This is a genomic window from Phenylobacterium sp. (assembly GCF_041913825.1).
GTDB lineage: Bacteria > Pseudomonadota > Alphaproteobacteria > Caulobacterales > Caulobacteraceae > Phenylobacterium.
In genome coordinates this window covers 164875-221542 of record NZ_JAYSEO010000001.1, presented here as the reverse complement: position 1 = coordinate 221542, position 56668 = coordinate 164875, and the positions used below count along the sequence as shown (strand labels likewise).

The 56668-nt window shown below is 67.2% G+C and carries 53 protein-coding genes, 1 tRNA gene and 1 pseudogene (2 of these 55 running past the window's edge); 25 read left to right on the top strand and 30 right to left on the bottom strand.

Translation table 11 applies throughout. The features are described from left to right. Positions 1-729, bottom strand: the 5' portion of a protein-coding gene (aroA, locus tag ACE3Q8_RS01060) for a 3-phosphoshikimate 1-carboxyvinyltransferase (RefSeq protein WP_374468050.1). The gene continues 615 nt to the left of window position 1, outside the view; the window shows 729 of its 1344 coding nt (coding positions 1-729); its start codon is at positions 727-729; its stop codon lies off the left edge, out of view. 123 nt (positions 730-852) lie between these two features. Between aroA and ACE3Q8_RS01055 the strand changes: the two genes are divergently transcribed. Together ACE3Q8_RS01055 and ACE3Q8_RS01050 are read left to right on the top strand one after the other, a co-directional pair. Next, complete coding sequence (locus tag ACE3Q8_RS01055; RefSeq protein ID WP_374468048.1) at positions 853-1326, top strand: TIGR02300 family protein; 474 nt, start codon at positions 853-855, stop codon at positions 1324-1326. 116 nt (positions 1327-1442) lie between these two features. Beyond that, positions 1443-1518: transfer RNA gene (locus tag ACE3Q8_RS01050), tRNA-Ala, on the top strand. Positions 1519-1808: 290 nt separating this feature from the next. Here the strand turns inward: ACE3Q8_RS01050 and ACE3Q8_RS01045 are convergent. Beyond that, on the bottom strand, positions 1809-1937 hold the full coding sequence (locus ACE3Q8_RS01045; protein ID WP_374468046.1) for a hypothetical protein: 129 nt from the start codon (positions 1935-1937) through the stop codon (positions 1809-1811). Positions 1938-2314: 377 nt separating this feature from the next. Here ACE3Q8_RS01045 and ACE3Q8_RS01040 point away from each other — a divergent pair, with 377 nt between their 5' ends. Continuing rightward, positions 2315-3520 carry a Fic family protein gene (locus ACE3Q8_RS01040; RefSeq protein WP_293465292.1) on the top strand — a complete coding sequence of 402 codons (1206 nt, stop codon included), beginning with the start codon at positions 2315-2317 and terminating at the stop codon, positions 3518-3520. 82 nt (positions 3521-3602) lie between these two features. On the opposite strand, the gene ACE3Q8_RS01035 is transcribed toward ACE3Q8_RS01040, so the two are convergent. From ACE3Q8_RS01035 to ACE3Q8_RS01025, 3 genes are all read right to left on the bottom strand, one after another. Then, positions 3603-4844 (bottom strand): DUF3363 domain-containing protein, encoded by a 1242-nt coding sequence (locus ACE3Q8_RS01035; RefSeq protein WP_293215223.1) that lies wholly within the window; start codon positions 4842-4844, stop codon positions 3603-3605. Between the two features lie 319 nt (positions 4845-5163). Continuing rightward, positions 5164-6096, bottom strand: a complete 933-nt coding sequence (locus ACE3Q8_RS01030; RefSeq protein ID WP_374468043.1) for a DUF2493 domain-containing protein — start codon at positions 6094-6096, stop codon at positions 5164-5166. Positions 6097-6345: 249 nt separating this feature from the next. Beyond that, the gene (locus ACE3Q8_RS01025; protein WP_293215220.1) at positions 6346-6816 is read right to left on the bottom strand and encodes a GcrA family cell cycle regulator; all 471 of its coding nucleotides are present in this window, start codon (positions 6814-6816) and stop codon (positions 6346-6348) included. 203 nt (positions 6817-7019) lie between these two features. Between ACE3Q8_RS01025 and ACE3Q8_RS01020 the strand changes: the two genes are divergently transcribed. Further along, entirely contained in the window at positions 7020-7763 is a 744-nt protein-coding gene (locus ACE3Q8_RS01020; protein ID WP_293215219.1) for a hypothetical protein, read from the top strand. A 56-nt stretch (positions 7764-7819) separates the two neighbouring features. On the opposite strand, the gene ACE3Q8_RS01015 is transcribed toward ACE3Q8_RS01020, so the two are convergent. The 3 genes from ACE3Q8_RS01015 to ACE3Q8_RS01005 form a co-directional block, all read right to left on the bottom strand. Then, positions 7820-8224, bottom strand: a complete 405-nt coding sequence (locus ACE3Q8_RS01015) for a single-stranded DNA-binding protein (RefSeq protein WP_293215217.1) — start codon at positions 8222-8224, stop codon at positions 7820-7822. 31 nt (positions 8225-8255) lie between these two features. Beyond that, positions 8256-8558 (bottom strand): single-stranded DNA-binding protein, encoded by a 303-nt coding sequence (locus ACE3Q8_RS01010; protein ID WP_374468040.1) that lies wholly within the window; start codon positions 8556-8558, stop codon positions 8256-8258. Between the two features lie 94 nt (positions 8559-8652). Continuing rightward, positions 8653-9048 carry a hypothetical protein gene (locus ACE3Q8_RS01005; protein ID WP_293215213.1) on the bottom strand — a complete coding sequence of 132 codons (396 nt, stop codon included), beginning with the start codon at positions 9046-9048 and terminating at the stop codon, positions 8653-8655. A gap of 135 nt (positions 9049-9183) precedes the next feature. Here ACE3Q8_RS01005 and ACE3Q8_RS01000 point away from each other — a divergent pair, with 135 nt between their 5' ends. After that, a complete protein-coding gene (locus ACE3Q8_RS01000) occupies positions 9184-9498 on the top strand; it encodes a hypothetical protein (protein WP_293215483.1) in 315 nt (104 codons plus the stop codon). On the opposite strand, the pseudogene ACE3Q8_RS00995 reads toward ACE3Q8_RS01000, so the two are convergent. Further along, positions 9499-11997 (bottom strand): annotated as a pseudogene (locus ACE3Q8_RS00995) (strawberry notch C-terminal domain-containing protein); the annotation flags it as partial. 16 nt (positions 11998-12013) lie between these two features. On the opposite strand from ACE3Q8_RS00995, the gene ACE3Q8_RS00990 reads away from it, so the two are divergent. From ACE3Q8_RS00990 to ACE3Q8_RS00960, 7 genes are all read left to right on the top strand, one after another. Next, positions 12014-12736: a TetR/AcrR family transcriptional regulator gene (locus ACE3Q8_RS00990; RefSeq protein ID WP_374468038.1), complete on the top strand. Its 723-nt coding sequence runs from the start codon at positions 12014-12016 to the stop codon at positions 12734-12736. A gap of 29 nt (positions 12737-12765) precedes the next feature. Next, complete coding sequence (locus ACE3Q8_RS00985; protein WP_374468036.1) at positions 12766-13005, top strand: hypothetical protein; 240 nt, start codon at positions 12766-12768, stop codon at positions 13003-13005. Positions 13006-13049: 44 nt separating this feature from the next. Next, the gene (locus ACE3Q8_RS00980; RefSeq protein ID WP_374468174.1) at positions 13050-15416 is read left to right on the top strand and encodes a TonB-dependent receptor; all 2367 of its coding nucleotides are present in this window, start codon (positions 13050-13052) and stop codon (positions 15414-15416) included. Between the two features lie 77 nt (positions 15417-15493). Beyond that, positions 15494-16147, top strand: coding sequence for a 2-hydroxychromene-2-carboxylate isomerase (locus ACE3Q8_RS00975; RefSeq protein WP_374468034.1), 654 nt, complete (start codon positions 15494-15496; stop codon positions 16145-16147). Further along, complete coding sequence (locus ACE3Q8_RS00970) at positions 16144-17301, top strand: glutathione S-transferase (protein ID WP_293215209.1); 1158 nt, start codon at positions 16144-16146, stop codon at positions 17299-17301. Before ACE3Q8_RS00975 ends, ACE3Q8_RS00970 begins: the two co-directional genes overlap by 4 nt. A 4-nt stretch (positions 17302-17305) precedes the next feature. Next, positions 17306-18610, top strand: coding sequence for an MFS transporter (locus ACE3Q8_RS00965; RefSeq protein WP_293215207.1), 1305 nt, complete (start codon positions 17306-17308; stop codon positions 18608-18610). 82 nt (positions 18611-18692) lie between these two features. Further along, positions 18693-19358, top strand: a complete 666-nt coding sequence (locus tag ACE3Q8_RS00960) for a TetR/AcrR family transcriptional regulator (RefSeq protein WP_293215205.1) — start codon at positions 18693-18695, stop codon at positions 19356-19358. A gap of 9 nt (positions 19359-19367) precedes the next feature. On the opposite strand, the gene ACE3Q8_RS00955 is transcribed toward ACE3Q8_RS00960, so the two are convergent. Further along, positions 19368-20438, bottom strand: coding sequence for an MBL fold metallo-hydrolase (locus ACE3Q8_RS00955; RefSeq protein WP_374468032.1), 1071 nt, complete (start codon positions 20436-20438; stop codon positions 19368-19370). 41 nt (positions 20439-20479) lie between these two features. On the opposite strand from ACE3Q8_RS00955, the gene ACE3Q8_RS00950 reads away from it, so the two are divergent. After that, a complete protein-coding gene (locus tag ACE3Q8_RS00950; RefSeq protein WP_293215202.1) occupies positions 20480-21478 on the top strand; it encodes a glutathione S-transferase family protein in 999 nt (332 codons plus the stop codon). A 5-nt stretch (positions 21479-21483) separates the two neighbouring features. Here ACE3Q8_RS00950 and ACE3Q8_RS00945 read toward each other — a convergent pair whose 3' ends face one another. From ACE3Q8_RS00945 to ACE3Q8_RS00900, 10 genes are all read right to left on the bottom strand, one after another. Further along, a complete protein-coding gene (locus ACE3Q8_RS00945; protein WP_293215200.1) occupies positions 21484-22527 on the bottom strand; it encodes a glutathione S-transferase N-terminal domain-containing protein in 1044 nt (347 codons plus the stop codon). 14 nt (positions 22528-22541) lie between these two features. Next, a complete protein-coding gene (locus ACE3Q8_RS00940) occupies positions 22542-24098 on the bottom strand; it encodes a long-chain-fatty-acid--CoA ligase (protein WP_293215198.1) in 1557 nt (518 codons plus the stop codon). Positions 24099-24171: 73 nt separating this feature from the next. Then, positions 24172-25206 (bottom strand): alpha/beta fold hydrolase, encoded by a 1035-nt coding sequence (locus ACE3Q8_RS00935; protein ID WP_374468029.1) that lies wholly within the window; start codon positions 25204-25206, stop codon positions 24172-24174. 367 nt (positions 25207-25573) lie between these two features. After that, the gene (locus ACE3Q8_RS00930; RefSeq protein ID WP_374468028.1) at positions 25574-25963 is read right to left on the bottom strand and encodes a hypothetical protein; all 390 of its coding nucleotides are present in this window, start codon (positions 25961-25963) and stop codon (positions 25574-25576) included. A gap of 53 nt (positions 25964-26016) precedes the next feature. Beyond that, positions 26017-26919, bottom strand: a complete 903-nt coding sequence (locus ACE3Q8_RS00925; protein WP_374468026.1) for a haloalkane dehalogenase — start codon at positions 26917-26919, stop codon at positions 26017-26019. Positions 26920-26927: 8 nt separating this feature from the next. Then, positions 26928-27557, bottom strand: a complete 630-nt coding sequence (locus ACE3Q8_RS00920; RefSeq protein ID WP_374468024.1) for a hypothetical protein — start codon at positions 27555-27557, stop codon at positions 26928-26930. Further along, positions 27554-28558, bottom strand: a complete 1005-nt coding sequence (locus tag ACE3Q8_RS00915; protein WP_374468022.1) for an alpha/beta fold hydrolase — start codon at positions 28556-28558, stop codon at positions 27554-27556. The genes ACE3Q8_RS00920 and ACE3Q8_RS00915 overlap by 4 nt, the downstream gene beginning before the upstream one ends. A gap of 21 nt (positions 28559-28579) precedes the next feature. Next, positions 28580-30232 (bottom strand): sulfatase, encoded by a 1653-nt coding sequence (locus tag ACE3Q8_RS00910; RefSeq protein ID WP_293216027.1) that lies wholly within the window; start codon positions 30230-30232, stop codon positions 28580-28582. 185 nt (positions 30233-30417) lie between these two features. Further along, positions 30418-31779: a hypothetical protein gene (locus ACE3Q8_RS00905; protein ID WP_374468020.1), complete on the bottom strand. Its 1362-nt coding sequence runs from the start codon at positions 31777-31779 to the stop codon at positions 30418-30420. Positions 31780-32647: 868 nt separating this feature from the next. Further along, on the bottom strand, positions 32648-34474 hold the full coding sequence (locus ACE3Q8_RS00900; RefSeq protein WP_293216029.1) for an arylsulfatase: 1827 nt from the start codon (positions 34472-34474) through the stop codon (positions 32648-32650). A gap of 110 nt (positions 34475-34584) precedes the next feature. On the opposite strand from ACE3Q8_RS00900, the gene ACE3Q8_RS00895 reads away from it, so the two are divergent. The 8 genes from ACE3Q8_RS00895 (at position 34585) to ACE3Q8_RS00860 (ending at position 42261) form a co-directional block, all read left to right on the top strand. Continuing rightward, positions 34585-35607, top strand: coding sequence for an NADP-dependent oxidoreductase (locus ACE3Q8_RS00895; protein WP_293216030.1), 1023 nt, complete (start codon positions 34585-34587; stop codon positions 35605-35607). Between the two features lie 63 nt (positions 35608-35670). Then, the gene (locus ACE3Q8_RS00890) at positions 35671-35931 is read left to right on the top strand and encodes a hypothetical protein (protein ID WP_273507473.1); all 261 of its coding nucleotides are present in this window, start codon (positions 35671-35673) and stop codon (positions 35929-35931) included. Further along, a complete protein-coding gene (locus ACE3Q8_RS00885; RefSeq protein WP_293216032.1) occupies positions 35931-36377 on the top strand; it encodes a hypothetical protein in 447 nt (148 codons plus the stop codon). The genes ACE3Q8_RS00890 and ACE3Q8_RS00885 overlap by 1 nt, the downstream gene beginning before the upstream one ends. A 13-nt stretch (positions 36378-36390) precedes the next feature. Then, positions 36391-37518, top strand: a complete 1128-nt coding sequence (locus ACE3Q8_RS00880; protein WP_293216033.1) for a haloalkane dehalogenase — start codon at positions 36391-36393, stop codon at positions 37516-37518. Further along, the gene (locus tag ACE3Q8_RS00875; RefSeq protein ID WP_293216034.1) at positions 37518-38672 is read left to right on the top strand and encodes a glutathione S-transferase C-terminal domain-containing protein; all 1155 of its coding nucleotides are present in this window, start codon (positions 37518-37520) and stop codon (positions 38670-38672) included. Before ACE3Q8_RS00880 ends, ACE3Q8_RS00875 begins: the two co-directional genes overlap by 1 nt. After that, on the top strand, positions 38669-39796 hold the full coding sequence (locus ACE3Q8_RS00870) for a DUF2855 family protein (RefSeq protein WP_293216035.1): 1128 nt from the start codon (positions 38669-38671) through the stop codon (positions 39794-39796). Before ACE3Q8_RS00875 ends, ACE3Q8_RS00870 begins: the two co-directional genes overlap by 4 nt. Continuing rightward, positions 39789-40628, top strand: coding sequence for an enoyl-CoA hydratase-related protein (locus ACE3Q8_RS00865; protein ID WP_293216036.1), 840 nt, complete (start codon positions 39789-39791; stop codon positions 40626-40628). The genes ACE3Q8_RS00870 and ACE3Q8_RS00865 overlap by 8 nt, the downstream gene beginning before the upstream one ends. A 340-nt stretch (positions 40629-40968) precedes the next feature. Next, the gene (locus tag ACE3Q8_RS00860; RefSeq protein ID WP_293216037.1) at positions 40969-42261 is read left to right on the top strand and encodes a DsbA family protein; all 1293 of its coding nucleotides are present in this window, start codon (positions 40969-40971) and stop codon (positions 42259-42261) included. 386 nt (positions 42262-42647) lie between these two features. On the opposite strand, the gene ACE3Q8_RS00855 is transcribed toward ACE3Q8_RS00860, so the two are convergent. Further along, positions 42648-43736: an MBL fold metallo-hydrolase gene (locus ACE3Q8_RS00855; protein ID WP_293216038.1), complete on the bottom strand. Its 1089-nt coding sequence runs from the start codon at positions 43734-43736 to the stop codon at positions 42648-42650. An 88-nt stretch (positions 43737-43824) separates the two neighbouring features. Here ACE3Q8_RS00855 and ACE3Q8_RS00850 point away from each other — a divergent pair, with 88 nt between their 5' ends. Both ACE3Q8_RS00850 and ACE3Q8_RS00845 read left to right on the top strand, forming a co-directional pair. Then, positions 43825-44739, top strand: a complete 915-nt coding sequence (locus tag ACE3Q8_RS00850; RefSeq protein ID WP_293216039.1) for a haloalkane dehalogenase — start codon at positions 43825-43827, stop codon at positions 44737-44739. A gap of 359 nt (positions 44740-45098) precedes the next feature. Beyond that, the gene (locus tag ACE3Q8_RS00845; protein WP_293216040.1) at positions 45099-46142 is read left to right on the top strand and encodes a haloalkane dehalogenase; all 1044 of its coding nucleotides are present in this window, start codon (positions 45099-45101) and stop codon (positions 46140-46142) included. Positions 46143-46662: 520 nt separating this feature from the next. On the opposite strand, the gene ACE3Q8_RS00840 is transcribed toward ACE3Q8_RS00845, so the two are convergent. From ACE3Q8_RS00840 to ACE3Q8_RS00800, 9 genes are all read right to left on the bottom strand, one after another. Then, entirely contained in the window at positions 46663-47484 is an 822-nt protein-coding gene (locus tag ACE3Q8_RS00840) for an enoyl-CoA hydratase-related protein (protein ID WP_293216041.1), read from the bottom strand. Positions 47485-47514: 30 nt separating this feature from the next. Beyond that, positions 47515-48492, bottom strand: a complete 978-nt coding sequence (locus ACE3Q8_RS00835) for a nitronate monooxygenase family protein (RefSeq protein WP_293216042.1) — start codon at positions 48490-48492, stop codon at positions 47515-47517. A gap of 95 nt (positions 48493-48587) precedes the next feature. Continuing rightward, a complete protein-coding gene (locus ACE3Q8_RS00830) occupies positions 48588-48800 on the bottom strand; it encodes a hypothetical protein (RefSeq protein ID WP_293216043.1) in 213 nt (70 codons plus the stop codon). 248 nt (positions 48801-49048) lie between these two features. Next, positions 49049-49717: a glutathione S-transferase N-terminal domain-containing protein gene (locus ACE3Q8_RS00825; RefSeq protein WP_293216044.1), complete on the bottom strand. Its 669-nt coding sequence runs from the start codon at positions 49715-49717 to the stop codon at positions 49049-49051. Between the two features lie 918 nt (positions 49718-50635). Next, positions 50636-51016, bottom strand: a complete 381-nt coding sequence (locus tag ACE3Q8_RS00820) for a hypothetical protein (protein ID WP_293216046.1) — start codon at positions 51014-51016, stop codon at positions 50636-50638. 420 nt (positions 51017-51436) lie between these two features. Then, positions 51437-52048, bottom strand: coding sequence for a TetR/AcrR family transcriptional regulator (locus ACE3Q8_RS00815; protein WP_374468012.1), 612 nt, complete (start codon positions 52046-52048; stop codon positions 51437-51439). Between the two features lie 148 nt (positions 52049-52196). Then, the gene (locus ACE3Q8_RS00810; RefSeq protein ID WP_293216048.1) at positions 52197-52574 is read right to left on the bottom strand and encodes a hypothetical protein; all 378 of its coding nucleotides are present in this window, start codon (positions 52572-52574) and stop codon (positions 52197-52199) included. Positions 52575-52707: 133 nt separating this feature from the next. Beyond that, positions 52708-53580 (bottom strand): type 1 glutamine amidotransferase domain-containing protein, encoded by an 873-nt coding sequence (locus ACE3Q8_RS00805; RefSeq protein ID WP_293216049.1) that lies wholly within the window; start codon positions 53578-53580, stop codon positions 52708-52710. Between the two features lie 560 nt (positions 53581-54140). Next, positions 54141-55547: a tyrosine-type recombinase/integrase gene (locus ACE3Q8_RS00800; RefSeq protein WP_374468010.1), complete on the bottom strand. Its 1407-nt coding sequence runs from the start codon at positions 55545-55547 to the stop codon at positions 54141-54143. Positions 55548-55800: 253 nt separating this feature from the next. On the opposite strand from ACE3Q8_RS00800, the gene ACE3Q8_RS00795 reads away from it, so the two are divergent. Together ACE3Q8_RS00795 and ACE3Q8_RS00790 are read left to right on the top strand one after the other, a co-directional pair. Beyond that, positions 55801-56337 carry a hypothetical protein gene (locus ACE3Q8_RS00795; RefSeq protein WP_374468008.1) on the top strand — a complete coding sequence of 179 codons (537 nt, stop codon included), beginning with the start codon at positions 55801-55803 and terminating at the stop codon, positions 56335-56337. A gap of 105 nt (positions 56338-56442) precedes the next feature. Further along, positions 56443-56668, top strand: the 5' portion of a protein-coding gene (locus tag ACE3Q8_RS00790; protein ID WP_374468006.1) for an Hsp20 family protein. 194 nt of this gene lie beyond the right edge of the window; 226 of the gene's 420 nt are visible here — the first part of the coding sequence; it begins with the start codon at positions 56443-56445; the stop codon falls past the right edge of the window.

Genomic DNA, 56668 nt, shown 5'->3' with positions numbered 1-56668 from the left:
GAAGGCGGCCGAGGACGGGTCGCCCGGCACCCGGATCGAGGTCCCCCGCAGGCGCTGGCCCGGCGGCAGGACGATGCGCCGCGCCGCGCCCTCCTCGGTTACCAGCACCTCGGCGCCGAAACCGCGGAGCATGCGCTCGGTGTGGTCGCGGGTGGCTTCCGGCTCGATCACCTCGGCGCCGCCGTCGGCGTGGAGGCCGGCCAGCAGGACCGCCGACTTCACCTGGGCCGAGGGCTCCGGCAGGCGATAGGCGATGCGCTTCAGGCCGCCGCCCTTCAGGGTGAGCGGCAGGCGGCCTCCCGCCCGGCAGATCCAGGTCGCGCCCATCTCGCCCAGCGGCTTCAGCACCCGGTTCATCGGCCGGCCGCGGAGCGACTGGTCGCCGGTGAAGGTCGCCGCCAGGTCGAAGCCGGCGGCGGCGCCCATGATCAGGCGCACGCCGGTCCCGGCGTTGCCGCAGTCGATCACGTCGGCCGGCTCGGCGAAGCCGCCGTGACCCTCCACGCGCCAGCGGCCGTCGCCCAGGCGCTCCACCTTGGCCCCAAACGCGGCCATCGCGGCGGCCGATCGCTTGACGTCCTCGCCCTCGAGCAGCCCCTCGACCTCGGTGACGCCCTCGGCCAGGGCGCCCAGGATCAAGGCGCGGTGCGAGATCGACTTGTCGCCCGGGGCGCGCACCACCCCCTTCAGCGGACCGCTCCGCCGGGCGCTCAATCCTTGCGCCGCCATGCCTGTCGTCCGCGCCTCCGCACGCCTGGGATTCCCGAGAGGGGGATTGCTTTGACAGCCGCGTTCGCGCGTGGCAAGGGAGCCCGCTTCCTGAGAACCCCCCTTCCGAAGAGGGTCGCCGCCTTGGCAAATCCTGAGCTCGGCACCAAGCAGATCTGCCCTACCTGCCAAGCCAAATTCTACGATCTCAACAAGCGCCCGGCGCACTGCCCGAAGTGCGACTCCGAGTTCGATCCTGACGAAGCGGTGCGCAACCGCCGCGTCCGGGCCCGCGCGATCACTCCTGACACCGACGCCGACGACGAGCGCGAGGACCAGGTCCGTGGCGCCGCCGCCGAGGCCGAGGACGAAGAAGAAGACGAGGTCGTCACCCCCGAGCTGGACGAGGTGGCCGACGAGCCGCCGCTGGCCGGCGACGACGACGAGGACGGCGCGGAGCCGGGCGTCGGCCCGGCGGGCGACGACCTGGGCGAGTTTTCCGACGACGACGAAGTCGAGGACGACGCCGACGTGCCGTTCCTCGAGGAAGACGACGAAGATTTCGACGATTCCGAGATCGAAGGGCTGCCCGACGAGGGCGACGACGAAGACCGCTGACCAAGGCGGTCGGGCCCGGCGCGAAAAAGGTCAAAAGACCCGCTTGATCGCGCCACAGGCTTTGACTAGGTTCCGCGCCTCGCCGGGGGGCACACTCTCCGGCGAGCCGAGACCTCGGGGCTATAGCTCAGTTGGTAGAGCGCTTGAATGGCATTCAAGAGGTCAGCGGTTCGACTCCGCTTAGCTCCACCATGAGGGCCTTCAGTAAACCACTGAAGGCCCTCACCATTTTTGGGCAAGAGCTTGCGCGGGCATACCAACCCTACGAAGCTCGAGGCGCGCTGGGTACCGCCGGGGTACCACTTGCAGTCTGCCATCGCCTGGCGTTTCGCTGCGTTCCACGGGGCTTCAATCCGGTTTCGCGCGGGTCCCTCGGGTGCCGACTCATCAGCGGCCGGGGGGGCGTAAGGTTACGTAGCGACCGGACGCCGGATCTGCGCGACGCTGGAGGCTCACGTGGAGGCCCCACAATGGCTCGTAGCTCAACTCTCAATGTCGAACAGGCGAAGCGCGTCTACAGCGATCTCGTCAGGGCGGTCCTTGACCTCGCCGCAGAGTGTCCGGAGAGCCATCACGTCGATGCGCTGGCCACCGTCGTCGATGCGTTCCACGACGACGTCCTGCGACCGCTTGAAGGTGGAAGGCCGGACCACCGCTGAGCTTGGCGGGAGCAACGGGCCTGCGGGCGAGCGCAGGTCCCCACCAATTCGCGTGCTCCGGCACGTCTCGGCAGGGGCGCGTCGCTTTCCTATAATTAGACGGGTCGATGGTCGGCTTAGTGTTCGCTGCGCTTAATCAGCGGGAAAGTTCGCACCTAGCGAATGTCAGCGCTTCGTTAGCGTCGTGGCGCGCAGCTTATGTCTCGCTCCCTTTGATACGGCCCAGCGGGGCGGAGCGGCGAGCGAGCGCCGGCTGTTATTAAAGGCAGCGATTTATTAGGCGGGGAGAATCCTCCATAATTAAGAGCTGCAATTAGTAAGGGGCGAAAATGTCGGTCGCTAGCGAGAGGGCGAAATCCGATCGGGCAGGTCGGTATGTCCGCCAAGCTACCGGCTACGCCGCCTTCATTCCCAATGCGCTCCCCCCAAACCCGCCTCTGCTGTTCGACGACGAGATGCAGACCTTGCTCTCGCGGGCGGATCGCGCGCTGGGACGTTTGGATGGTTCTATCCAGACCCTCCCGAACCCGGATCTCTTTGTCTTCATGTACGTCCGCAAGGAGGCAGTGCTCTCAAGCCAGATTGAAGGCACGCAGTCCTCCTTGGCGGACGTGCTGGAGGTGGAAGCCAGCGTCTTCGATCCGCACCATCCGAGCGATGTGGGCGAAGTCCTGAACTACGTCACCGCAATGAACTACGGACTGCAGAGATTGGAGGAACTCCCGCTCAGCATCCGGCTGATCAAGGAAATCCACAACGAACTCCTGCACGATGTCCGCGGCCGTGAGAAGAACCCTGGGGAGGTGCGCACGTCGCAGAACTGGATTGGTCCCGGCGGCTGCACGCTGCAGACGGCGAGCTTCGTTCCGCCGCCGCCCCATGAGGTCATGAACGCGCTCGGTGATCTCGAGTCATTCATGCACTCCGAGGTCTACCTGCCGGCCCTGGTGAAGATCGGTCTGATCCACGCGCAGTTCGAAACCATCCACCCCTTCCTCGATGGGAACGGCCGCGTCGGTCGCCTGCTGATCACGTTCCTGCTCATGCAGAACGAGATCCTGCTCAAGCCCGTCCTCTACATCTCTCACTATTTCCGACGGAATCGAGCCGAGTACTACGACCGCCTTCAAGCGGTGCGAGATCGGGGCGAGTGGGAGCCCTGGCTCAAATTCTTCCTGACCGGCATCGCTGCCGTCAGCCTCGAGGCAACAGAAACGGCGAGAGCCATTGTCGACCTGCGGGAGCGCCATCGTCGTCTTGTCACCGAGCGTTTCGGGCGCGCCGCAGCGAACGGCCTGAATGTTCTCGAGGGACTCTTCAGTAGCCCGATCGTGACGGTTGGTCAGGTGCAGAAAAGTCTCGGCATCACCTATCCGCCCGCAAATGCGCTTGTGCAGCGGTTTGTCGACGCCGGAATTCTCTTCGAGATGACCGGCCAGGAGCGCTACCGCGTCTATCGCTACAGCCCGTACATCAACCTGTTCGCCGACAACCGTGAGGAGGCCCAGTTCGATTACGGGCCGTCTCAGGGCTAGTCGACCGCGCGCCTGTCGCTCAAGCGCCGATGAAACGCTCAGCCGCGACACTCGGCCCTCCGCGCCGCGCTCGAAGTTCCGCCTAGCGTGCGAGGTCGCTCGACCTCCCAAGGCTCCTGACTACGGCGCCCTGCGGTGTTGGAACGAGTTCGATGCTTCGACCCAAGGTGGGTGGGGCCTGACCGAACTTGAGCCGTGCATAGTGTTCGGCCCCTGATCCGTCCCGCACGATCACCCAGCCAGAGGCACCCAGTTCATCATGCCGCCCGGCCCTCACGACCCGCCCACGGACCGCCTCCGCATCGAGTTCACGAACCTCGCGCCCCGATTCAAGGCGACGCAGGTACAGCGTTCGGATGATGTCCCGCCGAAGCTGTAGACTGCGGAGCTGTCTCTCAAGGTCGGAATCGAGCCTGTACCTGTGGCCTGTGCGCCTAGCCAGGCCAAGCGCCTCGAGATGCCGCAACCGCCCCCGCGTCAAAGCGGACCACGCGTCACTGCCGCCCACGCCATCGTCAACCATGCCATCGCGATCCGCGGCCTGCAGGAGCCGCCGGTCGAACCCCGTGAATCGGTCGGCTTGGGTCTCCCGCCAGATCCGCCGTTCCGCGTCGGCTCGTGAGAGATCGCCGAGCCGCTCTTGGGCGACCTCCTGCGCGCGCATGCGGAAACCGACTGAGATGTAGTGGCGCGGAATGACGAGGTCCTTGCCGTTCGGCTTTCGACCTCGCACCAGTACGTGGGCATGCGGCTGGTCGGTGTCGAAGTGGCAGGTCGCGACCCATTGGAGGCCGGGCTGTCCGAGGTCGCTGGCCACACGGTTCATGACCTCGCGGGTGTAGTCGCGAAGATCGGCCAATCGTTCCCCGTGCTCCGGCGAGATGATGAAACGGAAGTGGTGTCGGTCAGCCGCCCATCCCGCCGTCGTTGCTGTGGGATCCGCCGCATCGGACCGGGCGTCGAAGAAGTCGGGACGGGCGCCTTCCAGGCCCGCACCGGAGCGGCCCAGGTAGGCCATGTGCGCCGCGAGCGCTGCCCCGCGCGCGACGCCACGGCCCATGTGCCGTGACACCAGGGCCTTCACGATCACCCGCTGGCGGACGTCCAGCCTGAAGGCTCGGCCCGAACGCTTCTGGGCGGATCGAAGCACGCCGGCGCGATCGCCGTAGGCGAAGAGTCGGGACGCCGACAGACGCTGTATCATGCCGAGACGGACGCCGCCGCTGTCCCGTTTCAGCCTGCAGGGAAGCCGTGCGATGCGATCCACATCCTCAGGGCTTCCGGCGATGTTCAAGCGGGCGCTGATGGCCTCACGGACCGACATGCGAGCCGTCCTGACCGATATTAGGGTGTCATCCCGTGGCTCTGCGTCGTCGCAACTTGCCAAGGCGCTCTAGCCGACGGCCAACTGCCCGAAATGATGAAGCAAAAGCGAGGCGAAAACACCTCTTTTATCTTGCCCTAAAGCTCCAAATTCACGTTCAGATCAACTCTGATCAATCCCGCGCAAACGAATGCAAAGGTGAACCCCGGAACGTCTGCGCTTGATCTAACCTGAGTCTCGCCCCCGCCCGGCGAAATGAAGAAACCCGCCCGGCCAGAGCCGAGCGGGTCGAAGGTGGTGGTGTTGGGAGCCTGGAGCGTCAGGCCGCCCTAGCCCGTATCGCCAGATGCTGGACGCCTCGGGAGGCCGCCTGCTGCGCCAGGTTCAGCGCGGGCCCGAACGGATGCGAGCCGGCCGCCCGGCCTTCGTCGAGGGACTGCGCGAGCGTGAGGCAGCAGGTGGGCTCGAGCGCCATGAGGTCATCATTGGCGCGGAACGGTGCAGCCTTCCCATGCCGGTCGAAGTCCGCCCGGGCCACCACGAGCGTCACACCCTTCTGCTGCGCCCAGCGGATCGCGATCCGCTCCGCGCCCTTGGCTCCGGTGGTGGCCAGCGCCATATCCGGCCACTGCACGTGCGCCCAGTTCAGGGCGTCGAAGATGCGGTTGGCGTCGAGCCGGCTGTCGGCGAACGGGGCAGCCCGGAAGGCCACCACGTGTCCGCCCGGATCCGCATCCCGCGTCCGCCGCGTCTCGATCGCGCGCAGGGCCTGCTTGGCCTCCAGCTGCGCCGCGGTCAGCCGCGTGCCGCGCCGGCTGCCCCGCCACGGCGTCCAGACCTCGCCGGTCGCCGTCGTGTAGACCTCGGCCGCCGCATCCCGGACCAGCTCGCAGGCCGTCTGGGCCACATCCGCAGCCCGGGCCATCCGGGTCGCGTCCTGCAGTTCGGTGTCGGCCATCTCCGACCCGTCGAAGTCGCGTTCCAGGAACCGCATCCGGTCGCGGGCCCGATCCGCGTCGCGCTCGATCCGGCCGGCCGCCGAATGGAAGGCGCCGATCAGGCTCTCAGCCAGGATCGTCTGCACATCCTCAAGGGCCGTGTCGGCGATCAGGTCGAGGAGCTCGGTCATCACCGCGTGTCCCAGCTGCTCCAGGGCCGCTTCCGTCGGATGCGGCCGCGGATCGTCCAGCGCCGAGGCCTGCACGTCGAAGGCCGTGTCGGAAGTCGAGAAGGCATGAAGGGAGAAGGTCATCGAAGGACTCCATGATTTGAAGGAACCGCCGATGCGCCCCAGCGCAACGACCTCTGTCTTGGCCACGTCGGGCCCCGGCCCGTCACCGGAGCGGAGCGCCTCTCGCGAAGCGGAGGGAAACGGCCGCCAGGCCGTTGACGGGCCGGGTGACGTGACAAGATCGGAGGGCGTTGTGTGGGGGCGTTTGCGCCCGCCCGTAGAGGCGGGCGCGCAACTCGGCGCGCCCTTCGCGCCGATAGCTGAGGTCGATCAGGCCCAGACCGCTCGGCCCGCGAGCTTCACGAGATGGCTCCGCGCCGTCGCGCGGTAAGCCAGCGCCCCGTGCGGTGCGCAGTAGGCGCCGCGTTCACGAGGCCGGCCGCACAGGCAGAAGGCCTCGTCCTGTGGCTCCCCGATCGGCCAGCGGCACTGCCCCAGCCGCACGCTGACGACGCTCGCCAGACCCGTTTCCGGCGCGGTGAGGGGCGGGTGCGCCGGCCGAGGCAGGCGACGCGCCTTCTTGGGCGGAATGCGTCCGCGTCGCTCACGCCGCTGGTCAGGCCGGCCGGCGCCCGGGACGTGCGGTGTCGCGCGCCCGCAGAGCCCCATCCGATGGACCTTGCCGATGACGGCGTTGCGGGTCACGCCGCCCAGGATTCGCGCGATCTGGCTTGCGCTCAGCCCTTCCGTCCAGAGACGCGCGAGCGTCTCGACACGGTCGTCGGTCCAGGTTGCGGACATGATGGGATCTCCGGGTCCTTCGAGCCTGATCGGCTCGTCCCGGTTCGCCCTCCTCCCGCCTCCGCGTGAGGGATCGTCACCCGAATGGGCGGAGACCCGGCACGGGGCTCCGGGAGCCGCAGGCGAGTAGAGCCCGACCCGGCCCAGGGCCGGGGCACGCCCGACCACCCGAGGCCGCCGGCGAATCCCCCTAGGAGGTTCACATGGCGCTCGAGCCACCGATCGAGAACAAGGGACATGCGGTCATGCGCGCGCTCGTCGAGAGCGGTGTCGGCCTGCTGCCCTTTGTGGGCCCGATCACGCGCCTCTTTCAGACGACCCATCCGACGCAGTTCGCTCGCGATGTCGAACAGTGGCAGGGCGACATCACCGCCACGGTCAACGACCTCTCAGCACGCCTCGCCGAGCTCGAGGCCCGCTCTGCGCCGCAGCTGCGCCTGTCGGACCTGGCGGTGGAGGTCGCGCTCTGGCTCGCGGGGTCTCCCGATCGCCCGCCGCATCATCCGGTGTCGCTGGGAGAGATCGCGGCGGGACTTGCCGATCACGACCCCGCGCTTGTGGCGGAGGCGACGCACGAGCTCAAGGACGCCGACCTCGTCGCGATTTCCCCGTCGATCGGCGCGGGCGGAGATCGGGTGCGCGCACGATGGATGCTCATCTGGTTCTTCCTCCCGCTGGCCGGAGGCGCGTCCCCGTTCAAGGACGCCGCCCGCCTTGCGGAGCTGGCTCTGCAGAGTGACATGCTGTCGGCACAGGACGTCCACGAAGACCTCGAATGGCCCGTTCAACGGGTGAACGCCGCGATGGAGCTGATCGCCACCTTCGCACCTGAGGGGCACGTCAGCCGCCCGGCGCACTCTGTCTTCACGCTCTATACCGTCCACATCGACGCCGGTACGCGGCGTCGCCTGCGCGGGTGGCTCGGAACCTCCAGCAGCACCGCATAAGGAAACGGCCGGCCCCCAAGGGGACCGGCCGCTCCTGGGCCAGGGTCAGGCGTTCGTCAGAACGGAATCTCGTCGTCGAGATCGGCCAAAGTCGACGGCTCGTCGGGCGGGGACACGGGCTCAGGACGCGGACCCTTCGCCTTGATCCGCAGGTTCTCCACCACGAGGCGCAGGTCGTAGTGCTTCGTCCCGTCGCGGCCGGTCCAGGTGTCGTTCTCGACGTGGCCGCTCACCACCACGCGCGACCCTTTCCGGGCATAGGCGGCGATGTAGTCCTCGGCGGTCTTCTCGTTGAAGCACACGCAGTTGAAGCCGGTCGTGCGCTCGTCGCGTTGGCCGTCGCCGCGCCGGAACCGCACGGTCTCCAGGACGCGGAAGGCGGCGCGCTTCCGGCCGTTGCCCCGGGCCGCCAGGATGGAGGGATCGGCGGCGAGATAGCCTTCGATGATCACACTTTGCATGGTCAGTCTCCTTGTTCGAATGAGTTCAGGATCAGGCGGCCTGTCGTTCGGCCGGCGCCTCGCGGTCGCTCGTCCAGTCGAGGACGGTGAGCGAGCGAACGACGAGCTCCTTGGCGGCGCGTTCGCCGCCGTCGCGAGCCTCGTAGAGGTTGTCCACGAAGGCGCCGACCACCACGACCTCGCAGCCGCTGGCCAGGCCCTCGGCGATCACGCGCTCGTTGAGTCCCTTGGCCCAGCTCACACAGTTCACGCCCACCACCCGCGGCTCGCCGCTCGCGTCGCGGCCCCGGTTCTCCAGGAGCCGGAACACCGCCTTCCCGAAATCGTCGGTCACCTGCGGATCCGCGGACAACCGACCGACAAACACCACGTTCTGCACCACAGTCTCCTCGTTCAGCGAAGCGGTCGGACCCGTCGTCCAGCCTGCTTCACCCGGCGAAGCCCTTCCTCCCTCCACCCCACGCGGCGAGCGGCCCGCCCGGATCCTGGAAGACGCCGAGAGCCCCAGCGTGAACGCGATGCCACCGCCAGACGGTGCGCCGCGCGTCATGCACTGTCGCCTCGCCCCGATCGGGCTCGAACGCCTGCAGTCCCAGCGCCAGGTAGGGGATCGCCCAGTCGCAATCCTCCTCGAACCACCCGCCGGCGCTGCAGGCAGTTTCTCGCAGCGGTTCCGGGATCCGCGCCAGGCCCGCCGCGGAAACCCACACGGCACCGTGCGACGCCGTCGTGACGGCGACGGCGTCCGGCCCCAGCGGCCGGACGGTCTGGATCGCACCCCAGGGCGAATGTCCGCCCGGAGCGGGCGGGAAGGTCGTGGACATCTGAAGATCCTACACCGCGAGCGAGGACCATCCCCCGCTCCGGCTCGCCCGACGCAGTCCTCCCTTCCGCGCTCATCCGCGCTGCGACACGATCGGGCCTTGGCGTGACCCCGGCCAGGGGGGTATGGCGAGACGATGAGCGACTTCGTCGATGTCTCGGGCGCCTCCGGAGCCCAGTACCGATTCCGGCGCGCCGCCCCCGCCGAGCTACCGCCGACCGCCGGCAACCTGCTGGTGGCCACCGGCCCGACGGCGCGGCTGAAGGTGCTTCTCTGTGGCTCCGTCGTCAGCCTGGCTCAGGCCGCCCCGACGGCCGAGGAGGTCCTCAAGGCGAATCGCAACGCCCGCCTCTACGTCCGCCTCAACGTCGCGCGCACGACCCGCGAAGCCGAACACCAGGACATCGTGGCCGCCACGGCGCCCGAGACGATCGCCTCCGACCTCGACTGATCAGGCGCCCGCGTCCAGCACCTGCACGACCGTATGACGGGCGAGAACCGCGGCGGCCACGTCCGCCCGGTCCACCGGCACGAACACCCGCAGGGTGTAGGCGATGATCTCGGTGAAGCAGCCGAGCGCCACCAGGGCGGCCCGATCGGCCGCCCCGCCCACCACCTCCAGCCGCCAGCGATCCATCACCCGGGCCCGGCGCAGCCACAGGCCGCCGGCCAGGCCCAGCTGCACGCCGCGCTCCAGCGTCTCGCGCAGCACCAGATCGCCGTCGCCCCAGGCCTCGGCCAGGCCCGTCACCCCAAGTGCGGCCTTGAGCGCCGCCACCTGGGCAGGGTCCAGCACGCGCCCGAGCCAGCGGCGCCCGTCCGGAGCCTTCAAGCGCCGGACCTGCGCGCCCTTGGCCGGCAACCGCGCCCACACCGGCAGCAGGAGCCCGGTGGCCAGGGTCAGCTCGCGCGTCCGCCACGGGTCGGCGGCGGAGATCTCCGCCTCCCACGTCGCACGCCAGACACCCGGCGCGGCCGGCGCCCAGGCCGACTCCTCGAACGCCTTGGCGGTCTCGATGGACCTGCCCTCCGGACGGCGCAGGCGCACCGCCGGCAGCAGCCGGTCGTCGTCGTCGGTGGTCGTGAGGCCGAGCTCCACGAGGGCGGCGCGCCCCGAGCGGTCGTTGATGGCCATGACCGCCGCCTCGCCCAGCTCGGCCGCGCGCGCCAGCGCCTCGTCTACCGACAGGAATTCGCGCCGCACCCGCAGCGCAAACCGGATCAGGCGGGTCTGCGCGCCGCTGGCCGGGTCCTCGCGCACCACCTCCTCGCCGAGGACCTCCAGCTCGTCGGCGACGATGTCCTCGACCCCGTGGTCGAGATGACTCGCCGCGGCGGCGCGCTCCACCACGCCGGCCAGGATCCTCTCATAGTCGGCGAACAGCGCGTTCTGATCGGCGATCCGTAGCGCCAGTAGGCGGTTCAGGAAGGTGTTGATCGGCGGCAGGTCCTCCGGCCCCTTCAGCAGCCCTTCACTGTCGAGCAGACGCAACCCGGTCTTGGCCTCGAACTCGCCTAGCGTGAGGCTGGTCACCTCGCCGCGGGCGAGCGCGCCGTAGAGGATCAGCAGGGCGCGGCGCGCCCACGGGCTCTCGAGGTTGTCCTCGGCGCGGAAGAGGCCGGCGCCCGCGACACGCCGCTCGCCGCGGGTGAGCGCCCCCAGCGAGTCCAGCCGCCGCGCGATGGTCGACAGGAAGCGCTTCTCGCCCACGATGTCGGTGGTCGCCGGGCGGAACAGCGGCGCCGAGGCCTGGTGGGTGCGGTGCGTCCGGCCCAGCCCCTGGATGGCGGCGTCCGCGCGCCAACCGGGCTCGACGAGGTAGTGCACGCGGCGCTCGCGGTTCACCGCGTCGAGCGCGGCGTGGTAGCTGCGGCCCGTGCCCCCGGCGTCGGAGAACACCAGCACGCGCTTGCGCCCGTCCATGAAGGCGTCGGTCTCGGCGCGCGCCGCCGAAGGGCCGCGACGCTCCACCATGCGCCGCCCCTCCCTCAGGACCACACGGCGCGAGCGGCCGGTGATCTCGGCGACGGCCCCCGTCCCGAAGGCGTCGAGCACGGCGTCCAGCACGCCCGGCACCGCCGGCAGGCTCGCCAGCGCCGCGATGGTCTCGTCGCGCAGCCGCATCGCCTCCTGGCTGTGCACGGGACGCCCGTCCCGCATCACCGGGACCAGGGTCACCTCGCCCTCTTCGCTCTCGATCGCCTCCATCAGCGCGGTCGGGAAGGCGCCCTTGAGGTAGTCGAGGACATATTCTTTCGGCGTCAGGTCCACCTGCAGGTTCGACCACTCCTCCGGGGGAATCTCGTCGAGCCTGCGGTTCATGACCGCCTCGTTGGTCGAGACGATCTGCACCACGGCGGAACGGCCTGCGCCCAGGTCGCCCCGAATGGCCGCCACCAGGGTGGGCGCCTTCAGGCCGGCCAGCAGGTGGCCGAAGAAGCGCAGCTTGGCGCTCTCGAAGGCGGAGCGGAGCGCGCTCAGCGCAGCCCCGCTGGCCACCTTGCCGTCGTCGTCGACGATGCCCACGGCGCGGATCGCGGCGCCCAGGTTGGCGTGGATCACTTGGAAGGCGTCGGCCCAGGCGTCCCAGATCGCCACGTCGTCGGCGGTCAGTGGATGCTCGAGCGGCGCATACTCGACGCCCTCGAACGACAGGCTGCGCGCCACGTAGAGCCCCATGGCCTTCAGCTCACGCGCCACCAGCTCCATGAAGGCGATGCCGCCGCTCTCGGCCGCCTCGAGGAAGTCGGCCCGGGTCGTGAACGGCGCCTCCGGCCCACCCCACAGGCCCAGCCGCGACGCATAGGCGAGGTTGGCGGGCTCGGTGGCGCCGGTCGCCGAGACGTAGAAAACCCGCGCGTTCGGCAGCCGGTTCTGTAGCGCGAGCCCTGCCAAGCCCTGCTGGGAGGCCTTCTTCGGCCCACGCCCACCGGCGCCGCCCCGCGGCGCGAGGGAATGGTGGCGCGTGGCGATTGAACCCTTCGACCTAACGGGCGTCGATGGCGTCATGCCGGCGAATCAGGCGCGCAGTCGCGAGGCCCAGGCGCGCCTCATGAAGGCCGGCGAGGGGGTGTTCGCGAAGAAGGGCTACGACGAGGCCCACGTCGGTGACATCGCCGCTGCGGCGCAATGCTCGATCGGAAGCTTCTATCGGCGCTTCCGGGACAAGGAGGCGCTGTTCCGCGCCCTGCACCTGCAGTTCGCCTATCGTATCGAGCGGAACATGGAGCGGTTCCTGAGCCGGCCCGAGCGTGCGGAGCAGCCCGTCTACGAGGTGCTCGAGGTGCTCGTGCGCAACACCGCCCAGGTGATCGAGCGTCACCCGGGCTTCTTCCGGGCGCTGTTCCAGCGGATGCTGGCGGGCGCCGGGCACATCTACGTGCCGGCGCTCTGGGCGGCCGACACCGCCTCGGGCCACCGCCTCGCGGCGTTCCTGCGCAGCCGGCGCGAGGTCGCCGTCGAGCCGCTCGCCGTGCCGCTCGAGGAGGCGTGCGCGCTCGGGTTGCGCTCTATCGAGGCGATCCTGGTCCAGCGCGTCCTGCGCCGCGAGATGGTCTCGCAGGAGCCCTTCGCCTCGCCATTCGTCATCGAACGGCTGACGCGCATGCTGGCCGCCTGCATCGCGGTCGCGGCGCCGCCCGAGCGGTCACGCCCCGCTCCTTTACGGAAGCGAAATTCCGATTCATAGTCGCCCTGTCCGAGCCGTGGGAGGCGGAGGTGATCGACCTGCACTCTTGGTCCACGCCCAACGGCCGGAAGATCAACATCATGATGGACCGCCGGCTCGGCGAGGCCGAGCATTGGGCCCGCTGCATGGCCGCCCCCGAGTCTGCGAACCTGCGCGCCTGGTTCCGCCGGGTCGGCTCGCGGGGGGCCGTGCTGAACGGCGCGAACATCGGCGAGAACGCGTTCGCCCGGAGCCAGCGCGGGCGGTTGGCCGCGGCGGCCGAAGCCTGACGAGTCCGTTGACAAGCGAGGTCCTACGCGTAAGTTGAACCGGAATTCACATTCTCGTCCAAGACCGAAACAGAACAGGTTACACGGGGGGAGACACCACACATGCCAGGGCGCAGCCTTGCTTCGAAACTGCTCGCCACGAGCGCCATTGCGGTGGCCGTGGGCGTCGGAACTCCACCGGTGGTGAGTCGGCCGAAGTCGAAACCCTCATCGTCACCGCCAACAAGCGCGCCGAGAATATCCAGGATGTCCCGATGTCGGTCACCGCCGTCAGCGGCGAATTCCTCGAAAAGACAGGCGTGAGCAACGTCACCGAGCTCTCGCGCTTCATTCCTTCGGTGTCGATCTCGCAGTCGAACAACAACCGCAACACGACCGTCTTCGTGCGCGGCATCGGCACGTCGGGCACCAACCCAGGCATCGAGTCGAGCGTCGGGATCTTCATCGACGGCGTCTACATCCTGGCGGCGGGCCCTATTCAGGGGAACCTGCAGGACATCTCCACGGTGGAAGTGCTGCGCGGTCCGCAGGGCACGCTCTATGGCCGCAACACGCCGGTGGGCGCGATCAACATCACCTCGCGCGCGCCCTCGCAGCAATCCGAGGGCATGCTGACCGCGCGGGTCGGCAACTACGACGACTGGGGCGTCAGCGGCTACTTCGGCGGCGGCCTCTCCGAGACGCTCTCGGCCCGCGGGTCGTTCTGGTACGCCGATCGCGAAGGCTATGAGACGAACCTCTTCGATGGCGACGACGTCAACGGCACCCGTCAGTACGGCTTTCGCGGCCGGGTGAGGTGGGAGCCGACCGACGCCGTCACCGGCGACTTCATCGGCTATTACGCGAACATCAAGTCGAACTGCTGCACGCCCGACACGCTGGATCCGAGCTCGCCGACCGGCATCGCGACGGCGGGTTTCCTGGCGGCGGCGGCGGCCATCGGGCGGCCGTTCCGCAACTACGACGACGGCGACCACGTGGTCGACGACGATGTCGAAGGCGACAACAAGACCGACGTGTACGGCGTGTCGGCCACGTTCAACGTGGACCTGCCGAGCGGCCACACCCTGACCTCGATCACGGCCTTCAACGGTTACGAGGACAAGATCGTCTCGCTGGCCGCCGACGGTCTGCCGCAGAACACCGCCACCGGCTCGCAGCGCCTGCGCGCCGAGGGCTACTCAGAGGAACTGCGCATCGCCTCGCCCGCGGAGCAGCGCTTCTCGTACCTGGGTGGCCTCTACCTGTTCTCGGAAACCCTCACCTACACGTCGCGGACGGTCCTCGGTCAGCACGCCAACCGGCTCCTGCCAAATGGCCGTCGCTTCACGCCCGGCGACACGGGCATCTTCTACTACACCCAGGACACCCAGAGCTGGGCGCTGTTCGGGCAGGGGACGTTCAAGGTCACCGAGAACCTGCGGCTCGTCGGCGGCCTGCGCTACTCCTACGACAAGAAGAATTCCTACCTCGATGGCGACGTGAACCCGACGGCCTCGCTGGCGGCGCGCGCCGTGTTCCCGGTGAACCACCTGGGCAAGGTCAAGCGCAACGAGGACAAGATCACCTGGTCGGCGACGGTCCAATACGACATCAACCCGGACGTCATGGCCTATGCGCTGGCGGCCACCGGCTACAAGACGGGCGGCTACAATGCGCGCGCCTCCGCCGTGGGCGTGCCGGTGGAGTTTGACGCCGAGAACTCCGAGACGATCGAGGTCGGCATCAAGGCGCTGCTGCTCGACAACCGCCTCGTGCTGAACGCCGACGTCTATCGCATGAAGCTTTCGGACTTCCAGGACTCGATCCTGAATCCGCTGACCGGCTCGGGCTTCATCGTCGCCAACGCCGGCGACCGCCGCGTGCAGGGCTTCGAGGCCGACGCCGAGTTCCGGCCGATCCGCGAGTTCACGCTCAAGGGCTCCGTGGGCTACATGGACGCGGAATTCACGGACTACACGGCCGGCCAGTGCTACGCCGGCCAGCCTGCCAACGGCACGGCGCCCGGCACCTGCAACTACAATGGCAAGACCCCCTCCCACAGCCCGAAGTGGACGTGGAGCCTGGCAGGCCAGTACCAGACGCCCCTTGCCGGCACCGGTCTGGAGATCTTCGCCAACGCCGATGTGAGCTACGCAAGCTCCAAGTTCCTCGAGCCCCTGCTGGACCCCCGCGGCCTCCAGGACTCGGTGACCTTGGTCGGCGTGCGCCTGGGCGTCACGCCGGAGAAGGGCCCGTGGCGGGTCTCCGCCTACGCCAAGAACCTCTTCGATCGCAGCTACTTCGTGCAGAGCACACTGCAGCCGCTCAACGCCTTCATCTCGGCCGGCGGTTCGGCGCAGGCCCAGGGCTTCGTCGGTTGGTATGGCCCGCCGCGCACCTACGGCATCGAGGCGACCGTAAAGTTCTGACGAGCCCCGCGGGGCGGCCGGTCGGGCGGCGCCGGGTGGCGCGTCCGGCCGGCGTCCACGCCACCTGAGGCCTGCCCATGCTGACGTTCGACCTCTACTGGTCCTTTCGCTCGCCCTATTCATACTTCGTCGCGCGTCGCCTGCGCACGCTGGAGCACGACTTCGAGGTGCGCTGCAATGTGCGGCCGATCTTCCCGATCGCGGTGCGGACGCCCGAATTCTTCGAGAGCCGCGACCCGCTCTGGTTCACCTACTTCCAGATCGACTGCCGGCGCGAGGCCGCGTTCCTGGGTCTGCCGTTCCGATGGGCGAGGCCCGACCCGGTGTTCCGCCTGCCCGACGGCAGCTATCCGAAGGAACAGCCCCACATCCATCGCCTGACCTACCTGGGCGTGGCCGCCGCCGAGCGCGGCCGTGGCCTGCCGTTCCTCGACGAGGTGAGCACGCTGATCTGGGGCGGCGCTGTCGACGACTGGCATCTGGGCGACCACCTGCGCCAAGCGGCCAGCCGCGCCGGCCTGGACTACGACGAGCTGTCGGCGGCGGTCGACGGCGACCCCGAACGCTACCGCGCTATCGTCGAGGAGAGCCAGGTCGCACAGCGTGGGGGCGGCCACTACGGCGTGCCCCTGATGGTGTTCGATGGCGAGCCCTTCTTCGGCCAGGGCCGCTTCGACCAGTTGCGTTGGCGCCTGGAACTGAAGGGCCTGAAGCGTCGCGCGCCGGCATGAGCCCGGCGGCCCCCCACCTGCACCTCTACGGCGCGCCGGCCTCGCTCTATACGGCCAAGGTCCGCGCCTTCCTCCGGGTGCGTGGCGTGCCGTACGTCGAGCGCTTCCCGTCTCACGCGCGATATCGCGACGTGGTGAAGCCCGCCGTGGAGTCGCACCGCATTCCGGCGGTGGAGTTCGCCGACGGCATGATCCTTCAGGACTCGGCGGTGATCCTCGACGAGCTGGAGCGTCGCTATCCCGACCCCAACGCAGCGCGGATGGGCCCCCGCCAGGCGTTGGCGACGCAACTGTTGGAGGTGCTCGGCGACCGGGGTCTGGCGAAGCCTGCGATGCACTACCGCTGGAACTTCCCGGAGGTGAACGAGGGCTTCGTCATCGGCGAGTTCGGCCGTTCGCTGCGCTTTCCCGCGCCGCCGGAGGAGGTCGAGCGACTAGGCCAGCGCGTGGCCTCGCGCATGTCGTCCTACCTGCCGATGCTGGGGATCGAGCCGCGCACGGTCCCGGTGATCGAGCAAGTCTACGGCGAGACCCTGGCGCTCCTGAACACGCACCTCTCCGAGCATCCCTACGTCCTGGGCGGCGCGCCCAGCCGTGGCGACTACGCCCTGATGGGCCCGCTCTACGGCCACCTCGCGCGCGACCCCTATCCGCTGCAGCTCATGCAGCGTACGGCGCCTCTGGTCTTCCGCTGGACCGAGCGCGTCAACGGGGCCGAGGCGGAGACGCCGGAGTTCCCCGACCGGGCGTTCGAACTGCCGGCGAACGACGAGGTGCCGCCGACGCTGAGCGCCTTCATGCGGCATGTGTTCCGCGCCTACGCCGAGGAGCTGACCCTCAGCGCCGAGCGCTTCAATGGCTGGGTAGCGGCGAACCCGGATTCGCCGGCCGGCGCCTGGATCTCGCCCGAGGGGGCCGACCAGCCTGCGCTGGGGGCGATCATCGTCGACTATCACGGCGTCGCGGTCGAGCAGCAGGCTCTGGGCCACTCGCTCTGGCTGCTCCAGAGGGCGCTGGATCTCATGGACGGTCTGAGCGGCGCCGAGCGTGCGGCGGCCGAAAGCTTTGCGCGGGAGGCCGGCGCAGAGGCCGTCCTCTCGATCCGGCTGGCGCGACGGCTGACGCGCGTGCGCAGCCGTCTGGCGGTGGAGTAACGGCATGACCAGCAAGGGGGACAAGATGGCGGACACCCACGCGCCCGACGCCGGCGGAACGTCGCGGGCCTATGCCCGATACGCCCTGGGCCTGCTGCTGTTGGTCTATGTGATCAACTACGTCGACCGTCAGGTGCTCTCGATCCTGGTCGAGCCGATCCGCAAGGAACTGGGGCTCAGCGACACTCAGATCGGGCTGCTCTCGGGCCTGGGCTTCGCCCTGTTCTACGCCGCGGCGGGACTGCCGATCGCCAGGCTCGCCGACCGGACCTCGCGCAAGGGCATCATCGCCGGCTGCCTGGCGCTGTGGAGTGGCGCGACCGCCCTCTGCGGGCTGGCCGCCAACTTCTCCCAGCTTCTCGTCGCCCGCGCACTGGTGGCGGTGGGCGAAGCGGGCGCGGGGCCGGCGGGACACTCGATGCTCGCCGACCTCTTCCCGCACGGGAAGCGGGCGACCGCGTTGGCGGTGTTCTCATGCGGCGTGCCCATCGGCATCCTGGTGGGACTGTTGGCCGGCGGATGGCTGAACCAGGCGTTCGACTGGCGCACCGCCTTCATTGTGGTCGGGCTGCCGGGGGTCCTGGTCTCGGTGGTGGTGGCGCTGACCCTGAAAGAGCCCCCGCGCTCGGGCGAGGCCGGAACCGAGAAGCCCCCGTCAACGCGCGAGGCCCTGGGCGCGCTGATGCGGATCCCGGCGTTCAACTACCTCGTCCTCGGCGCGGCCTTGCACGCCTTCACCTCGTACGGCGCGCTGCAGTGGAATCCGGCCTTCATGATCCGCTTTCACGCCCTTTCCACCGGCGAGGCGGGTCTGGCGCTGGGTCTGATCTCAGGCGTGACCGGCGTGGTCGGAACCTTGGCAGGCGGCTGGTTCGCCGACCTCCTGGGCAAGCGTGACAACCGCTGGTACGCGTGGCTCCCGGCGCTCATGATCGGCGTGCGCGCGCCGCTGTTCATCAGCGCCTACCTGGCGCCGACGCCGGCGCTCGCCATCGCCTGCCTGATCCTGCCGGGCTTCCTCGGCAACAGCTTCACGGGACCGGTCTTCGGCACCATCCAGACCCTGGCGCCGGTGCGCGTCCGGGCCTTCGCCTCGGCCTGGACGCTGTTTATCATCGCACTCGTCGGCTTTGGTCTGGGCCCGCTCGTGATCGGCATGACCAGCGACGCGCTCGCCCCGGCGTTCGGGAACCGGAGCCTGGGCTACGCGATCGCACTGGCCGCGGTCGGCGAGTTGATTTCCGTGGTTTTCTTCCTGATGGCCGCGCGCCGACTGCCGCGAAATCCACCAGCCGCGCAGGCGGCGTGAATGCGCGGCGTCGTACCCTGTGCAATCTTCGCGCGCAGGCGCTAGAGGATAACCGTCCTTCGAAATCGAGTCGCCGCCGCCCATGGCCAGAGCCAAGTCCGCCGAAACGTCGTCCGATGATCCGGCGTTCGCGCTGCCGGCCTACCAGGCGCGCAGCCGCGATCAGCGCGATCGCCTGCTGAAGGCCGGCGAGCGGGCGTTCGCCGAGCACGGCTTCTGGCAAGCCCACGTGGCCGACATAGCCCGGCGCGCCGGGTGCTCGGTTGGCAGCTTCTACAGGCGGTTCCAGGACAAGGAGGCGCTGTTCTTCGCACTGCAGGCCCACATGGCGCAGCGTTCGGCCGAGAACATAACAACGTTTTTCGCAGACCCGGCCTGTGAGACCGATCCGCTGGACGTGATGTTCGTGCGACTCGTGGCCAACTCGGCCCGCTCGATGGGCCGCATCGAGGGCTATTTCCGCGCCCTCTTCGAGCTCAGCCTGCGCGGCCAGGATGTCTGGCCCTCGATGCGCCGGCTCGAGATCTTCGAGGCGCAGAAGATCCAGGATCTGCTTGAGCGGCGCGGCATCCCCGTCGAGCCCGGCTTCCCTGAACGTGCGCAGCTCGCCGTGCGCATGACGCATGGACAGATCATCACCCAGCTGTTGCACGGGCCAGGCCCATTCTCGTTCGATGATCCGCGGCTTCCGCAGGAGCTGGGGCTTCTGCTGCTTCGCTACTTGGGTCTGGAGAAGGCCGCCCCCTGAGCGTCTGCCTCAGAGTTGGCCGAAGCGGATCTCGTCGCTGCCCGTCGGCAGGTCGACCGTCATGCCGTCCTTCGCGAGGCGCCAGTCAAGCGGACCGCCCGCGTCCATGCCGCGGATGAAGGCGCCGCCGTTGAACATCGGCAGGCCGGCCTGGGTCAGGTGGTAGAGCACCAGCCGCTTCGCGCCTGCCGCGCGGGCGACCTCAGCCGCTTCCACCGGGGTGGCGTGATATGTCAGCGTGTCGGCCATGAGCGCGCTCATCCGTGCGTTGCCTGCGCCGGCGAGCGCCTGCGACAGTTGCCGGGTCATGCCATCGTGTTGCGCTTCGTGCAGCATCACGTCGACACCCCTGGAGGCCTTAGCGAAAGGCAAGTGCTTCCTGGTGTCGCCGCTTATCGACACCGATCGGCCCCTGTAGTCGATGCGGTAGCCGTAGGCCGGCGTCACCGGCTCATGCGCCATGCGGATCGCGGTGACGATGAGATCGCCGTCGCGCCAAGCCGGCGCGCTGTCCGCCCTGGCCGGGATCATCACGACCTTGGGCGAGAGCAGACCGGCGGCGATGTCGAACTTGTGCGGGCCGTGCTCGTGGTGCGCCCGGCGGAATTCGTGATCATTCTCATAGGCGAGATTGAAGCCGCGGGCGGCCTTGTCGACACCGGGCGGGCCTACGACGGCCAAAGGCTCGCTGCGGCCCTGGACCCAGCTCTGCATGTTGAACTCGCCCAGGTCGCCGATGTGATCAGAGTGCAGGTGGGTCAGAAACACCGCCCGGGCGTTTGGAAGAGGCAGCCGCCAGAGCATCATGTTCTCGGTGGCCTCCGGGCCGATGTCGACCAAGTAGAGCCGCCCGCCGGCCAGGATGGCGATGCAGGGCTTGGCCCTGTCGCGCGCGACCAGCGGACCCGACGTGCCGACCAGGATCACCCGCAGCCCGTCCGCCTGGGCTTGGGCCGCTGCGGGCCCCGCCATCGCCGCTGCCAGCAGCACCAGCGCCCGTCGCCTGTCCATCCTATGCTCCTTGAATGCGGCTTGCGGCCAGCGCCCCAGCCCGGCATGATAATCGGAACTCCGGTTCATATAATATGATGGCGGACAACGACCGGAAAGGGAGGAAGTACGTGAGCGAAGGCGTCTACCGCATCTATGGGTCCGAGATGTCGCCCTACTCGGTGAAGGTGCGCTCCTACTTCCGCTACAAGGGCATTCCCCATCGCTGGATTGCGCGCAACGAGAGTAACCAGGATGAGTACAGGGCCGTCGCCAAGCTGCCGATCGTACCCACCGTCGCGACACCGACGGGCGAGGGCTTGCAGGACTCGACGCCGATCATCGAGCAGATGGACGCGCTCTTCCCGCAGCCATCGATCCACCCGGACGATCCCGAGTTGGGGTTCCTCTCGGCGCTGATTGAGGAATTCGGCGACGAGTGGGGCAACAAGCTGATGTTCCACCACCGCTGGTGGGACAAGGTGGACCAGGAGGCCTCAGCCCTCACCCTTGCGCGGCTCGCGGCGCCGACAGCCGACGCCGCCGCAGTCGCGGCGCGGCAGAAGATGATCCAGGAGCGAATGACCGGACGCGGCCATTTCGTGGGCTCGTCGGCGGAGACGGCGGACCTGATCACCGGCTACTGGTTCGAGTTGCTCGATCTGATGGAGCCGCACCTGGCGGCCCGCAAGTACCTCTTCGGCGCCCGCCCCGCGTTCGGCGACTTCGGCCTGGCGGCGCAGATCTACGAAGCCTCGGTCGACCCGACCTGCGGCGCAGGCATCATGGCGCGCGGGCCTGCGGTGCTTGCGTGGTGCCATCGCATGATGGAGCCTCACGACGACGGGCCGTTCGAGACATGGGAACAGCTCCAGCCCACGCTGGCTCCGGTGTTGGCGTACGTTGGCCGCTACTTCCTCCCCTGGTCGCAGGCCAACGCCGACGCGCTCGCCGCGGGTCAGGAGTCTTTCTCGGTGGATCTCGCCGGGGCCGCCTACGTCCAGCCGCCGCAGAAGTACCACGCCAAATCACTGGGAGTGCTGAAGGCCCGCTACGCCGCAGCGCGCACCGACCGGCTGGACGCCATTCTGGACGCCGCGGACTGTCGGCGCTGGCTGGCCCGCACCTAGAGGTCCTACAAACCCTGCAGCAGGACCTCGCAGCCTGACCCGGCCAGCGCGGCGTCGGCCGCCTTGCGGTCGGCGGGACCCAGCGCGGCGTACTCCTCGCGCAACCACTGCAGGCACTTGCCTTGGTAGGCGAAGGGCTGCTGCACCCAGCGACCGCCGTCGATCTCGGTTTCCACCTGCTCCGCGCCCTCGCGCAGCGCCTTGGCGTTGGCGAGCAGCAGCGGAGCGTAGACACGGCCGACCTCGGCCAGGATCGCCTTCGCGGTGGCCGGCAGCGCGGCGGGGTCGAACCAGTCGGCTTCGGTCGGCTCAAGACCCGAGAGGTCCTCCACCGCGCCGGTCCAGGCGAACACCCGCGGGGCGCGGGCCTCGGTCACCGCCATCGGCGTTGGGTCGAAAAGGGCGAGCTGGGTGAGCTGGCCATAGCAGCCGAAGTCGCCCCCGCCGGGCCGCTGGCCCAGCATGAAGGCATGGTCGCGCAGGTGAGCCTCAAACGCGTCAAGGAAGCGCTTGTAGCTGGCCTCGATGATCGGACCTGTCACCTCGTTAGAACCCACGTAGCGTAGGCGGGGGATCTGCCGGTTCGCGACCTCTTCGCCGGCGGCCTTGAGCAAGGCGTCTGACGTCTGGGCCCGCCGCCAGGCCGGCAGGATGGCCGAGGCGCGCGCAATGTCGGCCTTGTAAGCCCAGCGGTAGTGGAACATGGCCTTGGTCAGCCACTCGTCGCCATAGTCCTCGATGAGGGAGTCGATGAAGGCCAACGCGGGGTTGGACGGCCGCGCTGAGCGGCCGGGGTGCTCGCGCTCCAGCCGGCGCAGAATGGGCGTGGAGTCGTTGACAGCCACGAGCTCGCCCTTCCCGTTCGGGAAGTAGAATGTGGGCAGCAGGCTCACCTTGGCCTTGGGGAGGCCGGCCAGGCCGTCGTGCGAGGCGAGGATCAGCCGGTATGGGATGCGCCGGTAGCGCAGCAGCGCCAGCATCTTGCGGGTGTAGGGCGATCCCGGCACCCCGTTCAGCAGGACGCGGTCGTCGGCTTTGATGGCGGTCATGGTGGGTCCTTGCCTCAGCTCACGGCCCGGGTGCGTCCGGCCCAGTATGGTTGGCGTAGCTCGCGCCGCAGGATCTTGCCGGCGGCGTTGCGGGGGATGGCGTCGGCGAAGTCGATGCTCTTCGGCGCCTTGTAGCCGGCGAGGTGCTGGCGCACGCGGGCGATGATGGCCGCCTCGTCGGCCGGTGCGCCAGGCCGCAGGACGACCACGGCCTTCACCGCCTCGCCCCACCGGTCGTCGGGCACGCCGATGACGGCGGCGTCCGCGATGTCCGGGTCCTTGGCTAGAGCGTTCTCCACCTCCGCCGGATAGACATTCTCGCCCCCGGACACGATCATCTCCTTCACTCGGTCGTGGATGTGGAGGTAGCCGTCCGTGCAAAAGTAGCCGGCGTCGCCGGTGTGCAGCCAGCCGCCCACGATGGTGCGCGCCGTCGCCTCGGGATCGCGCCAGTAGCCGGGTGTTAGGGCTGGGGAGCGGGCCAGCACTTCGCCAACCTCGTGAGGGCCGCACGAGCTGCCGTCCGGTCGCACCACCTTCACGTCGATGCCCGGCAGCGGCTTGCCGCACGCCAGCAGGCGGCGGTCGTCGCGGTGGTCCTCGGGCGAGAGCATGGCGACGGGGCCGGTCGCCTCCGTCATGCCGTAGCCTTGGCCGAAATCGCAGCCGAACACCTCGCGCGCGCGCTTCAGCACCGTCTCGCTGATGGGAGAGCCGCCGTAGGTGATAACCTGCAGGGCCGAGAAGTCGCGCGTCTCGACACCCGGAACCTCCAGGCACATCTGGATCATGGCGGGCGCCATCGCCGCGCGGGTCACCCGCTCGCGCTCGAACAGCTCCACGATCTGCGGCGGGCGAAACTGGTCGGCGGTGAGCAGCAGGCTTCCGCCGTCGATCGAGCGGAGCACCGCGTTCAACCCGTTCACATGAAAGAACGGGGCCGGCGCAAACAGGACGTCGTCCGGCCCCGCCACAGTCCATTCGAGCCGGGACATCGCCTCGAAGCAGGCCGTGTAGTTGGCGTGCGTGAGTTGCACGCCCTTGGGGAGGCCCGTGGTGCCGCTGGTGTACATTTGGACGAACACATCCTGGGGGCTGCCGCCCAGGTCCGGGTCGTCCGCCGACTGGGCGTCGCGCCAGGCGGCGTAGCTCGGGGCGACGTCCGCCGCTGCGCCGATGACGACCACCAACGCCGGCGGGCGCAGCCGGTCCCTCAATTGGGCCAGAAGCGGCACGAACTCAGCTTCGATGAAGAGCGCCTCGGCCTCGCCGTGCTCCAGGATGTAGGCCATCTCGGGCGGGGCAAGCCGCCAGTTCACCGCCAACAGCACTGTGCCCGACTTCAGCGTCCCGCCCAGGATTTCCACATAGGCGGAGGAGTTCTTCGAGATCACCGCCACGCGGCCGCCGCGCTGGCAGCCGGCGGCGATCAGGCCCTGCGCCACTTGGCTCGCGCGGCGATCCAGGTCGCCGAAGGTCAGGTCCGCGCCATCAAAGCGGCAGGCGATCGCGTCCGGGCGCCGCCGGCCCTGCAGCCGCAACACGTCGCTGAACATGTCGGCAATGGCCATCTGTATCCTCCGCAAATTATAGGAACAGAAATTCCGATTCTGATCAAGCGCGGGCGACCCCCGGGCCGCACGCTCATCTCTCGGCGTGCGCCAAGAACAACTCGGCGATCCGATCGCCGTGGGTGTCCTGCAGGAAATGGCCGGCGTCAGGCAGCAGGTCGAAAGTCGCGTGCCGGTATCGTGCCGCCCACGCCTGGCCGCGTTCTGTGGTGAAGACGTCGTCGGCGCCGCCCCAGATGAAGTGGACCGGCTTTTCCCAGCCGAGCAGGGCGTTGAAGTGGCGTGTCTGCGCGTCCGCCGCGCCGCCTTCGGGGTTGTCGAATGGCAGGCTGAGGGGGAAGCGCCGCGGGCCCGCGTGGCCCGCGTGCCCCAGTCCTGCGAACGGCGCGTCGTAGGCCCGGCGCACCGCCGCGTCGGCGGCCGATAGTACGGGGATCTCCTGACCCTGCACCACGGAGAAGAAGTGGTCGCGCGAGATGCGGCCCGTCGCGAGCATCATCAACCAGCCGATCGATATGCGGTCGGGCACGTTCGCGCCGAACAGGCCTTCCGGCTTCCAGCCCTCGTTCCAGCGACGCAGCGCCTGCGTGTAGACGTAATCTGGCGTGTGCAGCCAGGTGTTCATGATCACCAGGCGAGCGAACCGCTCGGGCGTCTCGGCCGCCTGCGCCAGGCCGATGGGTCCGCCCCAGTCCTGGCAGAATAGGGTCACGTTCCTGAGGTCAAGCTCCGCGATGAGATGGGCCATCGCGCGGACGTGACGGGCGATCGAGTACCAGCCGTCGGCGATCACCTTGTCGGACCGGCCGAAGCCGATGTGGTCGGGCGCGATGCACCGCCAGCCGCCGGTGACGAGACGCGCGATGATCCCGCGGTTCAGGTAGCTCCACGTGGGCATGCCGTGCAGCAGGAGTGCAACGGGCCCATCGGAGGGGCCGGCGTCCAAGTAATGCATCCGCAGGCCCTCAAACGTCAGGTAGTTAGGCGGCCAGGGAAGGTCGGGAAGGCCTGCGAACTCCGCGGCGGCCGAGCGGGCGAACGGGACGCCGTCCGGCGTCTCACGAACGTCCATGATGGCCGCCTCAGCCAGCTCAGTGGATGTATTCATCGGGATTAGTCGCCTTCTGCCAAGTGTCTTCTCGCGACGACTGGCGCCTGGCCCGCAGCCGGAAGGGGGCGGACGCGCGCCGGCGATGCTTGGTAGTCGCCTTCAGTTCCGCGATCTGGCAGAGGCTTCATAGCCTGTTCTGCCCTCGCCCCGATCTCACCTCCCGTTCCACAGCCAGTCGGCGTTACCGGCTCGAAGGATTATGACGCGAACGCGCCGAAAAGTGAATAGATATTCTGCTTCCTATTAGTCCGACGCTGCGCCTCGGAAAGTCGCCCCTTTCTGCGCCGGAGTGGGCTGCCGCAACCGCCGAGTGGCGCGCTGGACCTTGAGTCCATTAATCCGGATCATGAAGACGCTCCCCTGCTCAGGGGGGCGCCGATCGGCGGCGGCGGAGCGCGAACGTCAAGAAAAGAGCGAGCAGGGGCAAAATGAGAATGCTTGTATAGTGTTCAGGAGGGTGGTGCCCAGAGCTAGGCGGCGACACAATCCACCAGCGGACCACCAGCAGGATGCGTTCCAGCAAAACGAGCGCTAGGATCAGGGGCGCCAGGGTTGGATAGCGCAGGGCGACCGCCATCATGGCTATACCCCAGACGATCTGGGTGGCGCCCGCCCAGGCGAAGGTTCCGATCACCGTTTCCCGATCCTCCCCCAGCGTCATGCCGGCGATGGACTCCGCGCCGCCGTCCGGCAGGAAACTGTGGATCAGCCCCGGCCCCACGGTGAGCACCGAGAAGACGGCGAGGAAGATCACCGAGGCCCACGACCCCGTGTACGCCGCCCGGGTGGAGGGGGGGAAGAGGCCGGTCACGACCCGGCCTTCAGGAAGGCGGTCATGTGCTCGACAAGGCCCTCGGGCACGTCCTCTTGGATGAAGTGGCTGGCCTTCTCGAAGGTGTGGTGCGGCTGTCCCTTGGCGCCGGCCACGTGGCCCTGAAGCCGGACGTCGCTACCCTTGGCGACCGGATCCAGCGCGCCCCACAGAGTCAGGAACGGCTTGGCGAAGGCGCCCAGCTTGGGCCAAGCGGCTCGGTTCAGCGGCGCCCCGGGATTGTCCGACTGGACGGCGATCAGCAGTGGGAACTGGATGATGCCCGCCTCGTAGCGGCTGTCCGGGAAGGGCGCGCGATAGGCGGCGCGCTCGGCGTCCGTCAGCTCGCGCACCATGCCGCCGTCCAGCATCTGCCAGGGGAAGTCGGTGGCCCCGCGCATCATGCCGACCCACATCTTCATGAACTCGCTCTCGCCCTCGCCGAGCGGCAGTCCGGTGTTGGAGGCGACGACGCGGGCGAACCGTTCCGGATACTGCGAGACCAGATAGAGGCCGATGGTGCCGCCCCAGTCCTGGCAGAACAGGGTGACGTTCCTAAGGTCCATGCCGGTGAGCCACTGGCTCATCCAGTCGTAGTGCCGGGCCAGCGTATAGTCCGACTTTGCGGCCGGCTTGTCGGAGCGCCCGCATCCCACCAGATCCACGGCGATCACGCGGCGGCCGGTTGCGAGAAGGCCGGGAATCATGTGGCGATAGAGGTAGGCCCAGGTTGGGTTGCCGTGCATCAGCAGGATCGGCTCGGCGTCGCGCGGGCCTTCGTCGACGCAGGCGATACGCAGCGGCGTTCCGTCGCCCGCGTCTACCTCGAGATAGTGCGGCGCATAAGGAAAATCGGGAAGGTTCTCAAAGCGGTCGTCAGGCGTGCGCAGGATTTCCATGGGGTCTCTCAGGTGATGAGGAGGGCGATCTGGACGGCCGCCGTCGCCAGAGCGATGCCGAGGGCGACGGTCAGCCGGGGGCTGGCCAGGGTGAGGATCCAGGGTTGGGTCGGGACATTGAAGGTCTGCGGCATGGCGGCGAACTTGAACTCATGTGCGCCGGCGAAGCGGGGGTCGCTGGCCAGCATCGCCAGGTCACGGCGGCTGCGGTACCGCATGTAGCCAATCAGCGACCACGCCGGCCCGGCCTCCATGCCCCAGGTGTCGAAATGACCTCCGACAACACGCGCAGCGACCGCGGGATGTCCGCCGCGGGCGAACAGGGCGGGCATGAACATCTTCGTGTAGCCGGACATCACGTCGCGCGCCGGGCGCAGCACGCCGGTTTCGGGATCAGCCACCGGCCCGTCGGCGAACCGGACGACGTTCAGCATGAAGAATTCGCGGCCGTCATCGTCGGCAAGGAACCGCTCCATTACGCCGAGGTCGTTGCGGCCGTTGTCACCGGCGCCCGTCCGCGCGAGCCGCTCTAGCAGGGCCGTCGCCTCGGCCGGAGAGACCGGGCCGCGCCAGTTGTCGTACCAGGCGCGGAAGACGACATAGACGGCGAGGGCGCCGGCCCAGAGCCACGGGTTCATGCGTCGGCCTTTCGCCCCAGGAAGATCTCTGCAATCCGCGCGCCGTGGGTGTCCTGCAGGAAATGGCCAGCGTCCGGCAGCAGGTCGAAGGTGGCTTGCGGGTAATGCCCGGCCCAGGCCCGGCCCCACGCCTCGGTGAAGACATCGTCGGCGCCGCCCCAGATAAAATGGATCGGCTTCGTCCAACCCAGCAGGGTCTCGAAGTGCCGCGCCTGGGTGTCGGCATTACCGCCCGCGGGGTTGTCGAAGGGCAGGCTGAGCGGGAACCGGCGCGGCCCGGCATGGCCGGGGTATCCCAGCCCTTCGAACGGCGCGTCATAGGCCCGTCGCACCGCTTCGTCGGCGGCGCTGAGCGGGGGCTTCTCGCCCGATTGTACCATGCCGAAGAACAGGCCGCGGTCGAGCCGCTGCGTCGCCAGCAGCATGAACCAGCCGAGGCTCAGCCGGTCCGGGACGTTCTGCCCGAACAGGCCGTCGGCCTTCCATTGCTGGTTCCAGCGCAACAGCGCGGGCTCATAGAGGTAACCCTCGTGATGCAGCCAGGTGTTCATCACCACCAGGCGGGCGAAGCGGTCAGGCGTCTCGGCCGCCTGGGCCAGGCCGATGGGACCGCCCCAGTCCTGGCAGAAGAGGGTGATGTCGCGAAGATCCAGCTCGTCGATCAGCTGGCGGTGGGCTGCGGTGTGACGGGCGATGGAATACCACCCGTCGTCCGTCGGCTTGTCAGAGCGCCCGAAACCGATGTGGTCGGCGGCGATGCAGCGATAGCCCGCCGCGACCAGGCCGCCTATGATGTGGCGGTTGAGATAGCTCCACGTGGGCATGCCGTGCATCAGCAAGGCCACCGGGCCGTCGCGCGGACCCGCGTCGATATAGTGCAGGCGCAGGCCTTCGAACTCGATGTAGTTCGGTTCCCAGGGATAGTCGGCCAGGCCCTTGAAGGCGGCATCTGACTGGCGTGCGAAGCGGACGCCGGCCGAGGTCTTGAGCAGTTGGGTCACGTGGGTCTCCTAAGGTTGCGCCTAGCCGGGCCAGTAGATGTATTCGTCGGCCTCCGTGGCCTTCTGCTCCAGGGTCTTGTCGATGGTGACCGGCATCTCGCCGGCGAAAGGATAGAGGGCCGTCCTCCCGCCCCGGCGGTGCTCGGCGATGGCCGCCTTGAGTTCGGCGACCTTGGCCGGGTTCGACGCGGCCAGGTTGGTCCGCTCGGTCGGGTCCTTGGCCAGATGGAACAGCCAGTCCTTCCGTGGGCGTTCGGCGGTCTGCAGCTTCCAGCCGTCCTTCAGCACCGCCAGGTAGTGGCCGTCCTGCCAGAATATCGCTTGGTGCGGGGGCGTGGGCGGCGCCTTGCCGGTCATGTAGGGCAGCAGGTTCGCGCCATCGATGGGCCGGTCCGTGGGGACCTGGGCGCCCGTGGCCGCTGCCAGGGTGGGCAGCAGGTCGATGTGGCTCACCGGGTCGGCGACCCGCGTGCCGGGCGCGATCTTGCCCGGCCACGACACGAAGTAGGGAACCCGGATGCCGCCCTCGAAGAAGCTCAGCTTCCAGCCGCGATAGGGCTTGTTGACCTCGGGCAGGCCGATGTAGCCCGCGCCGCCATTGTCGCTGGAGAAGACGATGATGGTGTTGTCCTCCAGGCCCTGGGCGCGCAGGGCCTCGCGGACCCGGCCGACGCTGCGGTCCAGCGACCGCACCATGGCGGCATAGACCCGCAGGCGGTGGTCCTTGATCTGGGGCAGGGCGTCGTAGTCCGCCTTGGAGGCCTGCAGCGGGCTGTGGACGCCCCAGTGCGCAAGGTAGAGAAAGAACGGCCGGTTCTTGTTGGCCTCGATCACCTTCACCGCCTCGTCGGTATAGTAGTCCGTGAGGTAGCCCTTGGGGGCGAAGCGCGGACCCTCGTTGAAGGTCGCGGCGTGCTGCATCCGCGCCCACAGAAACTTGTCGATCGGGTCGAAGTCGAGCTTGGCGTTGACCACGCCGGGATCCTTCTCCGGCAGGTACAGTCCGCTGGCCATCAGCAGACTCTCGTCGAAGCCTTGGGCGTTCGCCCCGAACACCTTGCCGCCGCCTAGGTGCCACTTGCCGATGTGTACGGTGTGGTAGCCGCGCGCCTTCAGAATCTCGGCGATGGTGATCTCGGAGCCGGGCAGGCCCTGCTCCTCCATCGGCGGCAGGTTCTTCTCGGCCTTGGCGTCGCGCAGCATCCGGTGCGGGCGCGAGCCGTCGTTGTAGAACAGGCTCAGTATGCCGCCCATGCCGGCGGGGGTGGGCGTGAACTCGAAGCCGTGGCGGGTGGGATAGCGGCCGGTCAGCAGCATCGCCCGCGACGGCGCGCAGGCAGCCGTGCCGGAATAGGCCTGCGTCATCATCGCCCCGCTGGCCGCCAGCGCGTCGATATTGGGCGTGGGCACAAGTCCACCCGCCACGCCGCCGCCGAAGGTGGAAATGTCGTTGATGCCCAGGTCATCGGCCAGGATGAAGACGATGTTCGGTGGCCGGTCGCCCGGCTGCGGCGTGTCCGGACCCCGGGACCAGACGACGGGGACATTGGGGCCCACCTCCTCCTGCCCGCGGAGGCCCACGGCGAAGAGGATGATCGATCGGAAGTTCAGCCCGGCCAGAACCAGCAAGGCGACAGAGACCGTTGCGATCCCGATCCAGATCTTCTTGGACATCCTTCTTCCTCCCCAGACCACCTTATAATGACACATTTAGTGCCATTAGTGGAAGTGGAAAGTGGAAAGGTGACCTTGTCGGTCTTCACTAGGCTGGCGTCGCCAGGGTGAGCCGTGCCCTCAAGGGGGTGCAAGGTAGCTTTGATCTGCGAGCTCGAGGCCTGGGTAGGACGAGGTGGCGACTTCTAGGACCTACCGGTCTCAGCTCCACCGAGCAGAAGGGGCTTATCTTGGGCAACAGCGACGCGGGCGACGAATCCCATCGAGCACCAAAAAAAATCCCTGCCCCAGCCCGGGCTAGGGAAAACCACCCCCTGCAGCGGCGCGCCGATTTTCGCTCGTGCAAGGTTCTCGCCCGTAACGATGTCAAGCACGGCGACATACTCGCAACCATCGTGGTAGTCATTAGTTACGAGTTCGCCGCTGCTAGGATAAAGCAGCATATGGCTGGCGGCGCCGAAATTGGTCCGTCTCCAGATCGGCGTCAGGGTTCGCTGAACAGCGTTGAACCGCCAGGCGCGAAGTTGCTTGTTCGCCGAATCCATAGCCACGACGATCTGACGTCTGATATCGAAAACGGGTGGATTGGTGATGGAGCCACCCCCCAGTCCACTCACCTCTATCGAGTCGTGATCGGAACTGTCGTGCAGACTGACCCGGATTAAGCGGTTGGGGGTGAGAGAAACGCCTGCGCCGATCATCGAGATGCGGTAGCGGTGATGGCCGTTGTCCATGAACCACGCGTGATCTCTAGCGAGCACCACGTCCCAGCCGTAGCTTTGCTGGGTACCGGTTGCGTAGTCATGGCGCCAACCATCATCGAATATCAGGCGACAGGCTGCGCGGTCCCAGTGGTAGCGGAATATCGACTTGACGCCGACCACATAGACCGTGTCACCCCGGGCCGAGAGACGCGCGATCGACGGTTCTGGACAGTCAATGCCGGCGCATACCGGACGTAGGGTATCCGGATCAATGATGCACAGGCGCGCCGCGACACGATCAGAGATGTTTTTACAAACCAGCAGGCCGCAATCGAGCACGACAAAGGAATTGTAAGGCAGATCGTGTGGCAGGGTAAGGCTGGCGCGCAGAGAGAGTCCGCGGTCGAGACGATGCGCATGGTTGCCATAGACAACATACAAGTCGCCATTGCGGTGCAGCGCCATGCCGCCCGGCCACATTCGCCCGCCCGGCAATCGAGGTGATTTGGAGATCGTCTTCAGTGTCTGAGCGTCCACCCGAGTTACGCGCGAGGATGTGGGGAAGCCGAGCTGCGCGCGCATTGCCGAATGGGTGAGCAGGAACACTTCGCCGGGCGCGCCCAGGATAGTCATCGTCGATAGCTGAGTGCGGCGCCGTGTGACCTGCAGCCTATCGTCAGGTTGGATATTGAGCGGCACGGTGGACGTGGAGGCAAGACGCATAGCGCCGCCATCCTCGGCCGGCCAAGGCGAATCGAAATAGGCGTCCCCGCGCATCTGTTCGTCCCTCACCCGATGTTGCAGACCCCCATCGGTCACGGGGCGCACAAGGTTGACCGTCACGGCCGCCAGCTTTCGATGCCAAGGCCATCAACATATAACGACATATCGTCTGTCAATACCTGTCTTCTGCAGGCCTTATCGGGGCTGCGGTCGCGGGAGCTCGCCGATGGAGAGCCTCGGGTCTGAGGCGTGACCTGCCCCCTTCCTGAGTGAGAGCTCATCAGCGAGGCGCAGAGCATAGGCGTGCTGCGGGAGCAGGAGGCTGGGGAGCCCGAAGGCGGAAGTGTGCCTTCGGGAAGGGATCGGCGAGCAGACGTGTTCAGGGCTGGAAGGAGAAGTACAGCGGCGCGAGTTGGACGCCCAGAAGCTGAAGACGCTGAAGGGTGATGAACCGGCGGCTGAAGAAGCTCCTGGCGGAGTCGATGCTCGAAATGTCGGCGCTGAAGGACCTTCTGGGAAGAAGCTGAACGCGCTTGCAGCGCGCCGGAGGCTGTAACTCGCCTGATGGCGGAGCGTGGCTTCCCGTAGCGGCGCGCCTCCCCTGGTCCAGGTCGATCCGAACAAGGTGCGCCGCGCGGTCCAGCCGGGCGATGCGGACGTGCGCGAGCGGCTACGGGGCCGGCGGAGCCGCCGCTTCGGCCACCGGCGTCTTGGCATCCTGCTTGAGTGTCAGTGCGTCGGCATGAACAAGAAGAAGCTCATCCGCCTCATCGCCCAGAGAGTATGGCGGTGCGTCGTCGTGGCCGCAAGCGCGCCACCGGCACGCGGGCGCCGATGGCCTTGCAGGACGGCCCCAACCAGCACTGGAGGGGGGACTTCAAGGCCGACACGCCGAACGGGGGACGACCCTTCCGGATTCTGTGCATCGTCGACGACTTCAACCGCGGGCCATGCAGACGGATCGACGCGGGCGTCTCGATCAAGCCTGTCATAGCCGGGGCGCTCGATCCGAGTTGTGTCGGGGCTTCCGCCGCATGATCGCGAAGTACGCCGCCCCCAAGACGAGCCCTACAATAAGCGCGAGCCATAAGGCGTTGTGCTGCAGCTGTTTGTTGAGTCCGTTGCGCATCACCTGTCGCTCGACTTGGTAACCCTCCGGAAGGGGCAGGACGCCATTCCGCTCGGCGTAGGCGTCGTAAGCGGCAAGCATGTCCGCAAATCGTTGCGGGTCCTGGGAGGCGAGATCCCGGGTTTCGCCCGGATCAACCCTGAGATTGTACAACCGCCATCGCCCATCGCCGACGTGGGGCATGTTCCGCACGATCTTGAAGTCGCCCCTGAACAACGCAGCGTTGCCCGAGACCTCCACTCCCACATCCTCTTCTGGGCCTCGTACTTCGGCCGTGTCTTCGCGCAACGTGGCAGCAAGGCTTCGCCCCGAAATGGGGACACGCTCGCCAGGCGTCTGCAGCGGTGCGCCTGCCATTTCCAGCAATGTCGGGGCGACGTCGGTGACAAAGGTAAGCGCGCGGCTGCGGCCCCCGGCCGTGACGCCCGGGCCGGTGATGATCAACGGCGCCTTCAAGCCGCCCTCGGAGGCGTAGAATTTGTAAAGCGAGTGCGGCGAGGAGATCGATGCCGCCCATTCGGGGCCGATGAAGGCGAGGCTGCCCTCCTCGCCCATTCGGCTACGATCCCAGTGGTAGCCATTTAGCGCCATCCAAAGAACCATCCCGTTCGCATGAACCGGGTCGCTGGGTTCTGGACCGTTGTCCGATGTGATGACGAACACGGTACGCTCAAGTTCACCCCGTGCCTGGATCCGGCTGACGAGCCTTCCAATCGCCTGATCCATCGCCTCCAGCATGCCCGAATAGACCTCCATGCTGCGGGCGGACATTTCCTTTTCCTGCTGGCTCAGATCGCGCCATCGACGCAGACGCGACGGGAACTGGGCCAGTGGCGCATCTTCCGGAATAAGGTGCAGGTCTCGCGCGCGCTTCCATCGGCGCTCCCGCAGCGCCTCCCAGCCGTCGGAGAACTCACCCGCATAGTTGTCCGAGAAGCGCCGGGGGACCTGAACCGGAATGTGCACCGCCTGAAAAGCGAGATAGGCGAAATAGGGCGCCGCCCCGGGCGGGCCTTCATCGATGTAGGAGATCAACCGGTCTACCAGTAGATCGGAGGAGTAAAAGCGAGGCGGCAGGCGCGTGGGGGCGCCATCCTCAAACCAGGGCGCCCGATCATAGTAGGGCATGTAAGGGCGCTGTACGTAGTTGTCGGCGCCAGACGCATCGAGCGCGAGCGATCGATCGAATCCGTGCCGGTCGGGCAAGTCGCCGTCACCCCGCCCCAGATGCCACTTCCCCGCCATGAGCGTTCGATAGCCGTTGGCCTTCAAGCGGTCCGCAATCGTGAGAACGCCGGGTTCCAGGCGCAATGTATAGCCCGGTCGCCCGCGAAGTTGCGGCGGCATCACCTCCTCAATCGTGGCATGCCCGGTGCGGTGATTGTCGACGCCGGTCAGCAACATGGCGCGCGATGGCGAGCAGAGCGGGGACGTGTGATAATTCATGAACAACGCGCCGCGCCGGGCGAGGTGGTCAATCGTGGGCGTCCGCGCCTCGCCGCCGTAGGCCCCGAAATCCATAAACGCCGCGTCATCCACCACGATCACGACGAAGTTTGGCCGCGCCGTCCGGGCCTGCGCCGGAAACGCCACAATCGTCAGGCAGGCCACCAGCCCGGTCGCCAGTCCTCTGCGCCACCTCGACCTCAACGACATCGAGCCGTTCTCCGCAACCCGGTCATCCACGGAATCTATCCAAGTGCGACGGCGCCCCTTGAAGATGTATTTGCATAACGAGTGTCATATCTATTGACGGGCGATGGCGCAACGCGTATCGACATAGATAATGACATAATGTGGATTGGCTGATGCTGCCCCCTTGCGCGAATGCAATTCAGTACCGATTGACGCGGTATCCCGCCTCCCTGGATGAGGCGGGCGTCTTCGATCTGACGCGTGATGAGCTGCCGACCGTTGGGGTAGGTCAGGTGCGCCTCCGCGTCAGGTACATTTCGGTCGATCCAGGCATGCGCGGCTGGATCGCCCCCAAGCGCAGCTACATGCCGCCAGTTCAGCCCGGTGAGGTGATGCGCGCCTTCGGTGTCGGCGAGGTTATCGAGTCTGGGGCCGATGGCGTGGCGAAGGGCGACTGGCTGACCGGCTTCATCGGTGTGCAATCCGAAGCCGTGCTTCCAGCGCAGGCGCTGCGGAAGATCGACACGCGCCTTGCGTCTCCTCGGGACTACCTCAGCGGCTTGGGCATGACCGGTTACACGGCCTATTTCGGTCTGCTCGACGTTGGGCAACCGAAGGCGGGTGAGACCGTCGTCATTTCGGCGGCGGCCGGCGCCGTTGGTTCGATCGCCGCCCAGATTGCGCGCATCAGGGGCTGCCGGGTGATCGGCATTGCCGGAGGTGAACGCAAGCAGAAGTTTATACTCGACGAGCTCAAGGCGCACGTTGCGCTCGACTACAAGGCATCGCCCATCGCTGAACAGCTCGCGGCCGCGGCGCCCGACGGGATCGACGTCTATTTCGACAATGTCGGCGGCGAAACCCTCGACGCGGCGCTCGGCCTGATCAACCGCAACGGACGCATCGCGGTCTGCGGCGGCATTTCGCAGTACGGCGACATGGATAACGTGCGCGGCCCGTCAAACTATCTGCAACTGGTCGCCCAGAGCGCGAGCATGCGCGGGTTCACGATGCGCGACTACATGGGCCGCATCCCGGAAGCCTTCCAGGCCCTCGCGCAGTGGCGGTCTTCGGGCGACATCCTGTTTCGCGAGCATATCGTCAAGGGCATCGAAAGGTTCCCGGAGGCGCTCGGGATGCTGTTCGCCGGGGCCAACGAGGGAAAGCTCCTGATCGAAGTCTGAAGCGGCCAACCCGGCGCTGATCCGCCGCCCGGCGCGCGATCCAGAAGAGAGATTGTCCCATCTATGAAGACCCTCATTGTCTCTCTTCCGGCGCGGCTCGCCTACTTGGCGTTTCCAGGGTGCATGAACGGGCGCGGCCCGGTGACGCCTGCGGAGGGGAGCCTACTGATGCAGCGGGCCGGCGCGAGCGCCGCCGGAGACAAGCCGCAGAGATATAGCAGCAGCGCCAAGAGGCAGGATCACAACGTGATCCTCGGTGCCTGCCACGAGAATGCGGCGCCGGAGCTGGTCGAACGTACGGCGCGCTTCTGGTTGGTGGGTTGATGGTCATGGCGATCTTCCCACCGAGCACCAACGCCGATTATCGCGGCGCGAAGGTTTCCGCCTGGTTTCTGATGTTGGCGGGGGTGCTGGAGTTCATTCCCGGCTGCATTCATTATTTCCTGCCAGATGGAGGCGCCGGCGTGATCGGCGGGGTCGATCTCTCCACAAGAGGCGACACAATCGTCGCACTCTTTGCGTGGTTCGGCGCCATTCAAATCCCTTTCGCGCTCCTGCTGTTCGTCATCGGCCTACGGTACCGGACGCTCGTGCCGCTCGGACTTCTTGCCCTCATCACAGCGCGATTTCTGATGGCCTATGACGGCTGGTTCGGAAAGGGGAGCGGCGACGGCCACCATCCGCCCGCACACTACGGCGGACCCATCGGGATCCTCTTGGGCATCGTATTCCTTGTGCTCGCGCTTCGCGAGCGTCGCACAACCAACTGAGGCGCTCCGTACAATGCCGACCACCGAACAGATGCAACGCGGCTATGCTGGCGTACGCAACGCGACCATTGGAACGCTCTTGCCGTCTCCAGACGAACTCGCCGCCCGCGAGCCCGGCGTCGAGGTGATGCGGACGACGCATGGGGTAGCGTTTGTACGCACGCCCGAAGCGCGCTTCAACGATCTTCCGGGGTACGACTTCGCGCCGAATTACGTCGAGATCGACGGGCTACGTATGCACTACCTGGATGAAGGGCCGAGAACGGGTGAGCCCGTCCTTCTTCTGCACGGTCAGCCCGCATGGTCCTATCTCTACCGGCGCATGGTCAGACCTCTGGTCGCCGCCGGACTCCGCGTCATCGTCCCCGACCACATCGGCTTTGGCAAATCCGATAAGCCGATTGACCCCCGGTTCCATCACTTCGAGCGCCAGGTCGCGCTCACCAAGGCGTTCATCCAATCACTCGGCCTCGACGCGATCACACTGTTTGCGCAGGACTGGGGTAGCTGCTTCGGCTTGCGCGTCGTCGGGGATAGGCCCGATCTGTTTGCGCGCGCGGCGATCTCCAACGGCGGCCTGCCGGTCTTGATTCCGCCGGTATTCTACATCCCCGAGCCCGTCGAGTTGGATGCCGCTGCGCCGGACATGCTGCGGGCTTTAGGACCGACAATGGGTGAGCCCTTTCCAGTAGCCTTCCAGGCCTGGATCAACTTCGCGCTGACCTCACCGAGTTTCGATCCTGGCCGGATGATCGCCTTCATGTGCGCCCAGGGCGGAAGGTCGCTCAGCGAGGAAGAGATCGCCGCCTACAACGCGCCGTTCCCGTCCATTCTTTATCGCGCCGGGCCGCGCGCCTTTCCGTCGATGGTCAATCAGTGCGGCGCGCGTAATGCCGTCGCCTGGGGTGGATTGGCGCGATTCACGCGACCTTTCCTGCACATTCGAGGCACCCTCGACACCCAGTTCGGAACCCAGGAGATGCAAGACGACCTTGTGCAGGCCATTCCCGGAGCCCGCGGCCAGCCGCACACCGGACTCGAGGCCGGTCACTACATCCAGGACAACGTGGGTGAAGTCCTTGCCGATCTGCTCGCCGCCTTCATCCGCAAAAACCCAGTGGGTGTGAGGCCTTCACGCTGATGACCTACCAGCTCTGGGGCTCGCCCAACTCTCTCTACACCGGCAAGGTGCGTAGCTATCTGATCAAGCAGCGCATCCCCTTCGAGAACCGGGCGGCGGGCGAAGCGCGTTTTCGCGAAAAGATCGTCCCCCAGATCGGTCGCTGGATCGTGCCCGTTCTGGAAGCCGAGAACGGCGCGCTTGTCCAGGACGGGTCCGACATCATCGCGCACCTGGAAGGGCAAGTTGGAACCAGGCATCCCGCCTATCCTGCGACACCCGTTCATGCGCTCATCGGGCAGGTCTTCGAGCTTTTTGGCGGCGAGGGTCTTCTGCGGCCGGCGATGCACTACCGCTGGAACTTCGACGAGGTGAACCGTCCCTTCTTGTCGGCCGACTTCTCGGCGTCCCTCGCTCCAACGAATGCGCCCGCCGCAGTGAAGTCGAGCATATACGACATGGCCAGCCAGCGCATGCGCGAGGCAATGGCGAGCTTTGGCGTGTCGCGGGAAACGATCCCCGCTGTCGAAGCATCCTTCGCCGAGTTCCTTAGTCTGTTCGACGCCCATCTTGAGCACTCGCCCTATCTGCTGGGCGGCCGGCCGACGATCGGCGACTATGGCCTTGTCGCGCCGCTCTATGCGCACTTGGCGCGCGATCCCTATCCCGCGCGCATCATGCAGCAGTCCGCCCATCGCGTATGGCGCTGGACAGAGCGCATGAATCGTCCCGATCAAGACGCGGGCGAACATGGACACCCAGCGGAGTCTCTGTTTCCAGGCGATCATGTCTCGGACACGCTGAAGGCGCTGCTCCGCTTCGTCGCCGAGGACTACCTGCCGGAAATCCGGGCCTTTGTCGCCTATACGAATGAATGGCTGGCTGCGCGCCCCGATCTCGCGGTTGGAACCAACGGTCTCGATCGCGCACAGGATCGCCGCATCGGCGAAGTTGCGTTCGACTGGCGCGGTCACCGGATCGTGGTCGGTGTAATGCCGTATCGGATCTATCTGTTGCAGAAAGTTCAGGACGTCGTCGGTCGGGCGTCGCCTGCCGAGCAGGCAGACATGCGTGCGCTTCTTGAGGAGACGGGTCTCGCCGACCTTCTGGCGCTGCGGACCACCCGACGCGTCGAGCGGCGCAATCACCTTGAAGTTTGGGGAGACAAGTTGTGAACATCGAGCAGGTTGAGGTGCGGCGCAAGGCGTTCGCTGAAACCCGGATCACATCGCGGCCGGCGCCCGAACTGGCCGAGGGTGAAGTCTTGGCGCGCATCGATCGGTTTGCGCTGACCGCCAACAACGTCTCCTACGCCCTATCGGGCGACATGATCGGATACTGGCAGTTTTTCCCCGTAGAAGAGCCCTGGGGCATCGTCCCCGTCTGGGGGTTCGCCGACATCGTGGAGTCGCGCTGCAAGGCGATAGGCGTGGGCGAGCGCATCTGGGGCTTTCTGCCCATGGCGTCTCACGTTGTGTTGAGGCCTACCCAGGTCGAGGATAGAGGCTTCGCCGATGGTGCAGATCACAGAGCCGCGTTGCCGACGATCTATAACAATTACCAGCGAGCAGCTGGTGACTCGCCCGGAATGAGGGCGCTAGAGGATGAGCGCTGCATTCTATTTCCACTCTTCGCAACATCCTTCATAATCTGCGACTACCTTGAGGACAACGCGTACTTCGGTGCGAACCAAGTTATCGTGGGTAGCGCGTCTTCCAAGACGGGCCTTGGACTCTGCAATCTCTTGATGCGTCGTAAGGGGGGCCGTCCGCGCGTGATTGGTCTCACTTCGCCGCGCAACCTGGAGTTCGTTCGCAGGCTTGGCGTTTGTGACGAGGTCAAGACATACGACGAGATCAGCGCGCTCGACCCGTCGGTCTCGGCAGCGTTTGTCGATATGGCTGGCAATGCGGGCGTCGTCGCAGCGCTTCACAAAGTGCTTGGCGATAGCCTGAAGCTGAGCTGCGGCGTTGGCGCCACACACTGGGAGGCGCCGCGCTTCCGCGGGGAAGGCGCCGCCGTCCCGCACAATTTCTTCTTCGCGCCCGCGCACGTCATGAAGCGCGATCAGGAGTGGGGCGCCGGGGAAGTGAGCCGACGCGCCTCGCTCGAGGCAGCACGTATGTCTCTGGAACTGCGGGAGGTCCTGACCGTAAAGAGGGAATCCGGTGCGACCGCCGTGGCTGCGTGCTTCTCGCGGCTCGTTAACAACGAAGTCCCCGCGGATGTCGGCGTCATAGCAAGCCTTGCGCCCTTAGCAGGCGATGGGGACGCGCTCGGGGAGGTTTCCCGTGGCTGACAGCTTGGTCCTTTACGCGGTTGATGCGGGCGTCGCGACCATCACCTTCAACCGGCCAGACAAACTCAATGCACTGACGCCGGATATGCTCAATGCCTTCTTCGACTACGTCGCCGAAGCCGGCCGCGACCCCGCCGTGCGCGTTATTGTGGTCACCGGAGCAGGCAGGGGATTCTCAGCCGGACTCGATCTGGGCGTGATCGGCGGCAGCGGCAGCGGCAGCGGCAGCGGCGGCGTTCACGCCCCGACCGACGTGAGACCGCAGTGGGGCGATGACATCGGCCCTGGCTTGAAGCGGTACTATAGCGGCGGCTGGAACGGGTTGATCACCAGCCGCAAGCCGACGATCGCCGCCGTCAATGGGCCCGCCTTTGGATGGGGCTTCATTGTCGCCCTCCATTGCGACATCCGGTTCGCGGCCCGCTCGGCCATGTTCAACGCGACCTTTGCGCGCCTCGGGGTGCCCGGCGAGAAGGGATCGGCCTGGCTTCTGTCGCGATTGCTGGGAACAGCGCGAGCGGCCGACTTGCTCTTTACCGCGCGTCGCGTTGATGGCGTCGAGGCGGAAAGGCTGGGCATCGTCAACGCCGTCCTGGAGGACGGCGCCTTGATGCCCCATGCCACCGGGTACGCACGCGCGATAGCGGAGAACGCCGCCCCACGTTCGTTGGCTGCGATGAAGGCGCAGATATGGAGCGCCTTGGACGATTGTTACGACGAAGCATTTGTCGCCGCCGATCGAGAGCAGGATTTCGCCGTTTCCACGGATGATTTCAAGGAGGGGGTCTTGAGTTACAGAGAGAAGAGATCCCCATGTTTCAAGGGAGAGTAGCCATCCTTATGTCGCGATTTTTGGGCCTCGATAGGGGCGGCATGCGACCTCATGCCTTGGCGTCATTCGTTCTAGTGTTCGCATTGCTTTCGTCCCCAGCAGGGGCCAGCGAAGGTGAGGCGCGCATTTGCCGCGGGAAACTGACTCCGGTTGGACAGCAGATGTACGACCTGGTCGCGCCGCACGTGCGCGCCAACAGCCGACTGTCAGACCTGATGCGCAAGCATGTGAGAAGCCTTGTGATGAGCGGACGCATTTCTCTGAAAGAGGCACAAGCGAGCGGGCCCGCCGTAGGCGCATGCCTTCGCCAACTCCAAACTTGAAAGGCTAGGCCGGGCTCTTGTCTCTCAAATCGGCCATCAGCGGTGCGGTGACATCGCGACTTCTCAGCCAGGCTGCGCTGGAGCGGCGGCGGCGTGCGGCAGAGCGCGCACGGCGGACAGCCGGCGCGCCGCATGTCGTGGAATACTTCCATCGGCCCGATGATCCGTACTCTCATCTGGCCGCCCAGATCCTGGGCGAGTTCGTTCGCCGCTACGATATCCAGTTGAAACCCTGGCTCTGTTCGCCCCCGCCGAATTGGGCCGCGCCGGACCGTGAGCGGCTTGTCGCCTACTCTCGCGTGGACGCTGCGCGGCTTGCCCGGCGCGCAGCGCTGGATTTCATCGATCCTGGCCGTCAGCTCGACTCGATTCGTGTGTCCCAGGCCGAAGCCTGTCTCGCGTCAAGCCTCGCGCGCGGGACCTTCGTGGAGGAGGCCGCAAAGATCGGGACAACGCTCTGGCGTGGTGACGCCTTTGAATCCAAAGGGCCCGCCTTGAGGCCTGAGGCCTACCGCCGCGCCGGCGATGCAAGGCGCGACAGCCTCGGACACTATCTTGACGCCATGTTCTACTATGGCGGCGAGTGGTATTGGGGTCTGGACCGGCTCCACTATCTGGAAGCGCGCCTTGTGCAACTGGGCGCGGCCAAACAAGGTGGTCCGGCGCAGCCGATCTTTACGCCATCCGACCCGAAAAACGCTCCACTTCCGACGCAGCGCGGCGGTGGGCCCCTCGATTACTTCCTTTCCTTTCGCAGTCCCTACACCTACATCGCTGCCGAGCGCGCCAAAGCACTCGCCGATGCTTACGGTGTCGAATTGAGACTACGCTATGTGTTGCCCATGGTGATGCGCGGCATGCAGGTGCCTAGGTCGAAATGCTCCTACATTACCGGCGACGCGGCACGTGAGGCGCGGCGCGCGGGTGTCCCATTCGGCCGCATTGCCGACCCCGTTGGTCGTCCGGTCGAGCGGGGTTATTCGCTGCTGCCCTGGGCGATCGCCTGCGGGCGCGGCTACGAGTACTGCCATTCCTTCATGCGGGCGGTTTGGTCTGAAGGTGTGGACGCGGGCGAGAACGCGGGCTTGCGCCGGATCGTGGAGCGCGCTGGCCTCGAATGGAACGTCGCGCGCACATTGGTCGGCAACGACGACTGGCGCCCGCAAGCGGAAGCCAACCGGCTGGAATTGCTAGGACTCGGTCTCTGGGGCGTGCCAGGCTTCCGCTTTGGCGGCGTCGCGGTCTGGGGGCAAGACCGGCTGTGGGTGATCGAGGAGGCTATGCGCGGTAGTCCGGCTCTCACGGACTGATGGGAAGTTCGCCTTAATCCGGAGACCGGTTCCAGCTTACTGCAGGGCCTGATCAGGAAATGTGTGAACGAACCCTGCGCCCTCCGACGGGGCGATGTGTGGTGCGTTATCGCCAGGTCATGACCTCGCCCCCGTTCGACGACACGACGACGTGGCGAGCTGAGTGTTGATGGGTGCGCTCCGCAGGGACCTGCACCTTCCCCTGAGGTGCTGCTCTCACTGAGTTACGACGGCTCTGGGTGGAGATCCGTCGCGTGGCCAGCGATATCGATCCGAAGGCGCCGAGCCCGGTTCAAATGCTCCGCTTCATCAAACGGATGAAGTCACGGTTTGACCCGCTCGAGTCCGAACCGCGGCCGACGCTTGGAAGACTTGGCGCCCTGACCTCAGAACGGCCAGCGCCGTAGGCGATTGCTTCGTCGAATCTCGTGCGACCCGGCCGGCATGGAGAGAAAGTCGCCGTCCTGTCCAACGCGCAAAGGCCCGGCGAAGCGGGCGCGGGCATCGCCCAGGAAGGCGCTGTCCAGTATCGCTGGCGTCGGCGGCACGATGTGATCGAGCAACAGATAGCGCACGCCTGCGCGCTGTGCGGTGTCGGCGGCGGCCTCCGGCGTCGAGTGATAGCTCGGGATGTCGTGCAGGATCGCCGCGAGATTGCCGCGGCCCGCCGCCAGCGCGGCCTGACGCTGCATGGCCACGAGGATAGGAGACAGGGCTTCATGCACGAGCACGTCGGCGCCGCGCGCCGCCCTCTGCAGGGCAGGGGTTGACGCGGTGTCGCCGCTGATCACCAGGACCCGATCCTTGTATTCGAAGCGATAGCCGACCGCCGGTTCCGCGGGGCGATGGTCGACGGCGAAGGCCCAGACCTTGAGGTTGGGCGCTTGCAGAACCAGCGTCGGGGATCCTGCTGGATCGATCGCGAAAGGATGCGGCGCGCCGCCGAAACCGGATGGCGGAACCACGTTTGGGGCGTGATGGCGCAGGCGGTAGTCGCGGTCGAGGGCGTAGGCGCCTTCGAACCCCTGCACCACGCGATCCACCCCCACAGGGCCATAGATGTCGAGAGGGCGACGAGCGGCTCCGCCGGCCCAGTGCTGCAGCATCAGCTCCCCGAGGTCGCCGATGTGGTCGGAGTGGAAGTGGCTGATGAACACGGCCTCGGCTCTCGCCGGCGGAAGACCCATGAGCGCCAGAGTCCGCGTCGAACCGGGTCCACTGTCCACCACGAACAGGTGAGAGCCCGCCAACACGGCGACGCACGGGCCAACCCGTCCGGGGTCCGGCATGGGGGAGCCCGCGCCGCAGAGTCCCACATGCAGCCCATCGGGCAGCTGCGGCAAGCCCTGGGCCGCGATTCCCAGCCGGTAGGCCCGGTCAAGCCCCGCCAGCAGGAGACGGTCGCGGAACCCCCAGGCGGCGGCCGAGATCAAGATAAGGGCGAGCCCGAGGGCCAGTAGGCTCCGCTTCCACATCAGACGACCTCGCTTGACGCTTGCGTCATATTGGCATTAATAATGCCAATACACCTGGGAGCCCTAAAACTCAAGCCGTGGGGATACGATGCAGATCTTGAGGACGCCGGACGATCGCTTCGCGGGGCTGGCCGACTATCCGTTTGCCCCCAATTACGCGCAGATACAGGGCCCCCACGGGACCTCGCTGCGCCTGCACTATGTGGACGAGGGGCCGAGGGACGGCCAGCCCATCCTGCTGCTGCACGGAGAGCCCTCCTGGTCGTACCTCTACCGGAAGATCATTCCCGAGCTCGTGGCGCGAGGCCGCCGCGTCCTCGCGCCCGACCTGATCGGGTTTGGCCGCTCGGACAAGCCGGCCGCACGTACCGACTACACCTACGAGCGCCACGTGACGTGGATGACCGAATGGCTGGTTGGGCTCGACCTGGAGCCGGCCGTCCTGTTCTGCCAGGACTGGGGTGGGCTGATCGGTCTGCGCCTCGTGGCCGCCATGCCGTCCCGCTTCGCGGCGGTAGTGGCGGCCAACACGGGGCTGCCGGAGGGCGAGCCGGTCAGCGACGCGTTCAACGATTGGCTGACCTTCAGCCAGAGCGTGCCAAGCCTGCCCGTCGGCGCGATCATCGCCGCCGGCTGCGCCCGGCCGCTGAGCGAGGGTGAGCGGGCGGCGTACGACGCGCCCTTCCCCGACGAGAGCTACAAGGCAGGTGCGCGCCAGTTCCCGACCCTGGTCCCGGTCACCCCGGAGCACGCGTCGGTGGCTGAGAACCGGCAGGCCTGGGCGGCCCTAGGTCGGTTCGAACAGCCATTCGTCACCGCCTACAGCGATGGTGACCCAGTGACGGCGGGCCGCGACCGAGAGTTTCAGGCGCGGGTTCCCGGGGCACGCGGGCAACGCCACCTGACATTGCCCGGTGGCCACTTCCTCCAGGAGGACAGTCCGGGCGAGATCGCCGACCTGCTCGACAGCTTGGCGGCCGAAGCGGCGCGGGAGACCGCCTGATTTGGCCATAACGCCGTTTCGCCGCCCACCGAGCAGGCCGTCAAGTTCTTCAGCGCGCCGCAAGAAGGGCCTTTCGCCATGACCGGCTGAAGTTCACGCCGCGGTCGGAATACCGCGACGGCTGGGACGCGCACCTCGCCGGCGCCCAGGCCTACGCCTGCCCGGCGCGGATGTTACGCCCCCTCACCGTCTACATGAGGCGGCGCTCTCCGGGCCGCGACGTGCCCTCTTCGCCGAGCTTCGACAAGCCGCAGAGCGGCCGCCAAGGACAGGCCGAATACCGGGACCGCTGACCGGGCGGAACCCGCACACTTCGTTCGGAGTGCGGGTCGCGTCGAAACCGTCTCGGCGCCTGACTCTTGATCGCCGCGATTATTTCGGCATATGATGTGCCATATCAACTGACGCATCGGCAATTCGGTGCTCAAGCGAAATGGGCAGGTCCAATGCAAATCTTGAGAACGCCGGACGATCGGTTCGAGAACCTCCCGGACTTTCCTTTCGCGCCACATTACGTCGAAATCCCGGACCTTGAGGGCGGGCGTTTGCGCATCCACTACCTCGACGAGGGGCCGAGGGACGGCAAGTCGGTGCTGCTGTTCCACGGGGAGCCGACGTGGTGCTATCTCTACCGGAAGATGATCCCGCATTTGACGGCCGCAGGACTGCGGGTGCTGGCCCCCGACCTCGTCGGCATGGGCCGTAGCGACAAGCCGGCGGAGACCTCCGACTATAGCTACGACCGTCATGTGCTTTGGATGGAAGCCTGGCTGCACGCTGTCGACGTGCAAGGCGCGATCTGGTTTGGCCAGGACTGGGGCAGCCTGATCGGGCTTGGCATGGTCACACGCAACGCGCAGCGGTTTGATGGCATCGTCATCGCCAACGGTCTCCTGCCGGATATGGCGCACCTCGACCGTATGGTTCCCTATCAACTCCGCTCCCCCGACCCGGCCGCCTTCGGGCGATGGCAGGACTGGATCCGAGACCAAAAGGAGATCGACGCCGGCCAGATCGTCGCTGAAGGGGTGCCGGGCGAGCACCCTGAGCCCGTGCTTAAGCTGTCCCCAGCCGAGCGCGCCGCCTACAATGCGCCCTTCCCGGACGGCCGCTATCAGGCCGGCGCCCTGATTTTCCCGTTTCTCCTGAACAACCTGAATGCCGCGGGACGGCAGATTTGCGTTGACGGCTGGGACGTCCTTGAGAAGTGGACAAAGCCGTTCGTGACCGCCTTCGGCAAGGCGGACGGGGTGCTGGGATGGGCCGACGACTATTTCCAGGACCTCGTGCCGGGGGCCAAAGGCCAGCCCCACAAGACCTTCAAGGACGGCCGCCACTTCATCCAGGAGGAGGAGCCGCAGGCGCTCGCGGACGCCGTCATCGACGTCGCAAGGCGGACCTGAGCACCAGACAGGTCTCCGCAATGCGGATACGAGGTCGCCAGTCCGGTTAGGCGCGGGGCTTCGTTGCGAAAGGACTCCAAGTCGCGCGACCGCCTCGGGGCGCAACGCGGCGTCCTCAGGGCGAGCTTGGCTATTCTCGGCCTCTTCGCGCCGGTCGCACCGGGACGCGGCCTGCGGAGGCCCGCGTCCACCCGGCGCGGGTGCTCGCTACGCGCCAGGCGACCCCTGTGATATGCGTCTCCCTCGGTCTGACGGCGACGCCCGGCGCGGTCTAGCGCCCCAGCCCCGCCTTGGCGAGCAACACCGGTGCGGTGCTCGGCGGGTGGGGGCTTAGCGGTCGCAGAGATCGACGCGCTGCGGTCCGGGGGCCATGTGGCAGCTGAACGACCGCTCTAGCTGGTGATCTTGCCCCCTTGAGGGCCGGAACCGCGCCCGCGTTGTCAGCCGAGCCGGCCAGCGCGCGGGCGCGCCCCGGCGTTCGCGCGGCTGCGGGCAAGGTGCCGCCATCCGAAGGCCGCGGCTAGCGGCCGGCGAACTCCGGAGGCCGCTTCTCAACGAAGGCGCGGGACGCGGCCTTGTGATCCTCCGTGGCCATGGTGCGAACCATATGGATCGCCTCGGCGTCCAGCACATCGCTCAGCGTCCCGGCGAGCGCGACGTTCAGGTTACGCTTCATGTAGCCGATAGCGATGGTGGGCAGCCTCGCCAGCCGCTCTCGCCAAGTCGCAGCGGCCGCAGCAAGCTCGGCCACCGGGACCGCCTCGTTCACGATCCCAAGGGCGGCGGCCTCCTCGCCTGTGATGACGTCCGCGGTGAAGTAGAGTTCGCGGGCCCGCCCGCCGCCGACCAGGCGAGTGAGGAAATAGCTGCCGCCGTAGTCTCCCGACAGACCCACCCTGGAGAAGGCGGTGGTCAGTTTGGCCTCCTTGGCCGCGATCCGCAGATCGCACGCCAGCGCCAGGGAGAGCCCTGCGCCCGCCGCCGCGCCCGGAATGACCGCGAGCGTCGGCTTCGGCATCTCATGCAGCAGCCGGCTGAGTTCCGTGCTCGCCCGCAGGCTTTGGGTGCGCTGTTCGAAGGTAGGCGCGGCGGCCGCGGCCGCGCCCTGGGCGTCGCGCGCGTCTGCCGCAGCCGCGAAACCCTTCACGTCGCCTCCCGCGCAGAAGGCGCCGCCGGCGCCGGTCAGCACCAGCACCCGCACCGACGGATCGGCCGCCGCCCGCTGGGCGGCGGCGAGCAGCGCCTCGAGCATGGCGCCCGTCAGAGCGTTGCGCGCCTCCGGCCGGTTCATGGTGAGGGTCACCACACCGCTCTCGAACGTCTCGATGAGGTCCTCGGTCATCAGGTCTCCGATGCTGGTTGACGGTTTCGGTCAGGCGGCGGCGAAGGCCGCGAGCCGCGTGCGGATGATCTCGTTGGCCTCCGCCATGATCTCGTCGATCAGCGCCTGACAGGTCGGGATGTCGTGGATCAGTCCGACCACCATGCCGCAAGACCAAGCGCCGGCGTCCGTGTCCCCGTCTTGCATGATCCGAGGATAGACCCCGCCCACCTCGGCGATGATGTCCTCGAACCTGAGGTTGGCGCCGAGCGTCCGCTCCTTCTCGAGCAGGCGGTCGACGGCGGCGTTGTGTAGCACGCGCTCCGTGTTCCGAAGCGGGCGCATGATCAGGCGCGTGTCCAGCTCGGTGGCCGCGACGATCGCCTGCTTCACACGCTCGTGCACCGGCGCCTCCTGGGTGGCGATGAAGCGGGTGCCCATGTTCACGCCATCGGCGCCCATGGCGAGCGCCGCCACCAACTGCGCCCCGTTCGCCACCCCGCCGGAGGCGACGAAGGGAACCTTCAGCTCCTCGGCCGCGCGCGGCAGCAGGACCCAGTTCCCGACGTCGTCCTCGCCGGGATGTCCGCCGCACTCGAAGCCGTCGACGCTGACCGCGTCGCAGCCGATCGCCTCGGCCTTTAGCGAGTGGCGGACCGAGGTGCACTTATGGATCACCTTGATGCCCGCCTCCTTCAAGGCAGGCAGCCACTTCTGCGGATTATTGCCGGCGGTCTCGACCACCTTCACGCCGCCCTCAATGATCGCCTTCACATAGCCGGGGTAGTCCGGCGGCGTGATCGCCGGCAGGAAGGTCAGGTTCACGCCGAACGGCTTGTCGGTCAGCGCCCGGCAGCGGGCGATCTCGGCGGCGAGTTTCTCGGGCGTGCGCTGCGTGAGGCCGGTAATGATGCCGAGCCCGCCGGCGTTGGAGACCGCGGCGGCCATCTCCGCCAGGCCGACGAAGTGCATCCCGCCCTGGATGATTGGGTGTTCGATGCCGAAGAGCTCGGTGATGCGGGTTTTCATGGTCGTGGGGTCCTGTGCGGTGGCGGTGGGTCGATCGCGGAGGGTGCGGGCGCTAACGCCCGGGGAATTGCGGCTTGCGTTTCTGGAAGGCGGCTTCAGCGGGCCTCCTTCGCGTGCTCGCTGGAAAAGGCGATGCGGATGTGGGAGACCTCGCAACGAGGCTGTTGCTCGAGGCTGCCCGGCTCCATGCGCTGGTCATCCCGCGCTTCAGCAGCCGCAGCGTGATGGGCGACCACTGGTAGAACTCCTCGCACGACGCGCGCGAGGCGATCCTGGAACGTGTCGTCGTCAACGATCTCGCCCGCCATGACCCAGGCGACGGCCTCCTCGCCCGTGTCGGTGCGGTTTTTCCATCATAAGCCGGACCGCACGCTCGTAACTCATGGTCTGGGGGAGGGTGACGTTCAGGGCCGCGATGGGCGATCCGCCGATCCGGGTTCGTCCTGTAGAGCGACGCAGGCGCCCCGTAGAGGACGATCGGCCGCGCCGCGCCCCGTTCATCGCGCCCACGGGTTCCGCTCGGACCCGCCCTTCCGTCGAGATTGATCCTGCACGCTCACGCCTGCGCCCCCGAGCGCTGGAGCCTTGCGTTCTGCTGCAAGGCGAATTCCGCCTTACCGATGTCCGCGCCGCGAACGACAGCCTCCCGTGCGCCCACTCTGCGGAACCAGGCGCGCAAGCTGGGGAACTCTTTGAGATCTACGCCCAACATCTTGTACCCGCGGATCCACGGCCAGATCGCCATGTCGGCGATCGAGTAGTCGTCCGCCACGAACTCCCGGCCGGCGAGGTGGCGGTCCAGCACTCCGTAGAGACGGCGCGACTCCGCCGTGTATCGCTCCAGGGCGTACGGAATCTTTTCGCTCAGGTAGTTGAAATGCCCCGCCTGCCCGACCATCGGCCCGAGGCCGGCGCATTGCCAGTAGAGCCATTGCTCGACCGCGCTGCGGACGCGCCGCTCAGAGGGGTAAAAGGCGCCGGCCTTATCGGCCAAGTACTGCAGGATCGCGCCCGACTCGAAGATCGCGATCGGCTGCCCGCCAGGACCGTCGGGATCCACGATCGCCGGCATGCGGCCGTTTGGGGATATCGATAGGAATTCGGGCGACAGCTGCGCGCCGGCTCCGAGGTCGACAGGCACAAGCCGGTAGGGAAGGCCCGTTTCCTCCAGCAAGATAGTGACCTTCCATCCGTTCGGCGTCGGCCAGAAGTGGACATCGATCATGACGACCTCCCGCGATGAATAGGAATAGATATTCTGGTTCTGGTCAAGTCGACTTCGACGACGGGTCCCGGCCGCAACGCCTAGCGCCGAGGCGTATCCTTCTCGTGTGGCCGCGGCGGCCGGCCACCGGCCGGGCGATGCCATCGACGGGCAGGTTCAGATGCGGAAGAAGAGGGGGCGGCGTACGCCGCCCCCTCGACCGGGGCGCCCCAGACGGTGACTGGCGACGCACCGTCCAGCGGGGGCGATAGGCCCCGGTTCGTTTGGCCGATCACCGGCCGCGACCATCGTGAGCTAGCCGGAGCCGTCCGCCCAAGTGGGCGACGGACCAGGCTCAGTTCGGATCTAGAAACGGCAGTCTTGGATCGACATCGGACGGGGGGGCGCCTCACCAGAGCGTGCCCCAGTAGCCGGCCCTCAGAACACGGTCCGGGACCGCGCGCGCCGCCGCCTCGGGCAGCGTCGCGTAGTGGCGATGCAGGCGCTGGAGCGCATAGGCCCTGTAGGGTTGACCGGTAGCCGATAGATGACGCCGGCCTTCTCCCACGCGAACTGGCCGGCGCGGGACGTCCTCCAGGTTGGCCGCCATAAGTAGGACAGGTAGGTCGGCAGCAGCTCGCTGAGCAGTCGATCTCGGGGCCGCAGCGGGCGTCGCCGATCGGAAAGCTCGCCCGGATCCCGCGGCGCGGCCCCGTCGGACCGTGCCGCGTCTTTCGCTCGACGCCTGTTGAACCGGCGCGCCCGGACATCTCAACTCGCCTCTCGATGATAATAGCGCACGCAATGTCGTTACGCCCCGGAAGTGAATCGCGTCTTCGTCGCACCGGCCACCTGAAGCCTCGACTAGATTTGGCTTCGGCACTGGGCCGGTGAGGCCCCCGCCGCGTGGGCTCGTCCGACGGAGCGGACCCGTCCGCCTCAAGACTTTGTCCGCGACAGGAGGCAGGCTCCCGACAGCGCGACCAACACCGAGGCTTCGACGAACACCAAGCTCAACGCTTCGCGAGCGGGCGGGTAATCGGCCAGGGTCGCGAGCCGCCCGAGGAGAGCTGCGGAGAACAGGGCAAGCGCCGGGATCGCCCGCCCCCAACGCCCCTCGATGCCCGCCCAAAGCGCGAACCCGCCCGCCACCGCGAAGAACGCACCGATGTCGGCGCGGAAACTGGCGACCCCCTCGGGTCGGGTGGCCGCGAGCCCGAGTCGATCACCGAGCGTTTCGGGTTGAAGCCAGGCGCTGAAGGCCAACACGATGGCGAAGAGCCCGACAAGGGCGAAGACCAGACGCGATATGCGGCGCATCGGTGGCTCCGGAGCAAGGTTGCGGTTGCCTCCGCGGCCGGAGGGGATGAGACCTGATCGACGATCATCTTGCGCAGAGACCCGATACGAACAGGTTGTCGTATCTATCGGCAGTAATAGTGCCATAATATGAGCATCGTGGCAAGCGTAGACGGCCTGGGCGGCGCAGGCGCGCCGCTCAGGACTGTGGCCATGGCTGAGATGGGAGACTTCTGGATCGACATCTTCCCGGTCACGAACCGCGAGTTCGCCACGCTTGGTGGAAGCGAGAGGCCATGTGACCCTGGCGGAGCAGACCCCACGGGCGGAGGATATGCCGGCGCCGCGCCCGAGGACCCTCGCCCCGGAGACCAACGACAGTCCGACCTCGCACATCGGCTTCCGCTGCGTGGCGCGTCGTGGCGACGTGACGGCCAATAGCTAAGTTGAGCCCTCGGTGCCCGCCTGGATGGCGTGGATCGCCAGCTCCACGACGGCCCGGGCTCGGCGGGGTGTGAGGTTCTGTTCGAACCTCAGACGCATCCAAGCTTCGAAGCTCATGTTCAGGTCCAGGAGTTCGAGGCGTACGGCGTCGCGTCTCAGGTTCGCAGGCAGCACGGCCTTCAGCGACTCGCGCATCTCTTGGTTCGCCCGTTCCTGGTGCGCGCGAAGCAGCGGCGAACGATGTTTGTGCACATCGGCCGCCCGCTTGTACGGTGCCATCTTCTCAAAGGCGTAGATGCGTCGATCTAGCATCTCGCCAAGTTTTCCCTGCCAATCCTCGGACTTGAAGGGCTGTTGCGCCAGGTCGCGGAACTCGGCCTCGGCCACGTCGGACATCTCCGCGTAGAGGCTGTCCATGTCCTTGAAGTGACGAAACACCGAGCGCAGTCCCACCTGGGCTCGTGCCGCCACGCGCTCGACGCCGGGAGAGACGTCCCCCGCGTGCACAAGGTCGAGCATGGCCTGGACGATGCGCGCCCGGCTGGTGGCGGATCGCTGGTGGCGGCCGTCCAGCTTCACGGCATCGAGTTGCGGCGATTTCTCGCTCATGGCCTTGGCTCCGCCTCGTGATCGATCGCTTCCGCCCCTTCGCAGAGCCGTCGTCAAGGTGCATCAATTTGCTGATTCGCCCGAACCGCGCCTCATGCGCCGGTTCCGCGGCCTCTCCCCTGAGTCGCGACCCGGCGGTCGAGCCCCCTCAGGACTTCGCCGTTGGACCCGCCGGCCGCCCGTTGTCCACCTCTGCGGCCGCCCAGGCGAGCGCGAACCATCCGACCAGGAGGAGCCCCGCCCCGACGCTTTGCAGGGGGAACGCAAGACCCCAGAGCCCGGCGAGCAGAAGGAGCCGGCTCAGGAACAACAGGGCGCCGCCGCTCAGGAAATATGCCGGCGCAAACCGGGCGCGGGCTGCGCCCACCCGCATGAACGTCGCGCAAGCGAAGGTGGCCATGACGTGGGTCAATCCCAGGTGAGCAGGTTCGGCCAGCTCGTGGGCGACCGGGGCTAGACGCGGATTGACGAGAGGTGCGAGATCGACACTCACATAGAGGATCGCCAGGGCGATACCGAGGCGCATCCAGGTTCGCCGCGACCAGAACCGCACAGGGAGGGTCGGTCGTGTGCGCTGCGGGAGCGACCTGGTCTGCTGACCTGCGCTCGTCACGAGCTCCGGGTCCGTCACCGCACCTGCGGTCGAGACGCTCCCGCGTTCATGCCGCATGTGAGGTGAGGGCCCTTCCGCTGGGGGTCTCTGCGCCCGGGCGGCGGTCCGCCAGCGCCTCGAGGAGAGCATAGGCAGTGGTCTCGCTAGCGTTCTGATTCTGCCCGGTGATTAGCCGGCCGTCGACGACCACGTAGGTCGCAAACAGGTCGGAGAAGGCATGTCGGCTCTCGAAGATCGCGCCGGCGGCTCGCAGATCACGTTCTGGGTGCGAGGGGAGGCGGGTGATCCCGAGTTCCCGCAATTGCTTGTCGGTCACGGCCGTCAGGCGCCTCCCACGCACCAACGGCGCCCCTGACTCGTCACGGGCTCGCAGCAGCCCAAGTCCCCCATGGCAAACCGAGCCGATCAGCGTGCCCGCCGCCCACGCGGCGGTGATACCCCGCCCCAAGCTCTCGCTGTCGGCCAGGTCGTAGGCCGCACCCCAGCCGCCCGCGACGAAGACGATGTCGTAGTCGGAGAAGTCGACCTGGGCGATCGGGAGCGAGTGTTGCAGCTTGCAGCACGCGCCCGGATCCTTGAGAAAGCGGCGATCCGCAGGGTGCGCAAATGGCCAGCGGAGGCTTTGTGGCTCGATGGGAATCGGGCCGCCTGCAATACTGGCGAGGTCAACCGCCATGCCGGCGTCTGCGAAGGCGTAATAGGGGCCGGTCATTTCGAACGCGGCGACGCCAGTGCGCCGTCCGCCTTCGCCCAACTGTGCGCAGCTGGTTGTGACGACGAGCGCCCGCTTCCCGTGCGCCACAACGGGCGGCCTTTCCGTACGCGGCTGAAATCCGAGGGTGCGCAACAACCACGGCACGCCTCCATAGACCGCAAGCAAAGCCGCGGCGGCGACCAGGCCCAGCAACGCTTGCTCCATCCGAGCGCCCTCCTCGCGCTTCACGCCTCCGGCGCTCGAGTTTGTGAGTCCCGAATCTTTTGGCGTTATATATGCCATAACATGGGGAGGGGCGCCGGGCGAGCGGAAAAGCGGCTCTGGCGCCTCTGATGACGAAGGGGCGGCGGCGACCTGATCGAACTTGAATAGGCGGGGTGGTTGCGTGAACCTCAGGGTGCCGGCACCTATTGCGCGGCGACGAAGCACCTCCGAAACGCGGACCGCCCGCAGGTCGGTCGTTGGCGCAACAACCGCGCCGAGAATTGCCCTCTGCCCTTCCGACGACGGGAGCGGGCCGTGCAGCGGTTCCGCTGGATGAACACCCTTCAATGTTCGTGGCGACCCGCGCCTCAGTTCACAACCACTTCAACCAGAGGCGCCATCTCGTCACCCGCCAGGAGTATCGAATCCGCCGCTTAGCCGGCATGGCCGAGTGGACGTCCCTGGTGGCCTGAACGCGGCTCAGGGTTGGGCGAACTGCGCCAAGCTGGAGACGCGTTATCAATCGGATGACAGCACCGGCAAAAGGCCTCGATCTTGGATCAGCCTCGCATGGCCTCCACCAGGCGTTGTGCCGTGCGGTTCGCGACATGCCTGATCGGATCGTCGCTGAGGTGGGCATAGATCTCGGTCGTCCGTGATTGCTTGTGGCCGAGCACTTTGCCGACCATGAACAGTGACGCGCCGTCGGCGATGGCGAAGCTGGCGAAGCTGTGCCGCAGGTCGTGCAGCCGCACATTCGTCAGCGGAGGCACATCGTCGGGATGATCGCCGGCTTCCAGGGCGCGCTTGCGCGAGACCTGGTTGGCCCGGACGCGGACCATCTCCCAGTGGTGGCCCAGGCCGACGTAGCAGCCCTCGCCCTTCATCGCGGGGAGCACGAAAGGTGAGCGGCGCTTCGGCTCCGGCCGCTCCCCGGAGTTGTGTCCGCGCATGTCGGGTTCGGCGCGGTTCGCCGCCCAGCGACGCTTCAGGATCGTGACGGCGGCGTCGGCGAGGGGAACGACCTTCGCGCCGGTCTTGGAATCGGGCAGCCGCAGGCAGCTCTTGGTCCAGTCGACCCAGGCCCATTCCAGGGTGAGGATCTCGCTCTTGCGGCAGCCGGTGAGCATCAGGAGCCGCACCGCGTCCGCCATGACCTCCATGCGCGGTTGTTCGCGCTCGATCTCGGCGATCGCTTCGCTGAAGCAGGCGACCTCCCTTTCCGAGAGATAGCGCTCGCGGCGCGTCGTCTTGAAGCCTTTGACGCCACGCGCCGGATTGTGGGTCACCCGGCCGGTCTCGATCCCCCACTGGTAGCAGGCGGCCAGCACCACGACGGCCATGGAGGCGATGCGCTTGCCGCCCTTCACGTTGGAGCGGCGCCGGTGACCCGTCTTCTCGGATCTGGCGGTTTTGCCCTTGGAGATGTCGAGCTGCATCATCGCCACGTCGTTCTTCGTGAGCTCCCGCGCGAGGAGCCGCCCGATGAGCGGCTTGACGTGGTTCTTGAAGATGCCTCGATCGGTGTCCCAACTGCTCGCCTTCTTCTCGGGCTTCAGCGCAGGCCCGTCCTCCAGGTAGGCGTCGGCTAGTTCGGAGACGCTGATCGCCCCGCGTTCCTCGGCCTTGGCGTCCTGGGGGTCGACGCCGCTGCGTAGACCGTGCAGCAGGTCGCCGGCGCGGTCGCGGGCTTCCTTGACGCCATAGTCCGCCCGCAACGGACCCATGGTGTGCTTCCGCTTCTTGCCGCCCCGCCGATAAACAAGGATGAAGCTCTTCGAGCCGGTGGGTCGGACCCGGACGCCAAGACCGGTCACCTCGGTGTCCCAAACGACGTACTCGCAGGCCTCCGGGGCGAGTGCGGCGACCAGTTTTTCAGTCAGTTTCGGCATCGCAGAAGGCCCTTTTCTGGGTACCGCATGGGTACCAGCGGGCGAAAAATGGTACCCAGCTTCGCCCGGTTTCACTTTCGCCCAAAATCTCCATTTATTCAACCTCCACAATGAGTTAGAAACGAGATGAGAGCGTCTGAAAACGGCCGGAAAAGGCCTCCGGGGCCCATGGCATTCAAGAGGTCAGCGGTTCGACTCCGCTTAGCTCCACCATGAAGGCCCGCCGGTAACGCCGGCGGGCCTTCGCCTTATCGCGGGTCCGTCGACGCGGCCGCTTCTGCCTGGCGGCGAGCTGTGGCAACTAGCCGGCGTCCTCGGAGATCCCCGCTTGCGCCGATCGCTCCTCGCCGTCGCCTGCCTTCTCGGCCTCGCCGCCTGCGACACGCCGAAGCCGCGACCCGCCGCCCCGCCGCCGCCGCAGGCCGCCGCGCCCCCAGACGCAGCCGCGCCGAAGGCCGAACCCGCGCCGGCGCTCTCGGCCGGACTGGCGAGCCGCGGCCCGGCCAGCGGCTTCTTCCTCGATCAGGTGGGCCAGGCCGTGGACCCGGCCAACCGCAAGCCGGCCGCGACCTCGGCCGCTGCGCCCCTGACCATCATCGGCTTCGCCTTCGACGACCCCGCCAAGATGCCGGCCAAGGGCGTGGACGTAGTGCTGGATGGGGTGGCGCGCCCGGCGACCTACGGCCAGGCGCGGCCGGATGTGGCCGCCTACTTCAAAAACCCGGCGCTCACCAACGTGGGCTTCACCGCCGACCTGCCGGCCGGGACCCTGCCGCCCGGGCCGCACAAGGTGTCCCTGCGGGTGATCGCCGCCGACGGCGCCGGCTACTTCGAGACCCCACAGGTCGAGGTCACGGTCCGGTAGATTGAAAAGTCCTCGGCAGATCCCCAATTAGGACCTGTCCGGTCGAGCCGCGCCGCTACCGGGCGGCCCGGCCGGAGAGTCGCTTCTATCGAGGACTCTTCGAGGATGAACCGGTCGATACTCTTCGACAGCCCGTTCCTGCTGGGCTTTGAGCACACCCGCAGCCTGATCGAGCGCGCGGCCAAGGCCGCCGCCGAGAGCTACCCGCCGTACAATGTGGAGGACCGCGGCGACGGGGCCCTCCGCATCACCTTGGCGGTGGCAGGCTTCACGCCCGACCAGCTCAGCGTGGCCGTCGAGGATCGGCAGCTCACCGTCACCGGACGCCGGG

Coding starts and splice junctions, on each gene's coding strand:
- ACE3Q8_RS01040 (WP_293465292.1), top strand. CDS start 2,315: ATGTCGGTCGCTAGCGAGAGGGCGAAATCCGATCGGGCAGGTCGGTAT.
- ACE3Q8_RS01035 (WP_293215223.1), bottom strand. CDS start 4,844: ATGTCGGTCCGTGAGGCCATCAGCGCCCGCTTGAACATCGCCGGAAGC.
- ACE3Q8_RS01030 (WP_374468043.1), bottom strand. CDS start 6,096: ATGACCTTCTCCCTTCATGCCTTCTCGACTTCCGACACGGCCTTCGAC.
- ACE3Q8_RS01025 (WP_293215220.1), bottom strand. CDS start 6,816: ATGTCCGCAACCTGGACCGACGACCGTGTCGAGACGCTCGCGCGTCTC.
- ACE3Q8_RS01020 (WP_293215219.1), top strand. CDS start 7,020: ATGGCGCTCGAGCCACCGATCGAGAACAAGGGACATGCGGTCATGCGC.
- ACE3Q8_RS01015 (WP_293215217.1), bottom strand. CDS start 8,224: ATGCAAAGTGTGATCATCGAAGGCTATCTCGCCGCCGATCCCTCCATC.
- ACE3Q8_RS01005 (WP_293215213.1), bottom strand. CDS start 9,048: ATGTCCACGACCTTCCCGCCCGCTCCGGGCGGACATTCGCCCTGGGGT.
- ACE3Q8_RS01000 (WP_293215483.1), top strand. CDS start 9,184: ATGAGCGACTTCGTCGATGTCTCGGGCGCCTCCGGAGCCCAGTACCGA.
- ACE3Q8_RS00975 (WP_374468034.1), top strand. CDS start 15,494: ATGCTGACGTTCGACCTCTACTGGTCCTTTCGCTCGCCCTATTCATAC.
- ACE3Q8_RS00970 (WP_293215209.1), top strand. CDS start 16,144: ATGAGCCCGGCGGCCCCCCACCTGCACCTCTACGGCGCGCCGGCCTCG.
- ACE3Q8_RS00965 (WP_293215207.1), top strand. CDS start 17,306: ATGACCAGCAAGGGGGACAAGATGGCGGACACCCACGCGCCCGACGCC.
- ACE3Q8_RS00960 (WP_293215205.1), top strand. CDS start 18,693: ATGGCCAGAGCCAAGTCCGCCGAAACGTCGTCCGATGATCCGGCGTTC.
- ACE3Q8_RS00955 (WP_374468032.1), bottom strand. CDS start 20,438: ATGAACCGGAGTTCCGATTATCATGCCGGGCTGGGGCGCTGGCCGCAA.
- ACE3Q8_RS00945 (WP_293215200.1), bottom strand. CDS start 22,527: ATGACCGCCATCAAAGCCGACGACCGCGTCCTGCTGAACGGGGTGCCG.
- ACE3Q8_RS00940 (WP_293215198.1), bottom strand. CDS start 24,098: ATGGCCATTGCCGACATGTTCAGCGACGTGTTGCGGCTGCAGGGCCGG.
- ACE3Q8_RS00935 (WP_374468029.1), bottom strand. CDS start 25,206: ATGAATACATCCACTGAGCTGGCTGAGGCGGCCATCATGGACGTTCGT.
- ACE3Q8_RS00925 (WP_374468026.1), bottom strand. CDS start 26,919: ATGGAAATCCTGCGCACGCCTGACGACCGCTTTGAGAACCTTCCCGAT.
- ACE3Q8_RS00920 (WP_374468024.1), bottom strand. CDS start 27,557: ATGAACCCGTGGCTCTGGGCCGGCGCCCTCGCCGTCTATGTCGTCTTC.
- ACE3Q8_RS00910 (WP_293216027.1), bottom strand. CDS start 30,232: ATGTCCAAGAAGATCTGGATCGGGATCGCAACGGTCTCTGTCGCCTTG.
- ACE3Q8_RS00890 (WP_273507473.1), top strand. CDS start 35,671: ATGAAGACCCTCATTGTCTCTCTTCCGGCGCGGCTCGCCTACTTGGCG.
- ACE3Q8_RS00885 (WP_293216032.1), top strand. CDS start 35,931: ATGGTCATGGCGATCTTCCCACCGAGCACCAACGCCGATTATCGCGGC.
- ACE3Q8_RS00880 (WP_293216033.1), top strand. CDS start 36,391: ATGCCGACCACCGAACAGATGCAACGCGGCTATGCTGGCGTACGCAAC.
- ACE3Q8_RS00875 (WP_293216034.1), top strand. CDS start 37,518: ATGACCTACCAGCTCTGGGGCTCGCCCAACTCTCTCTACACCGGCAAG.
- ACE3Q8_RS00855 (WP_293216038.1), bottom strand. CDS start 43,736: ATGTGGAAGCGGAGCCTACTGGCCCTCGGGCTCGCCCTTATCTTGATC.
- ACE3Q8_RS00850 (WP_293216039.1), top strand. CDS start 43,825: ATGCAGATCTTGAGGACGCCGGACGATCGCTTCGCGGGGCTGGCCGAC.
- ACE3Q8_RS00840 (WP_293216041.1), bottom strand. CDS start 47,484: ATGACCGAGGACCTCATCGAGACGTTCGAGAGCGGTGTGGTGACCCTC.
- ACE3Q8_RS00835 (WP_293216042.1), bottom strand. CDS start 48,492: ATGAAAACCCGCATCACCGAGCTCTTCGGCATCGAACACCCAATCATC.
- ACE3Q8_RS00830 (WP_293216043.1), bottom strand. CDS start 48,800: ATGGCGGGCGAGATCGTTGACGACGACACGTTCCAGGATCGCCTCGCG.
- ACE3Q8_RS00825 (WP_293216044.1), bottom strand. CDS start 49,717: ATGATCGATGTCCACTTCTGGCCGACGCCGAACGGATGGAAGGTCACT.
- ACE3Q8_RS00820 (WP_293216046.1), bottom strand. CDS start 51,016: ATGCGCCGCATATCGCGTCTGGTCTTCGCCCTTGTCGGGCTCTTCGCC.
- ACE3Q8_RS00815 (WP_374468012.1), bottom strand. CDS start 52,048: ATGAGCGAGAAATCGCCGCAACTCGATGCCGTGAAGCTGGACGGCCGC.
- ACE3Q8_RS00810 (WP_293216048.1), bottom strand. CDS start 52,574: ATGCGCCTCGGTATCGCCCTGGCGATCCTCTATGTGAGTGTCGATCTC.
- ACE3Q8_RS00805 (WP_293216049.1), bottom strand. CDS start 53,580: ATGGAGCAAGCGTTGCTGGGCCTGGTCGCCGCCGCGGCTTTGCTTGCG.